The organism is Pseudomonas sp. TCU-HL1 (assembly GCF_001708505.1).
In the GTDB taxonomy this organism is placed as follows: domain Bacteria; phylum Pseudomonadota; class Gammaproteobacteria; order Pseudomonadales; family Pseudomonadaceae; genus Metapseudomonas.
In genome coordinates, this window is sequence record NZ_CP015992.1 from 5,889,818 (window position 1) to 5,947,488 (window position 57,671).

Annotated in this window: 44 protein-coding genes and 2 pseudogenes (2 of these 46 running past the window's edge); 23 read left to right on the forward strand and 23 right to left on the reverse strand. The window is 62.5% G+C overall.

Translation table 11 applies throughout. The annotated features are described in order from the left end of the window. From tnpC to THL1_RS26960, 5 genes and pseudogenes are all read right to left on the reverse strand, one after another. Positions 1-577 carry the 5' portion of an IS66 family transposase gene (gene tnpC / locus THL1_RS26940; RefSeq protein WP_083245827.1) on the reverse strand. 923 nt of this gene lie to the left of the window's left edge, so 577 of the gene's 1,500 nt are visible here — the first part of the coding sequence; it begins with the start codon at positions 575-577; its stop codon lies off the left edge, out of view. Between the two features lie 19 nt (positions 578-596). Next, positions 597-953 (reverse strand): IS66 family insertion sequence element accessory protein TnpB, encoded by a 357-nt coding sequence (gene tnpB, locus THL1_RS26945; RefSeq protein WP_003449170.1) that lies wholly within the window; start codon positions 951-953, stop codon positions 597-599. 83 nt (positions 954-1,036) lie between these two features. After that, positions 1,037-1,912 (reverse strand): annotated as a pseudogene (gene istA / locus THL1_RS26950) (IS21 family transposase); the annotation flags it as partial. A gap of 256 nt (positions 1,913-2,168) precedes the next feature. Then, on the reverse strand, positions 2,169-4,163 hold the full coding sequence (locus tag THL1_RS26955; protein WP_069086102.1) for a UvrD-helicase domain-containing protein: 1,995 nt from the start codon (positions 4,161-4,163) through the stop codon (positions 2,169-2,171). Continuing rightward, entirely contained in the window at positions 4,148-6,100 is a 1,953-nt protein-coding gene (locus tag THL1_RS26960) for an ATP-dependent nuclease (protein ID WP_069086103.1), read from the reverse strand. Before THL1_RS26960 ends, THL1_RS26955 begins: the two co-directional genes overlap by 16 nt. Positions 6,101-6,732: 632 nt before the next feature. On the opposite strand from THL1_RS26960, the gene rfbB reads away from it, so the two are divergent. From rfbB to THL1_RS26990, 6 genes are all read left to right on the forward strand, one after another. Beyond that, positions 6,733-7,797 carry a dTDP-glucose 4,6-dehydratase gene (gene rfbB, locus THL1_RS26965; RefSeq protein ID WP_069086104.1) on the forward strand — a complete coding sequence of 355 codons (1,065 nt, stop codon included), beginning with the start codon at positions 6,733-6,735 and terminating at the stop codon, positions 7,795-7,797. Beyond that, on the forward strand, positions 7,794-8,666 hold the full coding sequence (gene rfbA, locus THL1_RS26970; protein WP_069086105.1) for a glucose-1-phosphate thymidylyltransferase RfbA: 873 nt from the start codon (positions 7,794-7,796) through the stop codon (positions 8,664-8,666). The genes rfbB and rfbA overlap by 4 nt, the downstream gene beginning before the upstream one ends. Further along, positions 8,663-9,208: a dTDP-4-dehydrorhamnose 3,5-epimerase gene (gene rfbC / locus THL1_RS26975; protein ID WP_069086106.1), complete on the forward strand. Its 546-nt coding sequence runs from the start codon at positions 8,663-8,665 to the stop codon at positions 9,206-9,208. The genes rfbA and rfbC overlap by 4 nt, the downstream gene beginning before the upstream one ends. After that, on the forward strand, positions 9,205-10,071 hold the full coding sequence (gene rfbD / locus THL1_RS26980) for a dTDP-4-dehydrorhamnose reductase (protein WP_069086107.1): 867 nt from the start codon (positions 9,205-9,207) through the stop codon (positions 10,069-10,071). The genes rfbC and rfbD overlap by 4 nt, the downstream gene beginning before the upstream one ends. Positions 10,072-10,207: 136 nt before the next feature. Beyond that, positions 10,208-12,019, forward strand: a complete 1,812-nt coding sequence (locus THL1_RS26985) for a sensor histidine kinase (RefSeq protein WP_069086108.1) — start codon at positions 10,208-10,210, stop codon at positions 12,017-12,019. Further along, positions 12,016-13,389, forward strand: a complete 1,374-nt coding sequence (locus THL1_RS26990) for a sigma-54-dependent transcriptional regulator (protein WP_069086109.1) — start codon at positions 12,016-12,018, stop codon at positions 13,387-13,389. The genes THL1_RS26985 and THL1_RS26990 overlap by 4 nt, the downstream gene beginning before the upstream one ends. A 311-nt stretch (positions 13,390-13,700) precedes the next feature. Here the strand turns inward: THL1_RS26990 and THL1_RS26995 are convergent, their stop codons facing one another. Then, the gene (locus tag THL1_RS26995; protein WP_069086110.1) at positions 13,701-14,063 is read right to left on the reverse strand and encodes a DUF5064 family protein; all 363 of its coding nucleotides are present in this window, start codon (positions 14,061-14,063) and stop codon (positions 13,701-13,703) included. A gap of 366 nt (positions 14,064-14,429) precedes the next feature. On the opposite strand from THL1_RS26995, the gene arcD reads away from it, so the two are divergent. The 5 genes from arcD to THL1_RS27020 all read left to right on the forward strand — a co-directional run bounded on the left by arcD (position 14,430) and on the right by THL1_RS27020 (position 21,431). Continuing rightward, positions 14,430-15,857: an arginine-ornithine antiporter gene (gene arcD, locus THL1_RS27000; RefSeq protein ID WP_069086111.1), complete on the forward strand. Its 1,428-nt coding sequence runs from the start codon at positions 14,430-14,432 to the stop codon at positions 15,855-15,857. Positions 15,858-15,875: 18 nt separating this feature from the next. After that, positions 15,876-17,126 (forward strand): arginine deiminase, encoded by a 1,251-nt coding sequence (gene arcA, locus THL1_RS27005; protein WP_069086112.1) that lies wholly within the window; start codon positions 15,876-15,878, stop codon positions 17,124-17,126. 103 nt (positions 17,127-17,229) lie between these two features. After that, positions 17,230-18,240 (forward strand): ornithine carbamoyltransferase, encoded by a 1,011-nt coding sequence (locus tag THL1_RS27010; protein WP_069086113.1) that lies wholly within the window; start codon positions 17,230-17,232, stop codon positions 18,238-18,240. Between the two features lie 71 nt (positions 18,241-18,311). Next, positions 18,312-19,244, forward strand: coding sequence for a carbamate kinase (gene arcC / locus THL1_RS27015; RefSeq protein WP_069086114.1), 933 nt, complete (start codon positions 18,312-18,314; stop codon positions 19,242-19,244). A gap of 279 nt (positions 19,245-19,523) precedes the next feature. Next, on the forward strand, positions 19,524-21,431 hold the full coding sequence (locus THL1_RS27020; protein WP_069086115.1) for a beta-ketoacyl synthase: 1,908 nt from the start codon (positions 19,524-19,526) through the stop codon (positions 21,429-21,431). Positions 21,432-21,578: 147 nt separating this feature from the next. On the opposite strand, the gene cysQ is transcribed toward THL1_RS27020, so the two are convergent. Both cysQ and nudE read right to left on the reverse strand, forming a co-directional pair. Continuing rightward, the gene (gene cysQ / locus THL1_RS27025; protein WP_069086116.1) at positions 21,579-22,400 is read right to left on the reverse strand and encodes a 3'(2'),5'-bisphosphate nucleotidase CysQ; all 822 of its coding nucleotides are present in this window, start codon (positions 22,398-22,400) and stop codon (positions 21,579-21,581) included. Continuing rightward, positions 22,397-22,963 carry an ADP compounds hydrolase NudE gene (nudE, locus tag THL1_RS27030; protein WP_069086117.1) on the reverse strand — a complete coding sequence of 189 codons (567 nt, stop codon included), beginning with the start codon at positions 22,961-22,963 and terminating at the stop codon, positions 22,397-22,399. Before nudE ends, cysQ begins: the two co-directional genes overlap by 4 nt. A gap of 134 nt (positions 22,964-23,097) precedes the next feature. Between nudE and yrfG the strand changes: the two genes are divergently transcribed. The 6 genes from yrfG (at position 23,098) to THL1_RS27060 (ending at position 29,402) form a co-directional block, all read left to right on the forward strand. After that, the gene (gene yrfG, locus THL1_RS27035; RefSeq protein WP_069086118.1) at positions 23,098-23,760 is read left to right on the forward strand and encodes a GMP/IMP nucleotidase; all 663 of its coding nucleotides are present in this window, start codon (positions 23,098-23,100) and stop codon (positions 23,758-23,760) included. Positions 23,761-23,782: 22 nt separating this feature from the next. Continuing rightward, on the forward strand, positions 23,783-24,679 hold the full coding sequence (locus THL1_RS27040) for a LysR family transcriptional regulator (protein WP_069086119.1): 897 nt from the start codon (positions 23,783-23,785) through the stop codon (positions 24,677-24,679). 96 nt (positions 24,680-24,775) lie between these two features. Then, entirely contained in the window at positions 24,776-25,621 is an 846-nt protein-coding gene (gene fdhD, locus THL1_RS27045; RefSeq protein ID WP_083246024.1) for a formate dehydrogenase accessory sulfurtransferase FdhD, read from the forward strand. After that, a complete protein-coding gene (locus tag THL1_RS27050) occupies positions 25,618-27,939 on the forward strand; it encodes an FdhF/YdeP family oxidoreductase (protein ID WP_069086120.1) in 2,322 nt (773 codons plus the stop codon). Before fdhD ends, THL1_RS27050 begins: the two co-directional genes overlap by 4 nt. Before the next feature lie 404 nt (positions 27,940-28,343). Next, a complete protein-coding gene (locus THL1_RS27055; RefSeq protein ID WP_069086121.1) occupies positions 28,344-28,835 on the forward strand; it encodes a hypothetical protein in 492 nt (163 codons plus the stop codon). A 168-nt stretch (positions 28,836-29,003) separates the two neighbouring features. After that, on the forward strand, positions 29,004-29,402 hold the full coding sequence (locus THL1_RS27060) for a glycine zipper domain-containing protein (protein WP_069086122.1): 399 nt from the start codon (positions 29,004-29,006) through the stop codon (positions 29,400-29,402). Between the two features lie 55 nt (positions 29,403-29,457). Here the strand turns inward: THL1_RS27060 and sstT are convergent, their stop codons facing one another. From sstT to THL1_RS27085, 5 genes and pseudogenes are all read right to left on the reverse strand, one after another. Then, positions 29,458-30,702, reverse strand: a complete 1,245-nt coding sequence (sstT, locus tag THL1_RS27065; RefSeq protein ID WP_069086123.1) for a serine/threonine transporter SstT — start codon at positions 30,700-30,702, stop codon at positions 29,458-29,460. Between the two features lie 397 nt (positions 30,703-31,099). Next, complete coding sequence (locus tag THL1_RS27070) at positions 31,100-31,537, reverse strand: acyl-CoA thioesterase (protein ID WP_069086124.1); 438 nt, start codon at positions 31,535-31,537, stop codon at positions 31,100-31,102. Between the two features lie 91 nt (positions 31,538-31,628). After that, positions 31,629-32,792, reverse strand: coding sequence for an iron-containing alcohol dehydrogenase (locus tag THL1_RS27075; RefSeq protein WP_069086125.1), 1,164 nt, complete (start codon positions 32,790-32,792; stop codon positions 31,629-31,631). A 61-nt stretch (positions 32,793-32,853) separates the two neighbouring features. Then, positions 32,854-34,644: an acyl-CoA dehydrogenase C-terminal domain-containing protein gene (locus THL1_RS27080; RefSeq protein ID WP_069086126.1), complete on the reverse strand. Its 1,791-nt coding sequence runs from the start codon at positions 34,642-34,644 to the stop codon at positions 32,854-32,856. Positions 34,645-34,646: 2 nt separating this feature from the next. Next, positions 34,647-35,872: pseudogene (locus THL1_RS27085) on the reverse strand (3-hydroxyacyl-CoA dehydrogenase NAD-binding domain-containing protein). 105 nt (positions 35,873-35,977) lie between these two features. On the opposite strand from THL1_RS27085, the gene THL1_RS27090 reads away from it, so the two are divergent. Continuing rightward, positions 35,978-36,877, forward strand: a complete 900-nt coding sequence (locus THL1_RS27090; RefSeq protein ID WP_069086646.1) for a LysR family transcriptional regulator — start codon at positions 35,978-35,980, stop codon at positions 36,875-36,877. A 152-nt stretch (positions 36,878-37,029) separates the two neighbouring features. On the opposite strand, the gene THL1_RS27095 is transcribed toward THL1_RS27090, so the two are convergent. The 5 genes from THL1_RS27095 to THL1_RS27115 form a co-directional block, all read right to left on the reverse strand. Then, a complete protein-coding gene (locus THL1_RS27095) occupies positions 37,030-37,632 on the reverse strand; it encodes a nitroreductase family protein (RefSeq protein ID WP_069086127.1) in 603 nt (200 codons plus the stop codon). 115 nt (positions 37,633-37,747) lie between these two features. Beyond that, positions 37,748-39,685, reverse strand: a complete 1,938-nt coding sequence (locus THL1_RS27100) for a RecQ family ATP-dependent DNA helicase (protein WP_069086128.1) — start codon at positions 39,683-39,685, stop codon at positions 37,748-37,750. A gap of 155 nt (positions 39,686-39,840) precedes the next feature. Then, positions 39,841-41,385 carry a phosphoenolpyruvate carboxykinase gene (locus THL1_RS27105; RefSeq protein ID WP_069086129.1) on the reverse strand — a complete coding sequence of 515 codons (1,545 nt, stop codon included), beginning with the start codon at positions 41,383-41,385 and terminating at the stop codon, positions 39,841-39,843. Positions 41,386-41,582: 197 nt separating this feature from the next. Beyond that, entirely contained in the window at positions 41,583-42,470 is an 888-nt protein-coding gene (gene hslO, locus THL1_RS27110; RefSeq protein ID WP_069086130.1) for an Hsp33 family molecular chaperone HslO, read from the reverse strand. Positions 42,471-42,590: 120 nt separating this feature from the next. After that, complete coding sequence (locus THL1_RS27115) at positions 42,591-42,995, reverse strand: RNA-binding S4 domain-containing protein (RefSeq protein WP_069086131.1); 405 nt, start codon at positions 42,993-42,995, stop codon at positions 42,591-42,593. A gap of 119 nt (positions 42,996-43,114) precedes the next feature. Here THL1_RS27115 and THL1_RS27120 point away from each other — a divergent pair, with 119 nt between their 5' ends. Both THL1_RS27120 and rimK read left to right on the forward strand, forming a co-directional pair. Beyond that, the gene (locus THL1_RS27120; RefSeq protein WP_069086132.1) at positions 43,115-43,579 is read left to right on the forward strand and encodes an ATP-dependent zinc protease; all 465 of its coding nucleotides are present in this window, start codon (positions 43,115-43,117) and stop codon (positions 43,577-43,579) included. After that, positions 43,576-44,481 (forward strand): 30S ribosomal protein S6--L-glutamate ligase, encoded by a 906-nt coding sequence (gene rimK / locus THL1_RS27125; RefSeq protein WP_069086133.1) that lies wholly within the window; start codon positions 43,576-43,578, stop codon positions 44,479-44,481. Before THL1_RS27120 ends, rimK begins: the two co-directional genes overlap by 4 nt. 147 nt (positions 44,482-44,628) lie before the next feature. Here the strand turns inward: rimK and THL1_RS27130 are convergent, their stop codons facing one another. The 3 genes from THL1_RS27130 to ompR form a co-directional block, all read right to left on the reverse strand. Next, entirely contained in the window at positions 44,629-48,414 is a 3,786-nt protein-coding gene (locus THL1_RS27130; protein ID WP_069086134.1) for a sensor domain-containing protein, read from the reverse strand. Between the two features lie 300 nt (positions 48,415-48,714). Then, on the reverse strand, positions 48,715-50,028 hold the full coding sequence (locus THL1_RS27135) for an ATP-binding protein (protein WP_069086135.1): 1,314 nt from the start codon (positions 50,026-50,028) through the stop codon (positions 48,715-48,717). A 43-nt stretch (positions 50,029-50,071) separates the two neighbouring features. Then, positions 50,072-50,803, reverse strand: coding sequence for a two-component system response regulator OmpR (gene ompR, locus THL1_RS27140; protein WP_069086136.1), 732 nt, complete (start codon positions 50,801-50,803; stop codon positions 50,072-50,074). A gap of 219 nt (positions 50,804-51,022) precedes the next feature. On the opposite strand from ompR, the gene THL1_RS27145 reads away from it, so the two are divergent. The 3 genes from THL1_RS27145 (at position 51,023) to gshA (ending at position 55,460) form a co-directional block, all read left to right on the forward strand. Continuing rightward, entirely contained in the window at positions 51,023-53,338 is a 2,316-nt protein-coding gene (locus tag THL1_RS27145) for a Tex family protein (RefSeq protein ID WP_069086137.1), read from the forward strand. A gap of 2 nt (positions 53,339-53,340) precedes the next feature. Continuing rightward, entirely contained in the window at positions 53,341-53,724 is a 384-nt protein-coding gene (locus THL1_RS27150) for a PaaI family thioesterase (RefSeq protein WP_069086138.1), read from the forward strand. Positions 53,725-53,873: 149 nt separating this feature from the next. Next, positions 53,874-55,460 (forward strand): glutamate--cysteine ligase, encoded by a 1,587-nt coding sequence (gene gshA / locus THL1_RS27155; protein ID WP_069086139.1) that lies wholly within the window; start codon positions 53,874-53,876, stop codon positions 55,458-55,460. 160 nt (positions 55,461-55,620) lie between these two features. Here gshA and argA read toward each other — a convergent pair whose 3' ends face one another. Together argA and argE are read right to left on the reverse strand one after the other, a co-directional pair. Then, entirely contained in the window at positions 55,621-56,919 is a 1,299-nt protein-coding gene (gene argA, locus THL1_RS27160) for an amino-acid N-acetyltransferase (protein ID WP_069086140.1), read from the reverse strand. A 116-nt stretch (positions 56,920-57,035) separates the two neighbouring features. After that, on the reverse strand, positions 57,036-57,671 hold the 3' portion of the coding sequence (argE, locus tag THL1_RS27165) for an acetylornithine deacetylase (RefSeq protein WP_069086141.1). It continues 522 nt past the right edge of the window; 636 of the gene's 1,158 nt are visible here — the last part of the coding sequence; its start codon lies beyond the right edge, outside the window; its stop codon occupies positions 57,036-57,038.

Here is a 57,671-nt window from a genome sequence, read left to right on the forward strand (position 1 = left end):
GGCGGCTGAGCATCCTCTCGAAGCGATACAGCGGGATGCCATCGGCGTACTTGGTGGTCAGCAGCATGGCCAGCACGCTAGGGCTGGCCACACTTTTCTCGATCAGTTGGGCCGGCTTGTCGGCCGTGACCGGAGCGCTTTCGCAGGCTTTGCAGGCGTAGGTTTTGCGGATATGGCGGATCACCCGTACCTGCATCGGGATGATCTCCAATTGCTCGCTGGTCTCCTCGCCGATCACCTGCTTGCAGGCGCCGCAGGCACAGGTCAACTCGTGCTCGGGCAGTTCATGGATGATTTCAACGCGCGGCAAGTCAGCCGGGAGGGGCTTGCGCTTGCCACGTCGCTTCACTGGGGCGACGACTTCTTCGGCTTCACCCGATCCGCCAGCAGGTTCTTCGAGCAACTCCTCAGCCTCGTTGAACATGGCCAACTGAGGGGAGTCGGCATCCTCGGGGCTACGCTCGGACTTTGGCGAGAACAGTTTGTGGCGCAGCAGAGCAACCTGTTCCTGCAATTGCAGAACCAAGGCCTTGAGCAGGACGGGATCGTCGGGAAGGGAGTCTGCGCCAGATTTCATGGCGCCGGATTATACCGACTCAGCTCACAAAACGCGGGGTCAGCACCTTGTGTGGCTGGTTCCCCCAGAGGTCGAATCCTGCCAGCAACTGATTCAGTTCCCGCACCGTCAACACGATGGGCTCTTCAGCATCAGGCTTGGTCTTGAAACGCTCGGCCTGCAGGCGCTTGAGCCACAGGCAAAAGCCATTGCGTTCCCAATAGAGGATCTTCACCCGGTTGCGTGTTTTGTTGAGGAAGACGAACAACACCGGGTCGAACACGGCCACCTTGATATCCAGCTCCACCAAGGCCGCCAGACCATCAATGGACTTCCGGAAGTCGACGGGTTTCGGATAGAGGTAGACGGCTTTGACCTTGGCGTCCGGACGCATCATGACGGGGCTCCACTGGGAAAACGGGAGCCCAGCATCCGCAAGCGGATCGTTCAGTTGAAGGTGGGGTTCATGGAGCGCTTACTCTTGAACGGGCGCTGATTCAGGCGAACCAGTAGCGCACCGATGGCGGTGTTGAGCTCTTCCCGCGAAAAGAATTGCCGGTGGCGCAGTGCCGCCAGAATCCAGCGCTCCACCACCTGCACACCGACCTCAACCTTGGCCTTGTCACGCGGCTTTCGGGCTCTGGCTGGCACGATAGCCACCGCATAATGCTCGGCCAGATCGCGATAGCTGGGGTTGATGTCCGGCTCATAGCGGTGCGTCTTGCTCACTGCACTGCGTAGGTTGTCCGGCACCACGATCGCCGGCACCCCGCCGAGAAAGGCAAAGCAGCGAGCATGAGAACCCAGCCAGTCCGACAACTGCTGTGACCAGGTGGCCTCCGCAAAGGTGTAGCTGGAGGCGCCGAGCACCGCGACAAAGATCTGCGCCTGACGGATCTCGCCGGTACGCCGGTCAATGATCGGCACTGTCTGGCCGGCATAGTCGACAAACAATTTCTCGCCGACCCGGTGCTCTTGGCGCATTACCACATCCACCTTGCCCTGCCAGGCGCGGTAGTGATCGCAGAACCAGCTGTACTGGAACCCCTGTGGCTGGCTCAGTCGATACTCCTGCCAGAGCAGCGCCAGGGTGACCCCGGGACGACGCAGCTCGGCATGTATCCAAGCCCAGTCAGGGATCGGGCGCTGTTCACTGGGAACGGAGGGCGACGGCGGGAAAAGCTGCCGCTCCAGCTCGGCGTCGGTCAGGGCAGAGGGCCAGGTCAGCCCACAGGCAGCAAAGCGATTGAGGTAGTCACCGATGGTGGCGCGACCAACTTGCAGGCTGACCGCGATCTGGCGGGCAGATAGACCAACCTCAAACTTGAGACGTAGTACTTCGCGAATCTTACGCATGGATAAACGCTCCACGGCGACCTCTCTGCTCCGAAAAAGAGGCCGATGGTAGTGAAGAAATCCTGCGTGGCTGCCTGCCTGACGGGTGGCCGGATGGCTGTGGAATCAGTGGCCGGATGCGCGTGGAATGGGTGGCCGGATCAGCGTGAAATCAGTGGCCGGATGTTCATGGAATAGGTGGCCGGATGGATGCGGAATCCGCAATCCAGCAACACCGATACATTTAAGCGGGGAGCCAACTAGCTCCCCGAAAAAATCAATCTAAACTTACACATTCTATCTCATTGAAATAATCTTTGATAGTTGAGGATTCTTCAGTGCTCATTATCCGCACACACGTCAAATTCTTGATAGCCCTAGAGCACGCAACATACATAATCTTTCTATTCTCGGCAGTTATATCCCCAGCCGAAAAAACATTACCAAACTTGTAGTCCCTCCAAAAAAACTCGTCTGCTACCACCAAAACGTTTTCGATCCCCGAACCTTTCGTCTTGTGCATAGTTATGAAATTTGTTTTCTCTGACAAATAATCATAATACTTGAACACTTCACCCAGAGTTATTTTTCCTCCAAAAAAATCATTATAAAATAGCTCTCGCTTTACATCACGCTCTAGATCACCAAACTCATACTCATCAACATCAAAGCCAGCTTTGTTTAACTTACTAAGACTATCAAACCCAGACACGTATTGATCTTTGAAAGCAGAGTACCTGGAATTCCCCATAGCAGCCTCGAAAAACTCTTCTCTTCTTCTCACGAACCGTTCATACGAATCCGATTGCTTCAATAGCTTCAATTTAAACGATTCATGTATCGCATCATGCGCTGGAGAGTTCAAATCAAAAACACTCTTGAACGCGACCAACAATTCATCTTTGTGGAAAACCGAATCCAATACGAAGCCAGATTTTTTTACGAAACGGATGACTTTTGCATATCTCTTATTTCCATAATCTTCGTGCAACTCATATAGCTCAGAAAAATGGCATATTGCCAATACTTTCTCTAAATTCTCATTTGTTGCTTGTCCAAATCTAGAGTTAAATATTTCATACAACTGACTGAATCCAGCTTCAGAAGCAACAGCCTTATTTGTCAACATCAACATCTTATAGCTATCGACACCCCGCGCCGTTTCAATCAATTTATTAAGCTTTTTAAGGTATGAATCTTTGTCTTCGCGTGGGCTGTGCTGGGTAGGCTTATCGTCGCAAATTGCATAAACGAGCTTGACTCTACCCTGGCGGTCCGCCAGGGTTTCTAAATCTCCATTCTCCCGAGTTTTGAATGCAACACTTTGTTCCAGCCCATCGTCCCTTAGGTTATTAATGAGCTTGACAACCTGTTCCGAGCACCTGTAATTATCCTCTTTATTTATCTTCTCTATCGCATCTGCTTGCACATAATTCTCTACATCTCCGACGCCATCCTCATATATTCCCTGCATCGAGTCACCAAAGAACCAGAATACTATATTCTGGTCTTTTACGACATAATCAAGAAACGCCCTGACTATATCAGGAGAAGTATCTTGATACTCATCGACAAATATATAATCATACTTATCAGCCAATATCTTTCTTAATTTTTTTCTTTCGCACATTAACGAGACAGCCAACTTAACAAGCCCGTCATGACCAAAGCTTAAATCGCGAAAACTATCGAATGCGGTCTCGTTATAACAAACCTTTTGAGGTGAAGCTTTCTTAATATGCTCAAGCACACTTGCATTAAGGTGTTTTATTTTCTCATTTAATACAGTATTTGCCGCTTGAGGATCTTTGTCATACATTGGTTTCCCCAAGACCTTGGCCTCTTTTATCTTGAGAATAAGGTATGCTTTATCTGCATATTTTCCGTATGCCTTTTTATAACGTTCATGCTCGCGCTTTTTATACTCCTTGTCGTCATCCATGGCTTGCCCTACTTTAAATTCTGGCAATAGGAAAAGCTCATGTATTACTTTATGCAAATCTATACGAAAGGAGTTGATGATCCCGTTCAGAAACGAATGAATCGTGCTAATAGCATGCAACTCTCCTGCACGAGCCTTGATTTCATCCGCAGCCAAATTTGTATGTGTTATACATGCCACTCTTTTTTCCGGCATGTGTTTAGATATGTAATCCAACAATTTTTTCAGGGTTTCTGTTTTTCCACTTCCAGCACCTCCTTGCAGGACAAAGCTTTCACCTCTTTCCAGGCAAGATACAATATTCTCAAAAGGAGTCATTCCGATATCCATTCCAACGCCTCCCCGATATAAGCCGGAATACGCCAAGTGACTTCATCATCCGTCAGTGCTAGGTACAACAGAGAAGACGCGAACGCAGACTTCTTATCTAAAACTGTTTCAATCAGATCATACGCATCAAGCGCGCCATCAAATTCGTGCGTATTTTTCAGCCCATTGATATTATCAATTTTCTTTTTGATTACGTCCCTATTTAGATGCACAAAAGCATCTTCAAAACTCCTAGCGTGGTAGCCTTCTTCTTTTTTCTGATAAGCAATATGAATTTTAGGATACGAATGCTTTAGTTCGTGTGCGACTAACTTTTCAAACCAGCTGGAAAACTTAGCCTCCTCAGAGAAATCGGGCGCGTCATAATAGTGTTTCAGCGTAGCATTGCTGGTATGATCTGCACCTGCAACTTTAAAGGATGGATAGATAGTTCTCGGGTTTGCCTTTTTAGTATCAATAGTTTTTTTGGTTGTATCGATATCAGTGATGACCAGAGTCTTAATTTCTAAAAAATCAAGGAAATGCTTGAAAGCCTTAGCATTAGCACCGACTTCCAAAATTGTGACATTCTGGGAGAATAACGAAATATGTTCTTTACTTTGAACCTTCGACTTATCAAATAACTCTACGAAGTACGGCCACAACATCCGCTCAGTAACACCCTCAATAAATATAACTTTGCTTGCAAAGAAAAGCTCACAAGAGTTGAGGGTCAGGTACTGCTCTAGAAATTTAAATGAATCTTCGTCCTTACCGTATTTGGCTTTCAATTCCGAATGGAAATTCTTTACCCTTGTACAACCATCTGAGTTTTGCAAATACCTAATATCTTTGAAATCGCATTGAGATACAATATGAGAGGAATGAGTAGTAATTACCGCCTGGATATTTTCAATGTCGTTCAATATGCTTTTTATCTGATTAGCAAAAACATATTGCATCTGAGGGTGTGTATGCGCCTCAGGTTCCTCTATGAATAATAGATTTATGTTTTTACCTGTCTTAGCAAATGACTCCTTCTTAATCTCTACGCTTAGCAGGAGATAAAGAATATTCATGTGCCCGAGACCATTGAATGTTTCCGGGAGAAACTCAGAACGGTCACCATAAACTACTTGCGAACTATTCTCTAGCACTTCATTGGACTCGAGATTAGATACGACCTTAATATCCTCAATCCCCAGAAATGCCTTTGAGGTCTTCAGGAAAGGCTCGAAAAAATCCTTGTAGCTACTTTCAAGACTCTCATCAATCTTAAGAAGCAAGTTATTTATCGGATCGAAATCTGTTACATCCTTGTTTGCCTTATTGAAATATTGCGTAGTTAACTTAGAAAGCATTTTCTTTCCACCTTCGCTACTAGCAACATCTCGCTTAGCATGAATTATCTGAAAGTTGATCAGATCTCTAACTGCGGCTATTTCCTTTTTTACCAACTTACTTCGATTTTCAAGTAACAGATCATCCTCATCAGCATATGCGTATACGTTGACCTGCAAATACCTATCGAGGTTTTTCCTCAAAAACCTTTCTCGTTCCCCCTCGAACTGCTCAATATCCCTCAGCAACAAGTCCTTATTTACAACGCACTCAAACAGAATCTTGACATTGTTAATCTCGCTATCAAGATCCAACATGAATTCTGACAGATGCCTCAAGCTGTCTTTTTCATCATATTCGATCTCAACCCTCATACTTATAGATAGCGGCAACATGTCAGTTTTGTGGTCAATTGCCGCTAAATCTTTACGCACCGCTAACGGAAAATCATGATAATTGAACGACACCCCAGGCTCATAAAACTTCTCAAACAATACAAGCAGTGAAGTTTTGCCGCTATTATTTCTGCCAATAAGCAGAGATAGGCTGTCCCGCAGCTCTAGTGTCACATTCTGGAGAGCTCGGAAATTAACAGCAGAAATTTTGGTAATCTTCATATTTATCTCATACATCCATTTCGAGAAAATCTTAGAACTTAACTTTTTTGACTTACCAATTACGGGAAGCCACCGAGTAGAATTGACTCACCACGTACGTTTTGGAATAGATGCGTCCCTCATGAACACCCCACGTTTGGCGGAACAAATGGCTTAATATAGCTCAAGGATAGCATTTTGCCATGCAGAGATAGGGCTTTAAACCTCCGCATTATCTCGGAGCATGTACACCTAGAGGGGAGATAGCACGGAGGGCGCAATACTTCGTGCAAATTTAAGGGGTATAAATAGGGGTACTAATTGACGAAAGTTTTACATCTTATTGATTAATATAGACTTTAGGTAAAGTTCGACTCCTGGTGCCGCACCATATAAAGCAAGGCCCCGCAGCAATACGGGGCCTTTTGCTTTCCGGGCTATCTACCTGCCCGCTCATGCCTTCAGGCAGTACTACAACCGGCGGATGCCCTCCCTCCAACTGACCTCTAGCCGCTTAAGCGCTGAATCATTACCGCTGGCTCGCTATAAGATGCGGGCGAGAAGCGCATCCACGCTCATCCGTCTGACAGGCTTGCATCGGACCTTCGCTGCAAACAAGCTATGCGCCATTCGAAATTGTCAGGACATGGAACATGCGCATCCTGGTCACCGGCGGAGCCGGCTTCATCGGCTCGGCCCTTATTCGTCACCTGCTGACTGAAACCCAACATGAAGTGCTCAACCTCGACAAGCTGACCTACGCTGGCAACCTCGAATCCCTGGCTTCGATCTCGGACAACCCACGCTATGAGTTCCTCCAGGCCGACATCGCCGACAGCCAGGCCGTCGGCGCAGCGCTTGCACGCTTCCAGCCCGAAGCGGTGATGCACCTGGCCGCCGAATCCCACGTCGATCGCTCCATCGACGGCCCGGCTGCCTTCATCCAGACCAACATCGTTGGTACCTACAGCCTGCTGGAAAGCATGCGCGCCTACTGGCTCGGCCTGGACGCCGGACGCCAGGCTGCGTTCCGCTTCCATCACATATCCACCGACGAAGTGTATGGCGATCTGCATGGCGTGGACGATCTGTTCACCGAAGCCACGCCTTATGCGCCCAGCTCTCCTTATTCGGCGAGCAAGGCCGCCTCCGACCATCTGGTCCGCGCCTGGTACCGTACCTATGGCCTGCCGGTGCTGCTGACCAACTGTTCGAACAACTACGGCCCTTATCACTTCCCCGAGAAGCTGATCCCGCTGATGATTCTCAATGCCCTGGAGGGCAAGCCGCTGCCCGTCTATGGCAATGGCCAGCAAATCCGCGACTGGCTGTTCGTCGAAGACCACGCGCGCGCGCTGCTGAAGGTGGTTACCCGAGGTCAGGTAGGCGAAACCTACAACATCGGCGGGCATAACGAGCAGAAGAACCTGGACGTGGTGCGCGCCATCTGCGCCCTGCTGGAAGAACTGGCACCAGAGAAGCCGGAAGGCGTGGCCCGTTTCGACGACCTGATCACCTTCGTCAAGGACCGCCCGGGCCATGACCTGCGCTACGCCATCGACGCTGGCAAGATCGAGCGCGAACTCGGTTGGGTACCCGAGGAAACCTTTGAAACCGGCCTGCGCAAGACCGTGCAGTGGTACCTGGACAACCTTGAGTGGTGCCAGCGTGTGCAGGACGGCAGTTATCAACGTGAACGCCTGGGAGCAGCAGTATGAAAGGGATAATTCTCGCGGGCGGGTCCGGCACACGTCTGCACCCCATCACCCTGGGGGTGTCCAAGCAACTTCTGCCGATCTACGACAAGCCGATGATCTATTACCCGATCTCGGTGCTGATGCTCGCCGGCATTCGCGAGATCCTGGTCATCTCCACCCCGCAGGACCTGCCCCAGTACCGCAACCTGCTGGGCGATGGCAGCCAGCTCGGCGTGCAGTTCAGTTATGCGGAGCAACCCTCTCCGGACGGCCTGGCTCAAGCGTTCCTGATTGGTGAGGACTTCATCGGCAACGACTCGGTGTGTCTGATCCTCGGTGACAACATCTTCCACGGCCAGCACTTCACCGAGAAGCTCAAACGCGCCGCCCAGTCGCCCAGCGGCGCCACGGTCTTCGGGTACTGGGTCAAGGACCCCGAGCGCTTCGGTGTGGTGGAGTTCGATGACGAGGGTCGTGCCGTCTCGATCGAGGAGAAGCCAGTCAAGCCGAAGTCAAGCTATGCCGTCACCGGCCTGTACTTCTACGACAACGATGTGATCCGCATCGCCAAGGCGGTAAAACCCTCCGCACGTGGCGAATTGGAGATCACCGATGTCAACAACGCCTATCTTCAACGGGGTGATTTGCGCGTAGAGCGCTTTGGCCGCGGCTTCGCCTGGCTGGATACCGGCACCCACGACAGTCTGCTGGAAGCCTCCCAGTACGTGCAGACCATCGAACACCGCCAAGGCCTGAAGGTGGCCTGCCTGGAGGAGATCGCCTACCAGAACGGCTGGATCGACAAAGCGCAATTGCTGACCCGCGCCAAGGCCTTCGGCAAGACCGGCTACGGTCAGTACCTGTTCAATATCGCAGGTGAAGATGCGTGAAAGCCATACCGACTGCCATTCCCGACGTACTAATCCTCGAACCCCGCGTGTTCGGCGATGAGCGTGGCTTCTTCTTCGAAAGCTTCAACGCTCGCACTTTCGCCGAAGCGACCGGTGTGCAGCGCGAGTTCGTGCAGGACAACCACTCAAAATCCCAGCGCGGCGTCTTGCGCGGGCTGCATTACCAGTTGCAACAGGCGCAGGGCAAACTGGTGCGGGTCGTCCAGGGCGAAGTCTTCGATGTCGTCGTGGATGTCCGCCGCAGTTCGCCGACGTTCGGCCGCTGGGTCGGCGTGCATCTCTCCGCCGAGAACAAGCGCCAGATATGGATCCCGGAAGGCTTTGCGCACGGCTTCCTGGTCCTCAGCGAATACGCCGAGTTCCTCTACAAGACCACTGACTACTACGCCCCCGAGCACGAACGCTGCATTCGTTGGGACGACCCCGACCTGGCTATCGACTGGCCGCTGTCTGAAGCGCCGCAGCTGTCCGCCAAGGACAAGGCCGGCATCAACTTCAAGGATGCGGACCTGTTCGAATGAAGATCCTCATCACCGGCAACAAAGGCCAGGTAGCGCGGGAACTCCAGCTCGCCCTCGCCGGCAAGGCAGACGTGGTTTCCCTGGGGCGCGACCGACTCGACCTGGCCAACCCCAACCAGATCCGCCAGCAAGTACGCGCCCTGGCGCCCGACCTGCTGATTAACGCCGCCGCCTACACCGCCGTGGATCAGGCCGAGCAGGAACCGGAAGCCGCCTTCGCCATCAATGCCACAGCCCCCGGCGTGCTTGCCGAAGAAGCGGCTGCCCTGGGTATTCCGCTGTTCCACTACTCCACCGACTACGTCTACGACGGTGCGAAGGCCGGCCTCTACACCGAGGACGAGCCGACCAACCCGCTGGGCGTCTACGGCAGCAGCAAGCTGGCTGGTGAACAGGCAATCCAGGCCGTCGGCGGGCAATACCTGATCCTGCGCACCAGCTGGGTCTATTCCCTGCACGGACGCAACTTCCTGCTCACCATGCAGCGCCTGCTGCAGGAGCGCGAAGAGCTGCGCGTGGTGGATGACCAGGTGGGGGCGCCGACCTGGGCCGGCAGCATCGCCCAGGCCACCGTCGAACTGCTGGAAGGCTGGCAGGCCGGCAACCGTCGCTGGGGTACCTATCACCTGACCAACCAGGGCGGAACCTCCTGGTTCGGCTTCGCCAGCGCCATCGCCGAACAGCTCAAGGCCGACGGCAAGCCGTGCGCGCGCCTGGTAGCCATCCCATCCAGCGAGTACCCGACGCCCGCCAAGCGGCCACTCAACTCCCGGCTGGACGGCAGCAAGCTGGCACATGATTGGGGGATACGCCTGCCTGAGTGGCACGTTGCGCTGCTGGAGTGCCTGCGGCAAACTCGCTGAGTCCTTGATCGCGTCCATCAGTGGAAATCCGCCACGCGGATTTCCACCCTACGCCAGGCTTCGATGCGCGACACAAGGCGCCGGCACCTGATGTCGATGCCATAATGCGCTTCATCGACCGGCGCACAGTGACAGCATGACAGCCTCCCCCACACCCCACCGCCCACGCTGGCGCAGCCTGGTGCTACTGGCGCTGCTGCTGGCGCCACTGCTCTGGCCACTGCAGTATTTCAGCGAGCGCTATTACAGCGAGTCCCTGTCCGAGCAGAACCGCCAGACCCTCGACCTCTACGTCGCCAACCTCCTGGGCACGCTGCACCGCTACGAAGTCTTGCCGCCCATCCTCGCGGACCTGCCGCCCCTGCGCGAGCTGCTGGCGGCTCCCGGCAACCCGGAACTGCAAACAGAAGCCAACCGGGTGCTGGCCGAAGTCCGCCAGGACACCGGCGCCGATGTGATCTACCTGATGAGTCCGGCCGGGCTGACCCTGAGTTCCTCGAACTGGGACCAGCCCGACAGTTTCGTCGGCCGCAATTTCACCTTCCGCCCCTACTTCCGCGAAGCCCTGTCCGGCAAGCAGGGACGCTTTTTCGGCCTGGGCACGACCTCGCGCAAGCGCGGCTATTTCTTCGCCAGCCCAGTGCGCAGCGGCGCACAGATCGTCGGCATCCTCGTGGTGAAGGTGGATCTGGACGATGCCGAAACCCTTTGGGGAAAAACCCCTGAACAGTTGATGGTGACTGACGCCAATGGCGTCGTGATCATCTCGTCACGCAGTGACTGGCGCTTCCACGCAACACGACCACTGGACAACGCCGAGCGCGCCGCCATCGTCGCCAACCAGCCCTATCCGACGCAGTCGCCGCCGCCCCTGAAGCTGGACGAAGATGCCTGGCTCATCCAGAGCCGCGAACTGCGCGAGACCGGCCTGACCGCCAGCATCCTGGCCCCCCGCCAACTGATCGACCGCCAAGTCTCCACCACCATGGCCATCGGCGGCGCCACCCTGCTGGCCCTGCTGCTGCTGCTCGGCCTGATGATGCAACGCCGTCGCCACTACCTCGACCGCATTGCCCTCGATGCCCGTGCGCGCCGCGAACTGGAGATGCGCGTGCTGGAACGGACCCACGATCTGGAAACCCTGAACAGCCGGTTGAAGGACGAAGTCCTGGAGCGCGAACAGGCCCAGCAGGAACTGGTGCGCGCGCAGGACGAATTGGTACAGGCGAGCAAGCTGTCCGCCCTGGGCACCATGTCGGCGAGCATCAGCCACGAACTGAACCAGCCCCTCGCGGCGATTCGCAGCTATGCCGACAATGCGGGCGTGCTGCTGGATCACCAGCGCATCGACGACGCCCGCGGCAACCTGCAGCAAATCAGCGAGCTGACCGGGCGCATGGCCTCCATCATTGCCCACCTGCGCGCGTTTGCCCGCCGCGACCGGCACGCACCGGAAAGCGTGGCCCTGCAACCGGCCCTGGATGATGCGCTGGCCCTGTTGGCCAAGCGCCGCCGGGCCATGGATGTCGAGCTGATTCGTGACCTGCCGGATGCACCGCTCTGGGTACAGGCCGGCGAAACCCGCCTGCGCCAGGTGCTCGGCAACCTGCTCGCCAATGCCCTCGACGCCCTGGCGGAAAAGCCCCACCCACGGCGGATCTGGTTGAGCACCGAAACCACCAGCGATGGTGTCGACCTGCACCTGCGCGACAACGGCCCTGGCTTCTCCGCGGATGCCCTGCGCCACGCCCGCGAACCCTTCTTCACCACCAAGACCAGCGCCCAGGGCCTTGGCCTGGGCCTGGCCATCTGCGATAGCCTGATGCGCGCCCTGGGCGGTGAGCTGATTCTCGCCAACCACCCTGAAGGCGGCGCCCTGCTGACCTTGCGCATGCGCAACGCCGCCCCTGGCGTCATCCCACAGCCCCCCGAGGACCTCTCTGCATGACCATCGCTCTTGATGCCCGTACCCAGGTGCTGCTGATCGACGACGACCCGCACCTGCGCCAGGCCCTCAGCCAGACCCTCGACCTGGCGGGCCTCAAGGTGCAGGCCCTGGGCGACGCCCAGGGTGTAGCCGGGAAGATCGACAAGGACTGGCCCGGCGTGGTGGTCACCGACATTCGCATGCCAGGCATCGACGGCCTGGAACTGCTTCGCCAACTGCGTGAACGCGACCCCGATCTGCCCGTACTGCTGATCACCGGCCACGGCGATGTCCCCCTGGCCGTCCAGGCCATGCGTGCCGGCGCCTACGACTTCCTTGAGAAGCCCTTCCCCAGCGACCAGTTGCTGGACAGCGTGCATCGCGCCCTTGGCCTGCGCCGCCTCGTGCTGGAGAACCGCAGCCTGCGCCTGGCGCTCTCCGACCGCCAACAACTCAGCGGGCGCCTGGTCGGCCAGTCGCCCGCCATGCAGCGCCTACGTGACCAGATTGGCGCCCTGGCGGCCACCCATGCCGACGTGCTCATCCTGGGCGAAACCGGCGCGGGCAAAGAAGTGGTGGCCCGTGCACTGCACGACCTGTCGGCACGCCGCGATGGCCCCTTCGTTGCCATCAACGCCGGCGCCCTGGCCGAGTCGGTGGTGGAAAGCGAGCTGTTCGGCCATGAACAAGGCGCCTTTACCGGTGCGCAGAAACGCCGCATCGGCAAGTTCGAATTCGCCAATGGCGGCACCGTGTTCCTCGACGAGATCGAGAGCATGAGCCTGGATGTCCAGGTCAAACTACTGCGCATGCTGCAGGAGCGGGTGGTGGAACGCCTTGGCGCCAACCAACTGATACCGCTGGATATCCGAGTCATTGCCGCCACCAAGGAAGACTTGCGCCTGGCTGCGGACCAGGGTCGTTTCCGCGCCGACCTGTATTACCGCCTGAACGTCGCCAGCCTGCGCATCCCGCCGCTGCGCGAACGCGGTGAGGATGCCCTGGTGCTGTTCCAGCACTTCGCCGATGCCGCCAGCAGTCGCCATGGCATGGCCCCGCGCAGCCTCGACAGCAGCCAGCGTGCCCTGCTCCTGACCCATGGCTGGCCGGGCAACGTGCGTGAACTGCAGAACGCCGCGGAGCGTTTCGCCCTGGGCCTGGATCTGGCCCTGGACAACACGCCGGTGGACCTGCCGAAGGTGGAAGGCGGCCTCAGTGAACAGGTTGAAGCCTTCGAGCGAGCGCTGATCGCAGCCGAGCTGACCCGACCGCACAGCTCGCTGCGCAGCGTGGCCGAGGCCCTGGGGCTGCCACGCAAGACCCTTTCGGACAAGCTGCGCAAACACCACCTCAGCTTCAGTGGCGGAAATCCCGCAGATGAGCAGGACTGATCGGCAAGAATCCGCTCACCCTCCCCGCAGGCGATGCGCGTAAAGGCCCGCACCAGAGCGGTTGCCCCTCGATGGCACAAGGCTTGCCCGTCGAAGGGCAAGCCCTGCCTCGCGCAGGGCCAGGAGGCCAGGCCCGCCTAGCGCCCAGCCTCTCCCCACGCCGGCCAAAAGCCAGCTAACGGGTTCTCCCATGATCGCCTTCGGACCCCGTCCCGAGGCACCACCTGGTTACCCGCCGGGTGTCCGAACGAGCCCGGCCACGTGCCGGGCTTTTTCATGCCCGGAAGCCTCGGCGAGTCGGCGAGCCCGACCTAGGGGCGCTCGTGCAGGAAGCGCTCGAGGTCCACCGGATGGTCCGGCTCAACACCCAGCCGCTGGCGCAGGTCGGCGTAGACGCGCTCGAAATCGGCACGCAACTCGGGCATGCGTGCCAGTCCTGATCGAAAACCGTATCTGCGCAAGCGCAGGCCAGCACTTTGCAGGAAGTTGTAGGCCACATCGCGGTGAAGGGAAAAGCGCTCGTGTACGGGCTCTCCGCCGATCTGTCCATTCAACTCGAAGTTCACGAGCTGACCCTGTTCGCGGTTCTCAGTTTCGTAGTCCAGTGCCCGTTCATATCCCGAGCTTCGCCCGATGGGAGATTGCTTGATGGCAATTTTCCCTGGCTTGAACATGATATTTCCTACCTATTTGTTAAGACATTTCCTACTTAAAAACTCACTCGTTTATCGCCAAATGGGCGGACATCCATTTGTAATTTCCTACACCGAATATGGTGGTCAGACTTCAGAGTTTCGACGGCATAGTTGCAACTTGAACGCCCGTGAAAACCGACTAGTTTGTATTAGGCGCTGCCTGGGACGGCTTGCCAAATCCTCTAACTTGCTCCCTTCGGGTGGCGATCTGCAGTAATCCCTCCCCCTCTGACGATAAGGAAATTGTCTGCATGACTCATTAGCCAGCTATTGATCTGGATCAGAACGCAGTCACAAGACCACGCGCTCAATACGCACAGTTCCTACTCCAGATGGAGGTGCACGATGTCTGAATCTTCCGACAAACTTCGACTAGGTGCCCTGGTCGCCCTGGTCGTCGGCTCAATGGTGGGCGGGGGTATTTTCTCGCTACCGCAGAACATGGCTGCCAGTGCTGACGTCGGCGCCATTCTCATTGGCTGGGGCATAACCGCGGTGGGCATGCTCACCCTGGCATTCGTCTTCCAGACCCTGGCCAACCGCAAGCCGGACCTCGACGGCGGGGTGTACGCCTACGCCAAGGCCGGGTTTGGCGACTACATGGGCTTTTCCTCGGCCTGGGGCTACTGGATCAGTGCCTGGCTGGGCAACGTCGGCTACTTCGTCCTGCTGTTCAGCACCCTCGGTTACTTCTTCCCGATCTTCGGCGAAGGCAACACCCTCGCGGCCATCATCGGTGCCTCCATCGTCCTCTGGGCCGTGCACTTCCTGGTGCTGCGCGGGATCAAGGAAGCCGCCTTCATCAACCTGGTGACCACCGTCGCCAAAGTAGTACCGCTGTTCCTGTTCATCCTCATCTGCCTGTTCGCCTTCAAGCTGGACATCTTCACCGCCGACATCTGGGGTTCGAAGAACATTGAACTGGGCAGCGTGATGAACCAGGTGCGCAACATGATGCTGGTCACCGTCTGGGTGTTCATCGGCATCGAAGGCGCAAGCATCTTCTCCGCACGGGCCGAGAAGCGCAGCGACGTGGGCAAGGCCACGGTGCTGGGTTTCATCATCGTGCTGCTGTTCCTGGTACTGGTTAACGTGCTGTCGCTCGGCATCATGACCCAGCCGGAACTGGCCAAGCTGCAGAACCCGTCCATGGCGGCGGTGCTCGAGCATGTGGTCGGCCACTGGGGCGCCGTGCTGATCAGCGTCGGCCTGGTCATCTCCCTGGTCGGTGCCCTGCTCTCCTGGGTGCTGCTCTGCGCCGAGATTCTCTTCGCCGCAGCCAAGGACCACACCATGCCGGCATTCATCCGCAAGGAGAACGCCAATCAGGTCCCGGCCAACGCCCTGTGGCTGACCAACGCCATGGTGCAGATCTTCCTGATCATCACGCTGTTCAGCGCCAGCACCTACCTGTCGCTAATCTACCTGGCGACGTCCATGATCCTGGTGCCTTACCTGTGGTCCGCTGCCTACGCGGTGCTGCTGCCCCTGCGCGGCGAGACTTACGAGCAGGACGCCAAGGACCGCAGCAAAGACCTGACGATCGCCGTCATCGCGCTGATCTATGCCGTCTGGCTGCTTTATGCCGGTGGTGTGAAGTACCTGCTGCTCTCCGCCCTGCTCTATGCACCCGGCGTGATTCTGTTCGCCAAGGCCAAACGGGAAGTTGGCCAACCGGTGTTCACCCATGTCGAGAAGCTGATCTTCGCCGCCGTGGTCATCGGCGCGCTCGTAGCGGCCTACGGGCTCTACGACGGCTTCCTGACCCTGTAACTCGTAAGGAGACCTACCATGTCCAAAGTCAAACTCGGCGTTCACTCGGAAGCCGGCAAACTGCATAAGGTAATGGTCTGCTCGCCGGGGCTCGCACACATGCGCCTGACCCCCAACAACTGCGACGAGCTGCTGTTCGATGACGTGATCTGGGTGAACCAGGCCAAGCGCGACCACTTCGACTTCGTCACCAAGATGCGCGAGCGCGGCATCGATGTCCTCGAAATGCACAACCTGCTCACCGACATCGTGCAGAACAAGGAAGCCCTGAAGTGGATCCTCGACCGCAAGATCACCGCTGACCAGGTGGGCGTCGGCCTGGTCAACGAAGTGCGTTCCTGGATCGAAAGCCTGGAACCGCGCAGGATCGCCGAGTTCCTCATCGGTGGCGTCGCCGGCTCCGACCTGCCAGACAGCGAAGACGTCAGCGCCATCAAGATGTACCGCGACTACCTCGGCCACTCCAGCTTCATCCTGCCGCCGCTGCCCAACACCCAGTTCACCCGTGACACCACCTGCTGGATCTACGGCGGCGTGACCCTCAACCCGATGTACTGGCCGGCCCGCCGCCAGGAAACCCTGCTGGCTACCGCCATCTACAAGTTCCACCCGATCTTCACCGAAGCCGAGTTCGAAGTCTGGTACGGCGACCCCGACAAGGATCACGCCATGTCCACCCTCGAAGGGGGCGACGTGATGCCCATCGGCAATGGCGTGGTCCTGATCGGCATGGGCGAGCGGACCTCCCGCCAGGCCATTGGCCAACTGGCCCAGTCCCTGTTCAGCAAGGGCGCGGCACAGAAAATCGTCGTCGCCGGCCTGCCCAAGTCCCGTGCGGCCATGCACCTGGACACCGTGTTCACCTTCTGCGACCGCGACCTGGTCACCGTCTTCCCGGAAGTGGTCAAGGAAATCGTGCCCTTCGTACTGCGTCCGGATGAAAGCCGCCCCTACGGCATCGACATCCGCCGCGAAGAGAAAGACTTTCTCTCGGTGGTCGCCGAATCCCTCAACCTCAAGCAACTGCGCGTGGTGCAAACCGGCGGCGACGCCTTCGAAGCCGAACGCGAGCAGTGGGACGACGGCAACAACGTGGTCTGCCTGGAGCCGGGCGTGGTGGTTGGCTACGACCGCAACACCTACACCAACACCCTGCTGCGCAAGGCCGGCGTCGAGGTGGTCACCATCAGCGCCAGCGAACTGGGCCGCGGCCGTGGCGGCGGTCACTGCATGACCTGCCCGATCCTGCGCGACCCGATCGATTACTGAGTTGATATCCCCCGGCGACTCCCAACCCGGAGCCGCCCGCCCCGCCAGCCACAAGCTGTTCTGACGGGGCCAGGTTTCAAGCTGCCCACAAGGAGAGAGAATCATGGCCTTCAACATGCACAACCGTAACCTGCTCAGCCTGATGCACCACAGCACCCGCGAGCTGCGTTACCTGCTCGACCTGTCCCGCGACCTGAAACGCGCCAAATACACCGGTACCGAGCAACAGCACCTCAAAGGCAACAACATTGCACTGATCTTCGAGAAAACCTCCACCCGCACCCGCTGCGCCTTTGAAGTGGCCGCCTATGACCAGGGCGCCAACGTCACCTACATCGACCCGAACTCTTCGCAGATCGGCCACAAGGAGAGCATGAAGGACACCGCCCGCGTGCTCGGCCGCATGTACGACGCCATCGAGTACCGCGGTTTCAAGCAGGAAATCGTCGAAGAACTCGCCAAGCACGCCGGCGTGCCGGTGTTCAACGGCCTGACCGACGAATACCACCCGACCCAGATGCTGGCCGACGTGCTGACCATGCGCGAGCACAGCGACAAGCCGCTGCACGACATCAGCTATGCCTACCTGGGTGACGCACGCAACAACATGGGCAACTCCCTGCTGCTGATCGGCGCCAAACTCGGCATGGACGTGCGTATCGCCGCGCCGAAGGCCCTGTGGCCGAGCGACGAGCACGTGGCCGCCTGCAAGAAATTCGCCGAGGAAAGCGGTGCACGAATCTTGCTGACCGAAGACCCGAAGGAAGCCGTCAAGGGCGTGGACTTCATCCATACCGACGTCTGGGTCTCCATGGGCGAGCCGGTGGAAGCCTGGGGCGAGCGCATCAAGGAACTGCTGCCCTACCAGGTCAACCTCGACATGATGAAAGCCGCTGGCAACCCGCGCGTGAAGTTCATGCACTGCCTGCCGGCCTTCCACAACAGCGAAACCAAGGTCGGCAAGCAGATCGCCGAGCAGTACCCGAACCTGAAGAACGGCATTGAAGTCACCGAAGACGTCTTCGAGTCCCCGTACAACATCGCCTTCGAGCAAGCGGAAAACCGCATGCACACCATCAAGGCGATCCTCGTTTCGACCCTCGCCGACATGTAATGCCGGACCGCCCCGGACCGCAGCGACATCGCCGGTCCGGGGCGCGCTCCCACTCTCAGGAGGAACTGAATATGCGTATCGTCGTCGCATTGGGCGGCAACGCCCTGCTGCGTCGTGGCGAGCCCATGACTGCCGACAACCAGCGCGCCAACGTGAAGATTGCCGCCGAGCAGATTGCCAAGGTGGCGCCGGGTAACGAACTGGTGATCGCCCACGGCAACGGCCCGCAAGTGGGTCTGCTCGCCCTGCAGGGCGCGGCCTATGACAAGGTCGCCCCCTACCCGCTGGACGTTCTCGGCGCCGAGACCGAAGGCATGATCGGCTACATGATCGAACAGGAAATGGGCAACCTGCTGCCGTTCGAAGTGCCGTTCGCCACCATCCTCACACAGGTCGAAGTCGACGCCAGGGACCCGGCCTTCCAGAACCCGACCAAGCCGATCGGCCCGGTCTACTCCAGAGAAGAGGCCGAAGCCCTGGCCAAGGAAAAGGGCTGGAGCATCGCGCCCGACGGCGACAAGTTCCGCCGCGTGGTCGCCAGCCCACGTCCGAAGCGCATCTTCGAGATTCGCCCGGTCAAATGGCTGCTGGAGAAAGGCACCATCGTCATCTGCGCGGGCGGCGGCGGCATTCCGACCATGTATGACGAATCAGGCAAGAAACTCTCCGGCGTCGAAGCGGTGATCGATAAAGACCTCTGCTCCTCGCTGCTGGCCGAAGAACTCAGCGCCGACGTCCTGATCATCGCCACAGACGTCGATGCCGCCTACATCGACTGGGGCAAGCCGACCCAGAAGGCCATCGCCCAGGCCCACCCGAACGAACTGGAACGCCTCGGCTTCGCCGCCGGCTCCATGGGGCCGAAGGTCCAGGCGGCGATGGAATTCGCGCGCAACACCGGCAAGGACGCGGTGATCGGCTCCCTGGAAAACATCGTGGCAATCACCGAAGGCAAATCCGGTACCCGCGTCACCACCCGGAAGGCCGGCATCGAGTACCGCTGATCTGCCGGCACGACTGTGGGAGCGATTTCAATCGCGAATGAATTCGCTCCCACACCCTTTCCTGTCCCCCGTCCGCAATCTCCCGCCGAATGACCATCGGCGTGACTTGATAGTCATGCCCCGCGTCAGGTAGACATCCCGATACATTCGAGCTGCCACCTGGCTCATGCCACCTGGCCCGTGACGCTTGACCCCGCATATTGCCGCCCCCACGCGCGGCGCCCCGCGGCCAAGCCCACCCGCCGGCATGAGATGGTCTTTTTGAGGAGTTTCCGAAAGATGTCCCGACTTCCAGTGATTGTGGGTTTTGGCGGCTACAACGCAGCTGGGCGAAGCTCGTTCCACCACGGCTTCCGCCGCATTGTGATCGAAACCCTGGACGCCCAGGCCCGCCAGGAAACCCTGGCCGGCCTCGCCGTGATGATGAAGCTGGTGACCGTGACCGACGGCCAGTACCTCGATGCCGACGGCAAGGTCCTGACACTGGCCGAGATCGAGGCCCGCTTCGCCGCCGAAATCCTCGACTCCACCCTGGTGCGCCGCATTGGCAAACAGCACCTGGACGTAGACGCCGCTCATTGGCAGAAAAGCCTCACCGCCCAGGCCGGCGACAGCCAGTCCCTCAGCTTCACCACCTCGCGCAAGCAACTGCCGGAGCCGCTGCCGGCCAACTGGGCGGTGGAAGCCCTGGATAACGGCGAAGTGCGCGTCGCCATCCATGGCAGCTGCGACTTCAAAGTGGACAGCTACCGCGAGCTACCGGTGAAGTCCGCCGGCCAGCTACCCACCGGTTTCGAGCCAGGCGAGCTGTACAACTCGCGCTTCCACCCACGCGGCCTGCAGATGTCGGTGGTCGCCGCCACCGATGCCATCCGCTCCATCGGCCTGCCGTGGAAGGACATCGTCAATCACGTGCAGCCCGATGAAATCGCCGTGTTTTCCGGCAGCATCATGAGCCAGCTCGACGAAAACGGTTTCGGCGGCCTGATGCAATCGCGCCTGAAGGGCAGCCGCGTGAGCGCCAAGCAGCTGCCGCTGGGCCTGAATACCATGCCCGCCGACTTCATCAACGCCTATGTGCTGGGCAGCGTCGGCACCACCGGCAGCGTCACCGGCGCCTGCGCCACCTTCCTCTACAACCTGCAGAAGGCCATCGAACTCATCACCACCGGTCGCGCCCGTGTGGCCCTGGTGGGCAACGCCGAAGCGCCGATCAACCAGGAATGCATCGACGGCTACGGCGCCATGGGCGCCCTGGCCACCGAAGAAGGCCTGCGCCAGGTCGGCGGCCGCGAGGACGTCGACTTCCGCCGCGCCAGCCGCCCGTTCGGCGAGAACTGCGGCTTCACCCTGGCCGAATCCAGCCAGTACGTGGTGCTGATGGATGACGAACTGGCCCTGGAACTGGGTGCCGATATTCACGGCGCGGTGACCGACGTGTTCATCAATGCCGATGGTTTCAAGAAATCCATCTCCGCCCCCGGCCCGGGCAACTACCTGACCCTGGCCAAGGCCGTTGCTGCCGCCACCCAGCTGATTGGCCCGAATGGCGTGCGTGAGCGCAGCTTCGTCCATGCCCACGGCTCCAGCACCCCGGCCAACCGCGTCACCGAGTCCGAGCTGCTGGACCGCGTTGCCGGCGCCTTCGGCATCGAGCAATGGCCGGTCGCGGCCGTGAAGGCCTATCTGGGCCATTCCCTGGCCACGGCCAGTGGCGACCAGGTGATCGCCGCGCTGGGCACCTTCAAGTACGGCATCCTGCCAGGCATCAAAACCATCGACCGGGTAGCTGACGACGTGCACCGCCAGCACCTGTCCATCGAAACCCGTGACCGCGTCCTGGGCGAGCGCCAGCTGGACGTCTGCTTCATCAACTCCAAGGGCTTCGGCGGCAATAACGCCACCGGGGTGATCATCTCCCCGCGCCTGGCCGAGAAGATGCTGAAGAAACGCCACGGTGAAACCGCCTTTGCCGCTTACGCGGCCAAGCGCGAGCAGACCCGCGCCAACGCTGAGGAATACGACCGCCGAGCGCGCCTGGGCGAACTCGACATCATCTACAACTTCGGCAACGACCTGATCGACGAGCAGCAGATCGAACTGAGCCCCGAGGGCATCCAGGTGCCAGGCTTCGCCCAGACGCTGCGCTACAAGAAGGACGAGCGCTTCGCCGACATGCTCGACTGAAGCGATTTCCGTAGGATGGGTAGAGCCTGCGAAACCCATCGATCACGGTGATGGGTTTCGCTTCGCTCTACGCGATCCTACGAGTGTCGTATGAAGCGACAAGCATGAAAAAGGGCCCCTCGGGGCCCTTTCTCGTTTTCTCCATGCTCAGTCCAGCGCGCGTGCCAGCTGGATCAGCTCCGCCCGCCATTCGGCGGCCACCGGCAGCGCCAGGAAGGACGGATTGAGGAAGTCTTCGCGCGCTTCGTAGGTCAGCGCCTCCCCCGCCAGGTTCAGCACTTCGCCGCCGGCGCCCTCGAGCACGCCCTGGGCCGCAGCGGTGTCCCACTGGCTGGTAGGCGCCAGCCGCGGGTAGCAGTCCGCCGAACCCTCGGCCAGCAGGCAGAACTTCAGCGAGCTGCCGATACTGGCCAGTTGCAGATCACCGAAACGTTCGCACAGTCCGGCCAGCAGACGTTCCTGCGCCGGGCTCGAATGGCGTTTGCTGGCGACCACGGTGAAAGCTTCGTCCGGCGCGATGCGTACAGCGATTTCGTCGGCTTCGAACTCCTCATCCTGACTCCAGGCGCCCAGGCCGGCGCCGCCGTAGTAGCAGCGTCCGGTGACCGGCATGCCGACTACACCGAATACCACCCGGCCGCCTTCTATCAGCGCCACGTTGACGGTGAACTCCTCACTGCCGGAGATGAACTCCTTGGTGCCATCCAGCGGGTCCACCAGCCACCAGCGCTGCCAGCGGGCGCGCTCGGCCAGGGGAATGTCCGCGGCTTCCTCGGAAAGCACCGGAATGCCCGCATCCAGCGCTGCCAGGCCAGCGACCAGGACCTTGTGCGCCGCCAGATCGGCGGCGGTGACGGGAGAGGCATCGGCTTTCTCGGTGATTTCCAGCTCACTGCGCCAGTGGGGCAGGATGACCTCGCCAGCTTGGCGCACCAGATCGATCACGGCAGGAATCAGGGGATGGTTCATGGCTGGTACTCACCACGCTGGGTCAGGATGTCACGGGTCAGATAGAGCGCCGCCAGGGCGCGACCTTCACTGAACTGCTGATGCTGCGCGAGGCTGGACAGCTCGCGCAGGCTGATGCGGTCCACCCGCAGCGGCTCGGGCTCATCCCCCGGCAGGCTTTCCTCGAAGAGATCACGGGCCAGGACCACCTGGATTTTCTGGCTCATGTAGCCGGGCGACAAGGACAGCTCCGTCAGGTACTCCAGTTGGCGCGCACCGAATCCCGCTTCTTCCTTGAGCTCGCGATTGGCGGCGGCGAGCACATCTTCGCCCGGCTCTATCAGCCCCTTGGGCAGGGACAGTTGGTAGTCGTCCGTACCGGCGCAGTATTCCTCCACCAGCAGTACGTGCTCCGCGTCAGCCATGGCCACCACCATCACCGCGCCGTAGCCGGAGCCCTTGCCCACCAAGCGTTCGTAGGTGCGTTCGACGCCATTGGCGAAGCGCAATTGCAGCTCCTCGACACGGAACAGACGGCTACTGGCGACTATCTCGCGAGCAAGCACCGTGGGCTTCTGACGCATAACGGACTCCTTGGCATGACCGGCGGGTTATCATACTCCGCCTTCGCCCATTGTCCCCGCTGGAGATTGCTCGCCCGCGACGACCAGCGACGCAATGGCGACAGCCCCTCCCTTCGGAAACGACCGACACCGCCATGCCCCAGATGCCCTGGAACGAGATCGACACCGTGCTGCTCGACATGGACGGCACACTGCTCGACCTGCACTTCGACAACCATTTCTGGATGGAATACCTGCCCCAGCGCTACGCCGAGCACCACGGCATCAGCCGCGAACTGGCCGACGCCGAACTGCTACCGCTGTTCCGCGACAACGCCGGGCAACTGAACTGGTACTGCACGGACTTCTGGAGCCGCGAGCTGCGCCTGTCGATCCGCGACCTCAAGCGCGAGGTCGCGCACCTGATCGCCCTGCGCCCGGATGCCGACCACTTCCTCGCCGCCCTGCGCAGTGCCGGCAAGCGCGTGGCGCTGATCACCAACGCCCATCGCGACTCACTGTCGCTGAAGATGGAACGGGTACACCTCGCGCCCTGGTTCGACCGCCTGATCAGTTCCCACGACTATGGTTTTCCCAAGGAAGACCAGCAGTTCTGGCAGGCACTGCAAGAGGAGTTCGGCTTCGACCCGGCACGCAGCCTGTTCATCGACGACAGCCTGCCGATCCTGCGTAGCGCGCGGCAATACGGCATCGCCCAACTCCTGGCAGTGCGCGAACCGGACAGCCGCAAGGGCCCGAAGGACACCGAGGAGTTCGCGGCGGTGGACAGCTACCGCGATCTGAGCCAGGGACTCTGAGACTTCCCGTGGAGGAGCCGGTATGGACATCAAGCAACTGAAGTTTCTCATCGCGCTGGAGGAGACCCGCCACTTCGGCCAGGCCGCCACGCGCTGCCACGTCACCCAGCCGACGCTGTCCATGCGCCTGCGCAGCCTGGAAGAAGAGCTGGGGCTTGAGTTGGTGATCCGCGGCCAGCGCTTCGAGGGCTTCACCGACGCTGGGCTGCGCGTGCTGGCCTGGGCGCGTACGCTGCTGGCGGCCCACGACGGGCTCTACGCCGAAGCGGCCGCGTGCCGTGGTCAGTTGGTGGGTACCCTGCGCCTGGGCATGGTGCCCCTGGCCGGCTTCGACCCGATGCGCCTGGTAGAGGCGTTCTCGGGCCCGCACCCCAGCCTGCGCTTCCAGCTATTTTCCATGAGCTCCGAACAGATTCTCGAAGGCCTGGCGCGCAATCAGCTGGACCTCGGCCTGTCCTACCTGGACCGCCTGGACCGCGAGCACTTCGAAAGCCTGGAACTGGCGCAGACCCGCATGGGCCTGCTGCATGATCGCCGCCACTTCAGCTTCGACACCCCTGCGCTGCCCTGGGAAAGCCTGGTGAATCTGCCGCTGGGCCTGCTCTTCGGCGGCATGCACTTTCGACAGTCCATCGACCACGGTTTCCGCAGCCGCGGCCTCTCACCCCAGCCACGCCTGGAAACCGACGCCGTGCATCAACTGCTGCAGGCCGTCAGCGCCGGCTTGTGCTGCGCCATCATGCCGCTGGACAGCGGCCTGGACGATTTCACCGAGCACCTGGCGCTAATCCCCATCGAAGACGCCCGCACCCTTGCGCCGCTCGGCCTGATCCTGCGCCGCGGTGCGCCCCGCTCTGCGCTGGCCGATGCCTGTTTCTCCGAGGCGCGGACCTTGCTGGGCCTCGGTTCGGCGCCTTGATAAACGCGCTCGATCACTGAATCGGGAATAGCGATTAGACGCCCGTGGCAGACGGGCCTAGGATGGCTGAGTCATTCCGTCGCAGGGGGCATATCCATGCCGAACCCAGACGCCAAGCGCCACCTCACCGCTGTGGATAACTCACCCGAACCAACCGGCTACCAATATGCCGAGCTGGACGCTAATGCGCGCGTAAACGATGCTGCGCTGGCCGAAGAATGCGCTTTGGCGATTTCCTACAACGGCGTCAGCTATGCCGTCATGATGGTGTCTCCCAGTGCACTGGAAGACTTCGTCGCCGGATTCAGCCTGAGCAGTGCAGTCGTGCAGTCCATCGACGACATCTATGACATTCAGGTCGAAGGCGAAGGCATTGCCCTGCATGCCGAAGTGGACATCGGCAACCGCGCGTTCTGGTCCCTCAAGGAGCAGCGCCGCAACCTGGCCGGCACGACCGGCTGCGGCCTTTGCGGCGTGGAAGCGCTGGAACAGGCGTTGCCCGAACTGCGCTCCCTGACGCCGTCGCCACTGCCACCCGCCGAGCATTTCTTCGACCTGCGCCAGCGCATCAACGAGGCCCAGGAACTGGCCCGCCGCAGTGGCGCCCTGCACGCGGCCCTGTTCGTCGATGCCACAGGCGAGTTGCGCCTGTGCCGCGAAGACATTGGCCGCCACAACGCCCTGGACAAACTGATCGGCGCCCTGCTGCGCCAAGGACTGGACCCACGCGAAGGCTTCGCCGTGGTCACCAGCCGCTGCAGCCTGGAACTTATCCACAAGGCGGTGCGCGCCGGCCTGTCCACCCTGGTCAGCCTCTCCGCCCCCACCACCCTGACGGTGGAATGGGCGCGCCGGCACCATCTCAACCTTATCCACCTGCCCCACCACAGCGCCCCACGGGTCTACAGCCCGGCGCCGCAACCGAAAGCCCCTACCGAATGAGCCTGCAACCCGTAAACCCCCGCTACAAACCCTACAAGGGCGCCGCAGCCGGCTGGGGTGCGCTGAAAAGCGTCACCCGCTTCTGGCTGGACAGCAAACAGCCGTTCAAGAACCTCCGGGCGCTGCTGAAGACCAACCAGAGCGGCGGCTTCGACTGCCCCGGCTGCGCCTGGGGCGATTCCCCGGAAGACGGCCGCATCAAGTTCTGCGAGAACGGCGCCAAGGCAGTCAATTGGGAAGCCACCAAGCGCCGGGTGGATGCCGCATTCTTTGCCCGCTACAGCGTCAGCCAGCTGCGCGAACAGAGCGACTACTGGCTCGAGTACCAGGGCCGCCTGACCCAGCCCATGCGCTACGACCGCCAGACCGACCACTACGTGCCGGTTAGCTGGGACCACGCCTTCGCTCTTGTCGCCCGCCACCTGCGCAATCTGGAAAGCCCGCACCAGGCAGAGTTCTACACCTCCGGCCGCGCCAGCAACGAGGCGGCCTACCTCTACCAACTGTTCGTCCGTGCTTTCGGCACCAACAACTTCCCCGACTGCTCGAACATGTGCCACGAAGCCAGCGGCGTGGCCCTGAGCCAGAGCGTCGGGGTCGGCAAGGGCAGCGTGACCTTCCACGACTTCGAACAGGCCGACGCCATCTTCGTGCTCGGCCAGAACCCCGGCACCAACCACCCACGCATGCTCGAACCGCTGCGCGAAGCGGTAAAACGCGGCGCTCAGGTGGTCTGTTTCAACCCGCTGAAGGAACGCGGACTGGAGCGTTTCCAGCATCCGCAGCACGCGCTGGAGATGCTCGGCAACGGCTCGCGCCCGCTGAACACTGCCTTCTTCCGCCCGGCGTTGGGTGGCGACATGGCTGCCATTCGCGGTATCGCCAAGTTTCTCCTGCAATGGGAACGCGAGGCCCAGGCGAAGGGCGACGCGCCGGTGTTCGACCACGCCTTCATCGCTGAGCACACCGATGGCGTCGACGCCTACCTGGCTGAAGTGGACGCCACGCCCTGGGCGCAGATCGAGCAGCAGTCGGGACTCGCCCTGGACGAGATCGAAATCTGCGCCCGCATCTATCGCGACGCAGGCAACGTCATCATCTGCTGGGCCATGGGAATCACCCAGCACCGCCACTCGGTGCCCACCATCCAGGAAATCGTCAACCTGCAACTGCTGCGCGGCAACGTTGGCCGCCCCGGCGCCGGGCTGTGCCCGGTGCGTGGCCACAGCAACGTGCAAGGCGACCGCACCATGGGCATCAACGACCGGCCGCCGGCTGCCTTGCTGGATACACTGGAGCAGCGCTTCGGCTTCAAGGTCCCGCGGGAGAACGGCCACAACACCGTCGAAGCGATCAACGCCATGCTCGATGGCGAGGCCAAGGTGTTCATCGGCCTTGGCGGCAACTTCGCCCAGGCCACCCCGGACAGCCAGCGCACCCATGCAGCCTTGCAGCGCTGCGATCTGACGGTACAAATCAGCACCAAGCTCAACCGCAGCCACCTGACCGTTGGCCAGGACGCGCTGATCCTGCCGTGCCTCGGCCGCACCGATATCGATCGCCAGGTCGAAGGGCCCCAGGCGGTGACGGTGGAAGACTCCTTCAGCATGATCCACGCGTCCTACGGTCAACTGGAACCGTCGTCCCGCGAAATGCGCTCGGAGCCGGCCATCGTCGCGGGCATCGCCAAAGCCACCCTGGGCAATTACCCGGTGGACTGGGATGCACTGATCGGCAACTACGACCGGATTCGCGACCTGATTGCCGACACCATCCCCGGCTTCCAGGACTTCAACCGTCGCGTGCAGCATCCGGGCGGTTTCTACCTCGGCAACACCGCCAACACCCGGCAGTGGAGCACCGCGAGCGGCCGTGCCAACTTCAAGGCCGACCCGCTGCCGGCGGACCTGCTCCACGAGAAGATCCGCAGCACCGGGCAGAAGCCGCACCTGATCCTCCAGACGCTGCGCTCCCACGACCAGTACAACACCACCATCTACGGCCTGGACGACCGCTATCGCGGGGTGCGCGGCCAGCGCGAGGTGGTTTTCGCCAACGAAGCGGACATTCGCCGCCTGGGCTTCGAGCCGGGGCAGAAGGTGGACATGGTGACGTTGTGGGACGACGGCGTGGAGCGCCGGGTATCCGGCTTCAGCCTGCTGGCCTTCGACATCCCGACCGGGCAGGCCGCCGCCTATTACCCGGAAACCAACCCGCTGGTGCCGCTGGAGAGTTACGGCGAAGGCAGTTACACCCCCACCTCGAAGTTCGTAGCCATTCGCCTCGAACCCTCCAGGGACAGCGGCCGCATCCTCTGAGGAAGCGGCCCGTTGGCTCGCCTTGGTCCACCAGGGGCGCACCGCGCGCCCTGGCGGCCATTGGAAATGGCTGTCAGCAAGAAGTTATCAATTGAAGTAAGCGGAGTTTGTTTCGTGGAACTTCAATTCCAAGAAACAATTTGAAACACGGCGTGAATAGCTATATAAAGTTTCAACGCAACGGGGAACTTCCAAGGCACTCTGCCATTATCCAGACAGTGTGAAATGCAGATATTTAAAGGGCCCGAACAAAGGTCAGACAGCGCCAGAAGAAAAAAGTTCTACCCCAAAAGCAAATAATTAAAAAAACAAGAAAAGTTGGTGCTTTTCGTCGTCCGACACTTGCGTAAGTTAATTCCCACAGTAAATATCACCTCACCAAAACCAATGAGGCGACCCTCACCATGAAGTACACCTCGATCCTTCTTCTGTCTCTTGGCCTGGCCAGCGGCAGCGTCTTCGCAGGCAACAATACCGAAGCCGGTGTTGGCGGCGCGCTGGGCGGGGTCCTGGGTTCCGTGGTCGGCAACGCTGTCGGCGGCAGCACCGGTGCAGCCATCGGCGCTGGCGTGGGTGGCGCAGCAGGCGGTGCAGTAGGTGCCTCGCGCCGCAACCGTACTGAAGCCGCCATCGGCGGTGGCCTCGGCGCAGCCGGCGGTCAAGTCGTCGGCCGGCAGATGGGCGGAACCACCGGCGGCCTGATCGGCGCGGCACTGGGTGGTGGCGCCGGCGGAGCACTGGGCAATGAATACGGCGACAGGAACCGCTACGACGATGACGACTACGATGATGATCGTCGCCACTATCGCCGTGCCTACCGCGATCACCCCGGCCGTGGTCATGGCTGGGGCCACCGCAAGCACAAGCATCGCGACCACGACGATTGGGATGACTGATCAACACCGCTAACCAAAAAGCCCGCTTCAAGCGGGCTTTTTCCAGACCTGAGGCCTGGTCGAGCGACAGCTGGCCCCGTCCGATTACATAATCTGACCTGTGTCATGGGTACACCCGACAAAGCCTCGGGACCATGGACGCCCCATTCGTAACGGAGACTTAGCAAGATGCGTAAAGCAGTAACCGCCTTCGCCCTCAGCCTGCTGGCGACCCAAGCCGTAGTGGCTGGCGAAACCACCAACAATGCCATCGGCGGTGGCCTCGGTGGCGTCCTGGGCAACGTTGTCGGCAACGCCGTCGGCGGCAGCACCGGTGCAGCCATTGGCGCAGGCCTGGGTGGCGCGGCAGGTAGCGCCGTCACCGCAAGGAAAGGCAACAAGACCGAAGCCGCCATCGGCGGCGGCCTGGGTGCTGCAGGCGGTTCGGTGGCCGGTCGCGCGCTGGGCGGTTCCACCGGTTCCACCATCGGCGCAGGCCTGGGCGGTGCAGCTGGCGGTGCAATCGCCACCGAGCTGACCAAGGACGATCACGATGGTCATCGCAAGCACCGCAAGCATCGCCACTGATCTGGCACCTATGAAAAAGCCCGCTCAATCGAGCGGGCTTTTTTGTGGGCGGCTGTCAGCCGATCTGCGCGGCGCGCGCATCAATCACGTCGCCGCTGGCCATGCAGGCGGCCGCGGTGAAGAGCACATCGGTGGAGGAGTTCAGGGCGGTTTCGGCCGCATCCTGGAGGATGCCGATGATGAAGCCCACGGCGACCACCTGCATGGCCACTTCGCTCGGGATACCGAACAGGCTGCACGCCAGCGGGATCAGCAGCAGCGAACCACCGGCCACGCCGGAGGCGCCGCAGGCACAGATGGAGGCCACCACGCTGAGCAGGATGGCGGTGGGGATGTCCACCTGGATACCGAGGGTGGTCACCGCTGCCAGCGTCAGCACGGTGATGGTGATCGCGGCACCGGCCATGTTGATAGTGGCCCCCAGCGGGATGGACACCGAGTAGGTGTCTTCGTGCAGGCCGAGCTTCTCTGCCAGTTGCAGATTCACCGGAATGTTGGCCGCAGAGCTGCGGGTGAAGAAGGCGGTGATACCACTTTCTCGCAGGCAGGTCAGCACCAGCGGGTAGGGGTTGCGGCGGATCTTGGCGAACACGATCAGCGGGTTCACCACGAAGGCCACGAAGAGCATGCAGCCCAGCAGGACAGCCAGCAGATGGGCGTAGTCCGCCAACACGCCGATGCCGTTCTCCGCCAGGGTGGAAGCCACCAGGCCGAAGATGCCCAGCGGGGCGAAGCTGATCACTACGCGGACGATCAGCGATACGCCGTGGGACAGGTCGCTGAACACGTTGCGGGTGGTTTCGCTGCCCTGGCGGATAGCGATGCCCAGCCCCACGGCCCAGACCAGGATGCCGATGAAATTGGCTTCCATCAGCGCGGTCACCGGGTTGGCGACGGCACTGCCCAGCAGGCTCAACAGCACCTCCGAGATATTGCCGGGCGGAGCCAGGTCGGCAGCACCAGTAGACAGGGTGATGGTGGACGGGAACAGGCTGGAAGCCAGCACCGCCACTACCGCAGCGGAGAAGGTACCGATCAGGTAGAGGAACAGGATCGGCCGGATATGGGTACGCTCACCCGGCTTGTGGTTGGCGATGGCCGCTATCACCAGGACGAATACGAGCACCGGCGCGACGGCCTTCAGGGCCATGACGAAGAGCTTGCCGAGCAGGCCGACGGCGCTGGCGTATTCGGGCGAGGTCAGAGCAAGGGCGATGCCGGCGATCAGGCCGATGATGATCCGGGTTACCAGGCTGGTGCGTTTCAAGCGTTGCAGGATGGAGCCGTTTGCGTGGGTCATGGCAGGTACCGCTGAACGTTCGGGCCGCACGACGAGCCGGCCCCGAGTGGAAATTGAACCCCGATAACGCCCCGCCCTGACTGCCGCAGATCAAGCGGAAAAGAAAGAGCCGCGCCGCGTGGTGTTCACCTCGCAGCCGGTCGGGACGATTCGGGTTTGGCGCGCATTGTGCGGATTCGCGCCGCGAATGGGTAGAGCAGACAGACGGTCGGGCCGGCGGATGTCGCTATTTCAGCCGTTTCGGGTCGACAGGGTGAAAGTTGTCCACAGGCGCCGCAACGGTCGATGGGACAACCTGTAGGAGCGAATTCATTCGCGAAGGGGCCTCCCAGAGACCGATGCGCAGCCCTGCGGACTGCGTCGCGAATGAATTCGCTCCCACAACATGGGTTGAGCGTCAGCCCTCCACCACCAGCTCTGCCAATGCCGCGCGCAATGCCTCCGGAATCGGCACTGGCCGGTTGCTTTCGCGGTCAACGAACACATGCACGAAGCGCCCGGCCGCACAGGCATCGATCTCGCACTGCTTGAAGATCGCCAGTTCGTATTGCACCGAACTGTTGCCGAGCTTGCCCACCCTCAGTCCGACTTCGATGCGGTCAGGGAAGGCGATGGAGGCGAAGTAGTCGCAGGACGAACTGACCACGAAACCCACCACGTTGCCGTCGTGGATATCCAGGCCGCCCTGCTCGATCAGGTAGGTGTTTACGGCGCTGTCGAAGTAGCCGTAATAGACCACGTTGTTCACATGGCCGTAGATGTCGTTGTCATGCCAGCGCGTGGTGATGGGCTGGAAGTGGCGGTAGTCGCCGCGCAGGTGCTGGGGTTGGCTCATGGGGTTCCTTGGCTTCGATTGGGGGTGGCCGAGGGTGGAAATCGTAGGGGGATCACGCTCCACCGATCCACCCTTGGACTGACCGGCCGGCTCAATAGGCCGCTTGGTAAATGGCCAGCGCATCCCGCTCGTTGACCTCGCGGGGATTATTCACCAGCAGACGCTGTTGCAACATGGCATCGCTGGCCAGCTTGTCCAACATGTCCTGCGGCACGCCGGCTTCTCGCAAGCGAGTCGGCAGGCCGCTGCGGGCGCTGAAATCGGCCAGCTCGACGATCAACTGCTCAGTCAGGCTGGTGTCACTGCCAGGCCGAAGCTTGTGCCCGAGCACCAGGGGCGCCAGTTCGGCATACAGCGGCGCCGCCACTTCGGCGTTGAAGCCCAGCACATGAGGCAGCACCAGCGCATTGGACAAGCCATGGGGGATGTGGAAGTGCCCACCCAGCGGATAGGCCAGCGCATGCACGGCCGCCACCGGGGCATTGGCGAACGCCTGGCCAGCCAGGCAGGCGCCCAGCAGCATGGCCTGGCGTGCCTCGCGGTTGTGGCCGTCAAGGATCACGGCGTCGAGGTTGCCGGCCAGCAGGTGCAGCGCCTCGCGCGCCAGCAGGTCGGACAGCGGGTTCTTCTTCACCTTGCTGGTGTAGGCCTCGATGGCATGGACCATCGCGTCGATACCGGTGGCCGCCGTCACTGCCGCCGGCAGGCCAAGGGTCAGGTCCGCGTCCAGCAGCGCCAGGTCGGGCAGCAGTAGCGGCGACACCACGCCCATCTTGGAGGTTTCGCCGGTGGTGACGATGGCAATCGGTGTCACCTCGGAGCCGGTGCCGGCGGTGGTTGGCACCTGCAACAGCGGCAGGCGCCGACCCCGCGCATTGCCCACGCCATAGATCTCCGCCAGCCCCTGGCGGCAGTCCGGGTGCGCCAGCAGCGCCACCAGCTTGGCCACGTCCATGGAGCTGCCACCCCCGAAGCCCACGATCAGCTCGGCGCCCAGCGCCCGCGCGAGTTCCACTGCCTCCAGCACGATCGCTTCGGGTGGATCGGCCTGGACCCGGTCGTAGACCGCGACGGTCAGGCCATCGGCGACGAAACCGGGGAGGACCTCATCGAGCAGGCCGAAACGGGTAATACCCGGGTCGGTGACCAACAACACGCGATGAGCGCCGCGCTCGCGGCAGAGCTCGGCCAGGCGCACGGCCGAGCCGGATTCGCAGAGAATCTGCGCGGTAGTGGCGAAGCTGAAGGGCTGCATCGTGGCGTCCTCCTTTGTTGTGTGCACGCGCCGCGGTCGTGCGGCGCGCAGGGTGGTGCCCTCAGAACGCGAAATGCGCCTCGGGCAGCGCCATCAGGCAATCGGCGCCGCCGAGCAAAGCCTCGCGGTGGCTGCTGGCACGCGGCAGCACGCGGCGCAGGTAGAAGCGCGCGCTGTGCAGCTTGGCCTGGTAGAAGCCCACTTCCGAACTGCCGGCTTCCAGGGCGTCCTGGGCACGCGACGCAGCCTGCAACCAGAAACCCGCCAGCAACACATAGGCCGAGTACTGGAGAAAATCCACCGAAGCAGCACCGATTTCCTCGGGGTTTTCCCGCACCCGGTCCAGCAGCGTGGCCGTCAGGGCACGCCATTCCTGCAGTCGCGCAAGCACCGCACCGGCCAGCTCGGCCAGTTCGGCGCGTCCGACCTGGGCATCGGCCAGGGCCGCGAACTCATCCTGCAAGACGGCTAGTTCGGCACCGCCGTCGCCCATCAGCTTGCGGCGGATCAGGTCGAGCGCCTGGATGCCGTTGGTGCCCTCATAGATCTGTGTGATGCGGCTGTCGCGCATCAGCTGCTCCATGCCCCATTCACGAATGAAGCCGTGACCGCCGTAGACCTGCACGCCGAGGCTGGCCACTTCCTGGCCCATGTCGGTGAGGAAGGCCTTGACGATGGGAATCAGCAGCGCCGCGCGACGAGCAGCGCCCTTGCGCTCGACGGCATCCGGATGGCGGTGTTCCAGGTCCAGCTGGCACGCGCAGTAGGCGGCCAGCATGCGGCTGCCTTCCACCAGGGTTTTCTGGGTCAGCAGCATGCGCCGCACATCGGGGTGATGGATGATTGGATCGGCCGCCTTGTCCGGCGCCGCCGGGCCACTCAGGGCGCGCGACTGCAGCCGCTCGCGGGCATAGGCCAGGGCGCCCTGGAACGCCTGCTCGCCGATGCCGAGCCCTTGCAGGCCGACCTGGAAGCGCGCGTCGTTCATCATGGTGAACATGCAGGCCAGGCCCTGGTTGGCCTCACCGATCAGCCAGCCAATAGCGCCATCGAAGTTCATCACGCAGGTGGCGGCGCCCTTGATGCCCATCTTGTGTTCGATGGCGCTGCAACCCAGGGCGTTCTTCGCGCCCGGCGTGCCATCGGGGTTGGCGATGAACTTGGGTACCAGCAGCAGGCTGATGCCTTTCACGCCGGCCGGGGCGTCCGGCAAGCGCGCCAGCACCAGATGGACGATGTTCTCGGACAGGTCCTGCTCACCGCCGCTGATGAAAATCTTGCTGCCGCTGACCTTGTAGCTGCCATCGGCCTGGGGCTCGGCGCGGGCGCGCAGCAGGGCCAGGTCGGTGCCCGCCTGCGGCTCGGTGAGGCACATGGTGCCGGCCCACTGGCCGCTCACCAGCTTGCCGAGGTAGGCCTGCCGGAGCGCGTCGCTGCCATGCTTGTGCAGCGCCACTACCGCGCCCTCGGTGAGGCCTGAATAAACACGAAAGGACAGGCTGGCGCCCATCAGCATCTCGTGGAAGTTGCAGGCGACCATCTGCGGGAAGCCCTGGCCACCGAACTCCTGTGGACCGGTCATGCTTGCCCAGCCGTTGTCGCAATACTGTCGATACGCTTCGCGGAAGCCCTTGGGCGTGGTCACCGCGCCCTGCTCCAGGGTCACGCCTTGTTCATCGCTGTTACGGTTCAGCGGCGAAACCACTTCGCCCGCAAAACGCGCGCCTTCTTCCAGCACGCCGTCGATCAATTCGCGATCCAGACCGTTGGCCAGCAGCTCGCAGTGAGCGGAAACGTCGAAGAGTTCGTGGAGCACAAAGCGCATGTCGCGCAGAGGTGCCTTGTAAGCCATGGTTAGGCCTCCTGTTGGAAATCGGCGAAGTGGCGCTCGGACTCGGCCAGGCGGCGGGTCAGCGCCGCCGGCTGCCAGTGGGCGCCGAAGAGTTCGGTAAGGGTGTTCAGGCGCGCGTGGATCGACGCCAGCCCCTGGCCGTCAGCCCATCCTTGTCGGCCGGGAAGCCGTAGCCATTGAGGTAAACGGTGTCGATATCGGCGCTGGAGGCCGCGATGCCTTCTTCGAGAATCTTCGCCCCCTCGTTCACCAGGGCCAGCAAGCAGCGCTCGAGGATTTCCTCGGGACCGATGTCCCGACGACGGAAGCCGAGATGCGCGGACACCTCCAGCACCAACGCGTCCACTTCCGGATCGTGCTCGGCCTGGCGGCTGCCTTCGGCGTAGCGGTAGTAGCCCATGTGTGCCTTCTGGCCGAAGCGGCCCAATGCGCAGAGGCGGTTGTCCACCTGCACGGCCGGGTCGTCCTGGCCCTTGCCGGCCAGTTCGCGGGCACGCCATTCCAGGTCGATGCCGACCACGTCGTACATGCGGAACGGGCCCATGGCGAAACCGAAGCCCTGCAACGCGCTGTCCACCTGATGCGGATAAGCGCCTTCCAGCAGCATCATCCGCGCCTCGCGCACATAGGTATGGAGCATGCGGTTGCCAATGAAGCCCTTGCAGTTGCCAGCCACCACGCTGACCTTGCCCATGCGTTGGCCCAGGGCCAGGGCAGCGTCCAGTACGGCGGGGGCGGTGCGGGCGCCCCGGACGATTTCCAGCAGCTTCATGATGTGGGCCGGGCTGAAGAAGTGCAGGCCCAGGACCTGCTGCGGGCGCCTGGTGACGGCGGCGATGGCGTCGATATCCAGGGCAGAGGTGTTGCTGGCCAGGATGGCCGCCGGCTTCAGGCGGGCGTCCAGTTCGCGGAAGATGAATTGCTTGAGTTCGAGGTTTTCAAAGACCGCCTCAATCACCAGATCGACCTCGGCAAGATCGTCGTAGGCGCCAACCGATTGGATTCGCGCAATGCGCTCGGCAGCCTGGGCTTCGCTGATGCGGCCCTGGCGCACGTTGTGGGCATAGGTGTCAGCGACCACGCCCTGGGCCTGCTCGAGCATCTGCGGATTGTTATCCAGCCAAAGGACGTCGAGGCCAGCGCTGGCCAGGCTCATGACGATGCCGCGGCCCATGGTGCCGGCGCCGATCACAGCGGCCCGCTGGATGTTGAATGCGTTCTGGGTCATGGGTGGCCCTCTTGTTGTTCTGATGGGAAGTCGAAATCGCCAATCACCTTAAGGAAGCCGCTACTATTTTTGAAATTTAGTCTTGTGATAGATGGCATTCCTCCGGTGAATATTTCCAACTTCGACCTCAACCTCCTGCGCGTGCTGGACGCCTTGCTGCGCGAACGCAACGTCTCGCGGGCGGCGGAACGTCTCTCCCTTAGCCAACCAGCGGTGAGCAACGCACTCAACCGGTTGCGTGAGCTGCTCGGGGATCCCTTGCTGGTGCGCGTGGGCCGCGCGATGCAGCCGACACCACGGGCGCTGGCCCTGGAAACCCCGATTCGTGCCGCGCTCAAGCAGATCGAGCAGAGCCTGGTCGTCGGCGAAGGCTTCGACCCGGCGCGTAGCCGCCAGCGCTTCACCATCGCCGTGACCGACTATGTGGAGCTGATCTGCATGCCGCGCCTGTTGCAGCAGCTGGCAGAGGAGGCACCGGGGGTGAAGATCGCCATCCGCCATCTCTCGCCGAGCCTGCCCGCCGCCGCGCTGGACCAAGGCGAACTGGACCTGGTGCTGGGCCGCTTCGAAAGCATTCCCGCGCGCTTCGCCAGCCGCCGCTGGATGAGCGAGACGCTGCGCCTGGTGGCCCGCCGCGACCATCCGCAGATGCAGGAAGCGCCCGACCTGTCGGGTTTTCTCAGGCTACGCCACCTCTGGGTACACGGTGGCCAGACCAAAGGCATGGTCGATCAATGGCTGGGGGAGCAAGGACTGGCACGGGACATCGTCTACACCACACCCAACTACCTGCAGGCGGCGCATATCGTCGCCAGTACCGACCTCACCGTGGTGCTGCCGGCGCGGCTGGCCCAGCACTTCGCCAGCCTCATGCCCCTGCAGGTTCAGCCCCTGCCCTTCGCCCTCGGCCCCTTCCACCTGGATCTGGTGAGCGTGGCCCAGCGTGAGGAAGACGAAGCCTTGCAGTGGCTGATCGAGCGGTTGATGGCCATCGGGCGGATATGAGGGGCTTGAGTAGGGTGCGCTGCGCGCACCGGAAGACCTGCTCGGGGACTGCGGTGCGCGCAGCACACCCTACAAATCGATCTCGCAGAAATGAAAACGCCGCCGCTGCGTGAGCAGCGGCGGCGTTCATTTTCAGTGGCCCGGCGGCGCAATCAGAACTGGTTGCGGATCACCGCTTCGTCAAACGCCAGCTTGCCGATGCGCGGCCGGGCAGCGACGGCCTGCTTGCCCACGACCACCATCAGGCCGATGGCGTGGTTTTCCGGCAGGCGGATCAGGTCAGCCACGGCGTCGAAATCGAAGCCGTCCATGGGGCAGGTATCCAGGCCCTTGCCACGGGCAGCGAGCATCAGGGTCTGGGCGACCAGGCCGCAGCTGCGCATCACTTCATCACGCTGCACCTGGGGCTTGCCGCGGTAGTAGGTGTCGATGGCGCCGGACATGAAGTCCTGCACCGGCTGCGGGGCTTCGGCCCAGACGCGGGCGGCGTCCTTTTCCCAGGCATCCAGGCGGGCGCAGACCAGCACCAGCATGGACGCCTCGGTCACCTGGGCCTGGTCCCAGGCCACATCGCGAATGCGCTGGCGCAGGGCCGGGTCGCTGACTTCCACCAGGCGCACGTGCTGCAGGTTGAAGGCGGTGGGCGCGAGCAGGGCCAGTTGCAGCAACTCGTCCTTCTCTTCGCGGCTCAGGCTGTGGTTGGTGTCATAGGCCTTGATGGCGCGGCGGCTGCGGATGGCTTCATCAATGTGCACGTGAGGCTCCTGGGTGGCGAAATTGAAAGGGCGCCATCCTAAGCAGCCGAGGCACCGCCTACCAACTCTGATTAACGATGCATGCGATCGAAAAATCAGGATGACCTGGCAAGTCTCACCCCATCTGGCGGCTGACCCAGTCGCGCACCTCGGCGTAGGGATAGGCTTCAAGGGCGGCAAAGCCGGGCAGGCTGCGAGCCTTGAGCCGGGTGAAGAGCGGCGCCGTGATGCCACACAGCAGGCGAGTGAGGCATTCGACGCCGGGTCGCTCGCCCTTCAACTCTTCGTATCGACGCATGAAGGCCCCGCACAACGCCTGGAAGTCCTGCCCCTCCAGCGGTGGCAGCGCCGGCGGTGCAGGCAGCCTGGCGATCCGCCCCTGGCAAACCGAGCAATGGCCGCAATGCTCGGGTACCGCCAGGTCGCCAAAGTAGTGGGCCAGCCGTGCGCTGAGGCAGTGTTCACTGGCGAACAGCGCCAGCATCGCCTGGATACGAGCGATTTCGCTGCGCTCCTGCTGGCGGAAGTAGCCGTGCAGCTCGGCGGCCAGCGCAGCGGGCTCGAAATCGGGCTTGAGCACCGCGTAGACCTCGGTCATCTGCTTGCTTTCCAGCTCGATCCAGCCGCGCTCCTGGAAGTAGTCCAGGGCCTTCACCACGCGGCTGCGCTCGGCGCTGTGATCACGATAGAGCCGGTCGAAATCCACCGTGCACCAGGTGCGCGCGCGGGTGGACGTCTGCACCAGGGCTTCGACGAACTGGCGACGCTCGCCCTCGAACTGCCGTACCAGGGCATCAGGCTCCTGCAGGTACTTGAAACGGTACTCGGCGAAGTAGGCGAACAGTGGCGCGATGATCTCGCGCAGCTCCAGTTGCACCAGCAGGGTTTTCAACGGCAACTGGCGAATATTGCTCTGGTCCGAGAGCGCACCGAGCATCAGCTCCCAACGGTCGCCCGACGCCCCCGAGGCCTTCAGTTCCTCCAGCACCTGCCGGATACCGGCCAGCTCCGGGGTATCGCCGTAGACGAAGTTTTCCAGCACGTTGAGGCTGTCGCGATTGGCCAGCACCAGGCAGTCCGACGGCTTGCCGTCGCGTCCGGCGCGACCGATTTCCTGGCTGTAGTTCTCCACCGATTTGGGCAGGTCGTAGTGCACCACCTGGCGGATGTCGCTTTTGTCGATGCCCATGCCGAAGGCAATGGTGGCGACCATCACGTTGACCTGCCCGGCCATGAACCGGCGCTGCAGGGCCTCACGTTCTTCAGTGGGCATGCCGGCATGGTAGGCACTGGCGGCAACGCCCCTTTCAGTGAGGTGCCGGGCAACCTCTTCGGCGGTTTTCTGCAGGGTCACGTAGACGATGGCCGGCTGCCCGGTGCGGGCGCCCAGCCAATCCGCCAGCCGCTCCAGCTTGCGCGCTCCAGCCACCGGTTCCACCAGCAGGTTGAGGTTGGGGCGGTAGAAGCCGGTGGTGATGACATCGGCATCGGCGATGGCGAACTTGCGCTGCATGTCGGCGATCACCGTCGGCGTCGCCGTGGCGGTCAGCAACAACACCTGGGGAATGCCGAACTGGTGCTGGTACTCGGGCAGCTTGAGGTAGTCGGGGCGGAAGTTGTGGCCCCACTCGGAAATGCAGTGGGCCTCGTCCACCACCAGCAGGGAAATCGGCACCTGCTGGATGAAGCTGCGAAAGCGTTCGTTCTTCAGGCGCTCCACGGAGATCATCAGGATCTTCAGCTCCCCGGATCGGGCCCGCGCCATGACCTCGGCCACCGCTTCGCGGCTTTGCGCCGAATCGATGCTGGCGGCGGCGATGCCATGGCGATGGAGGAAGGCCAACTGGTCCTGCATCAGCGCCAGCAGCGGCGATACCACCAGGGTCAGGTGCGGCAGGTGCAGCGCCGGCAACTGGTAGCAGAGGGACTTGCCGGAGCCTGTGGGGAAGATGGCGGCAGCCGAGCGGCCGGCCAGCACGGCAGAAATGGCGGCTTCCTGGCCGGGGCGAAAACTGTCGTAACCGAACACCTTGGCGAGGCTGGTTGCGGGCATGGGGATCACTCCTTTGATGGGACATTGATCATGGACCGCGATGAACCTGACAGGGTCCTGAATCCGGGTATGACGTTTCGCAGTCGTCGGGAGCGGCCGGGGCTCGTCGGAAATGAAAAAGCCGCCAGGAGGCGGCTTCTTCAACGCGGTGCGGCTTAGAGCTGCGGGCCGGCGTTCTTGATGGCGTCGGAGACGTCGAACTTCTTGAAGTTCTCGACGAACTGCTTGGCCAGGGCCTTGGCAGCTTCGTCGTAGGCAGCCTTGTCAGCCCAGGTATTGCGAGGGTTGAGCAGGTTGGTCTCGACGCCCGGAACGGCCTTCGGCACGTCCAGGTTGATGGTGTCCAGGTGCTCGGTCTCTGCGCCGATCAGGGCACCGCTCTGGATGGCCGCGATCACGCCACGGGTGGTCGGGATGTTGAAGCGCTTGCCGACGCCATAGCCACCACCGGTCCAGCCGGTGTTGACCAGGTACACCTTGGAGCCGAAGCCCTGGATGCGCTTGATCAGCAGCTCAGCGTACTCGCCGGCCGGGCGCGGGAAGAACGGCGCGCCGAAGCAGGTGGAGAAGGTGGACTTGATGCCGCCGCCGGAACCCATTTCGGTGGAACCGACCAGCGCAGTGTAGCCGGACAGGAAATGGTAGGCAGCCTGCTCGTTGTTCAGGATGGAAACGGGCGGCAGCACACCGGTCAGGTCGCAGGTCAGGAAGATCACTGCGTTCGGCTCACCGGCACGGTTGGCCTCGACGCGCTTCTCTACCAGGTGCAGCGGGTAGGCGGCACGGGTGTTCTGGGTCAGGCTGTCATCGCTGTAGTCGGGCAGGCGGGTTTCCGGGTTCAGCACCACGTTTTCCAGCACGGCGCCGAACTGGATGGCTTTCCAGATCACTGGCTCGTTCTTCGCGGAGAGGTCGATGCACTTGGCGTAGCAGCCGCCTTCCACGTTGAACACGGTACCGACGCCCCAGCCGTGCTCGTCGTCGCCAATCAGGTAGCGGCTTTCGTCAGCGGACAGGGTGGTCTTGCCGGTGCCGGACAGGCCGAAGAACAGGGTCACGTCGCCCTCTTCGCCCACGTTGGCCGCGCAGTGCATCGGCAGCACGTCTTTTTCCGGCAGCAGGAAGTTCTGCACGGAGAACATGGCCTTCTTCATCTCACCGGCGTAGCGCATGCCAGCGATCAGGACTTTCTTGGCGGCGAAGTTGAGGATCACGCAACCATCGGAGTTGGTGCCATCACGCTCCGGCTCGCAGACGAAGTTCGGCGCGTTGAGGATCTGCCACTCCTGGCGGGACTGCGGGTTGTACTGTTCCGGGTTGATGAACAGGCAACGGCCAAACAGGTTGTGCCAGGCGGTCTCGGTGGTCATCTTGACGGCCAGGTAGTGCTCAGGATCAGCACCGACGTGCACATGGGAGACGAAACGCTCACGTTCGGTCACATAAGTTTCAACGCGGGCCCACAGCGCATCGAACTTGTCCGCCGGGAAGGGGCGATTGATGTTGCCCCAGGCGATCTTGGCGTCGGTGCTCGGCTCTTGAACGATGAAACGATCTGCCGGAGAACGACCGGTGCGGTGACCGGTTTTCACTACCAACGAACCGTTGGCGGCCAGTTCACCCTCGCCACGGCGAATGGCCTCTTCGACCAGTTGCGCGGCGCTGATATCGGTGTACACGGCGTTATTGGCTTGCGTCATGTGGTTCCCCGTCGGCGAAAGGCCGAGTCCTCCAAACGATTTGTAGTGGGTATTGCGACCCCCTACCGCGAAAAAAGTGCGCGCGATTATGCCAGAAAAGCCCGCATTGGGTAGAAACCTCCTGTCAGCCGGGCATATTCCTGACCGATAATCGCACTCCGGTCACGCAGCGACCCTGCGGGCATACTACATCTTTATCAGTGACGTGTTTCCGACGGCACGGCGCTGCCGCCACCGGCGAACAGCTGGGCGATGTCCGCCGCGTCGAAGCTGTAGCGCTGGTTGCAGAACTGGCAGTCGATCACGACGGTGCCGCTGCTTTCCTGCAGCAGGGCTTCGGCGTCGTCCTTGCCCAGGCTCACCAGTGCGTTGGCCGAACGCTGGCGCGAACAGCTGCAGCGGAAATGGATGATCTGCGGGTCGAACAGGCGGACCGCTTCTTCATGGTAGAGGCGGTGCAGCACGGTTTCGTTGTCCAGGCCCAGCAACTCTTCAGTCGTCAGGGTATCGGCCAGGGTAGTCAGGTGCTGCCAGTTGGCGTCACGGGCCTCGGGGTCCTTCAGACGGTCGGCCGGCAGGGCCTGGAGCAGCAGGCCACGGGCATTGCGACCATCGGCGTTGAGCCAGAACCGGGTGGGCAACTGCTGGGAGTTGTCGAAGTAGCCGGAGAGGCACTCGGCCAGGGTGGCGCCTTCGAGGGCGACGATGCCTTGGTAGCGCTGCCCCTGTTTCGGGTCCACGGTCAGCGTCAGCGAGCCTTCGGGCATCAGGTCGCGAAGCCCGGCGTCGGGCGTGACCTGGCTGGCGTGGTAACGGGCGATGCCGCGCACTTCGCGATCACTGGAGCACTCCACCATCAGCAGCGGAACCGCGCCGGACGAGCGCGCCTGCAGTACCAGCAGGCCATCAAACTTGAGGGTGCCGACCAGCAGGGAAGCGGCGGCAAGCATTTCACCGAGCAGTTGGGCGACCGGTTCCGGGTACGGGTGCTTGGCCAGGACGTGGGCGTAGCTCTCGCCGAGGGAAACCAGTTCGCCGCGCACGTCGGTGTCGTCGAACAGAAAACGTTGGGTGAAATCGGACATGCCGGACTCGCTGCATTTGGGCCAATTTGGCCGAAAGGCTGGCGATTTTATGCGCAAATTCGTCGGCTGACCAAGCGCCGGTTGTCTATCGCCGGCGCGGGTGTTTTCTATCGACGCGATTTAGTCATGGGCGCCGCGCAAAGAATGAATCTGCCGACGCTGCTTCTTGGTCGGTCGGCCATCGGTCTGGATGCCCAGCGCACCGGCCTTGCGCATGGCGGCGGCCTCTTCGCGCCGGGCCAGGCTTTCGCTCGTTTCCTCGTACAGCGTCTGAGCCTCGGGGGCCCCGCGACGCACGGCCGACAAGGCCCGCACCACGACCGTGCGCTCGTCGAAGCCGGCACGGATCACGTACTCATCGCCGACCCTCGGCTCCTTGGAAGGTTTGCAGCGCTCGCCGTGGTGGTGGACCTTGCCGCCCTCGATGGCTTCCTTGGCCAGGGCACGGGTCTTGTAGAAGCGCGCGGCCCAGAGCCACTTGTCGAGACGCACCTTGTCGTCGTCTTTGCTGTCTTTCTCTCGCATGACTCGTTTCCATTGCCCGGGATGCCTCATTTGCCAGCCCGGTCTAAGCTCAGCCAGGGTCCAGGTGCAGTTGTCACATGGGCCCACTAGAATGCGCCAACTTTACCGGAAAGCCTGCATTGAAGACTTTCGACCATCTCTCCGTGATCGGACTCCGTGAGTGGATCGCCCTGCCGGAACTTGGCATGGTCGGCCTGCGCGCGAAGATCGATACCGGCGCCAGCACCTCCACCCTGCATGCCAGCGACATCGTGCCCTTCCAGAAGCACGGCGAGCGCTGGGTCAGGTTCACCGCGCACCTTGGCACCCTGGTGCAGCGGCGTCACCGTTGTGAGGCGCAGGTGGTTTCGGTAAAGACGATAAGAAGCTCCAACGGCCAGGCACAGACCCGCTATGTCATCCGCACCCTGCTCGCGCTGGGTGACCGGGCCTGGCCCATCGAGTTCACCCTGGCCTGCCGCAAGACCATGCGCTATCGCGTGCTACTGGGCTCCAAGGCCCTGGTGCAGGCGCAGCTGGTGGTCAATCCGGCCCTCACCTACGTTCAGGAAAAACCGACTCTCTCCCTTCCGGGTGCCCAATGAAAATCGCCGTGTTATCGCGCAATCCGCGCCTGTATTCGACTCGCCGCCTGGTAGAAGCCGGCCAGCAGCGTGGTCATGAGATGGTGGTGATCGACACCCTGCGCGCCTATATGAACATCGCCAGCCACAAGCCGCAGATCCACTATCGCGGCCAGCCGCTGGAAGGCTTCGATGCCGTGATCCCGCGCATCGGAGCTTCGGTCACTTTCTATGGCTGCGCCGTACTGCGCCAGTTCGAAATGATGGGGGTATTCCCGCTCAACGAGTCCGTGGCCATCAGCCGCTCGCGGGACAAGCTGCGCTCGTTGCAGCTGCTCTCGCGCAAGGGAATCGGCCTGCCGGTGACGGGCTTCGCACACTCCCCGGACGACATTCCCGACCTGATCCGCATGGTCAACGGCGCCCCGCTGGTGATCAAGGTGCTGGAAGGCACACAGGGCATAGGCGTGGTGCTCTGCGAGACGGAGAAAGCCGCCGAATCGGTGATCGAGGCCTTCATGGGCCTGAAACAGAACATCATGGTGCAGGAGTACATTCGCGAGGCGGGTGGCGCCGACATCCGCTGCTTCGTGGTGGGCGACAAGGTGATCGCCTCGATGAAGCGCCAGGCCAAGCCTGGCGAGTTCCGTTCCAACCTGCATCGCGGCGGCAGCGCCAGCCTGATCAAGATCACCCCGGAAGAACGCATGACCGCCATCCGCGCCGCCAAGGTCATGGGCCTGTCGGTCGCGGGGGTGGACATCCTGCGTTCCAATCATGGGCCACTGGTGATGGAGGTGAATTCCTCCCCCGGTCTGGAAGGCATCGAGACCACCACCGGCAAGGACGTGGCCGAGATCATCATCGAACACCTGGAAAAGTACGCCTGCCCCAACTCCACCCGCACCAAAGGCAAGGGGTGAGCCGGGCCGGGGATGAACCTGGGCAGCGGAGCAACGACAGGGATGTCTGCTGCGGGTTTGAGCTTTAGCATGCGCTGTTCCAGCTCTCCTCTGTGGGAGCGAATTCATTCGCGAATGAATTCGCTCCCACAGAAAAGCAGCGCCGCCCTACAAGCTGCGCTCCACCACCTGCCGCCCCTCCCGCTCACGTATCCAGCGCCGGAAACTCTCTTCTTCCAGCGGCTGGCTGAAGTGATAGCCCTGCCCCAGCTCGCAACCGCGCTGGCGCAGCATGGACAGCTGCTCTTCGCTTTCGATGCCTTCGGCGATGCACTCCAGCCCCAGGTTGCGTCCGATAGCCAGGATGGTTTCCACCAGGGCCAGGTCGCTGGCGTCGCTGGCGAGCCCATCGACAAAGCTGCGGTCGATTTTCAGTCGGTCCAGCGGCAGGCGCTTGAGATAAGCCAGGGATGAGTAGCCGGTACCGAAGTCGTCGATGGCAAAGCGCACGCCCAACGCCTTGAGCGCCTGCATGGCACTGATGCACTGTTCGACTTCCTCCAGCAGGCTGCCTTCGGTGATTTCCAGCTCCAGGCGCCCGGCCGGTACGCCATGCCGTTGCAGGGCATTGCTGATGCGTTCGACGAAGCCGGGCTTGCGCAGCTCGCGGGGGCTGACATTGATGGCCAGCACCAGCCAGGGCAACTCGGCCTGCCAGTTCGCCAGGCAATCGCAGGCACGTTCGAGCATCCAATCGGACAGCTCGAGGATCAACCCGGTCTCTTCCGCCAGCGGAATGAACTGCGACGGCGGTACCTCGCCGCGTGTGGGATGGCGCCAGCGCATCAGCGCCTCGGCGCCCAGCACTCGGCCATCGGACAGGGCCAGCTGTGGCTGGAACTCGAGGCTCAACTGACCGCGATCGATGGCCTGACGCAGCTCGCTTTGCAGTTGCAGGCGCTGATCGATGGCCGCCTGCATTTCCGGGGCGAAGAAATGCAACGCGTTACGTCCTGACTGCTTGGCCCGATACATGGCGGTATCCGCCTGCTTGAGCACGTCGGCGGCGCCTTGCTCGATGAAAGGATGCAGGGCAATGCCGATGCTGGCGCTGACCACCAACTCGTGCTCACCGATGATGTAACTGCCGTGCAGGCTCTGCAGCAGCTTGTCGCCCACCTCGGCGGCCAGCTTGCCGGCTTGCTCCGGGGAATCGGCCAGCGCCTCCAGCAGCACTACGAACTCGTCGCCACCCAGGCGCGCCAGGGTGTCTTCGTTACGCAGGCAACCGGCCAGACGCGCGGTCACCTCCCTGAGCAGGGCATCGCCCACCGGGTGGCCAAGGCTGTCGTTGACGGTCTTGAAGTGGTCCAGATCGATGAACAGCAAAGCGCCGAAACGTTCTTCACGCTGCTCGCGGGCCATGGCGTGTTGCAGGCGATCGAGCAACAAACGCCGGTTAGGCAGGCCGGTCAGTTCATCGCTGTAGGCCAACCGCTCGATCTCACGCTGGTAACGCTGGCGTTCGGAGATGTCGGTGACGCTCAGGCGGATCAATGGCCGGCCTTCGCCGGGCAAGCGCACCAAACGAATCTCGCAGGGGCGTACCCGCCCGCTCACATCGCGCATCAGCCAGTCAAAGGTGGGCGTATCGCCCTTGAGCGCCGCCCGCGTGTGAGCCTTCGCCAGCTCCCGTGACGGGCGGCCATCGGCCTGCAGGGGCGGACTGAAACTGGTGGGCATAAGGCCCTGCAACCGCTCGCGGGGCAGGCCGAACAGGCGCGCCGCGTTCTCGTTGGCTTCGACGATGCCGTGCTGTGGGTCGAACACCAGGATGGCTTCCGGCGCGTGCTCCACCAGAGTGCGATAGCGCGCCTCGGCTTCCCGCCGGGCGCTGATGTCTTCCACCAGTGCCAGGAGCGCATAGAGCTGGCCATCGAGATCCCGCACTCCACGCACATTGACCCGTGTATGGACAGTGCCGCCGGAGCCACGCATGAAACGCTTGTCCAGCTCGTAGCCGTCGCGTACACCCCTGCGCACCTCGTCCAGCAGGGCTTCCTCGGCAGCACGGTCTTCGAGGACGGTCATGCCCATCCAGTCGATACCCCGCAGCTGGTCACGGGAGCGGCCAAGGATGCTGCAAAGCTTGTAGTTGACCTCCTCCCAGCGCTGGTCAGGCGTGCACAGGGCCATCCCGATCAGCGGCGCCTCAAAGAACAGGTGCAGATGCTTGTCGCGCTCGTGCTGCAGGCGTTCCGCGCGCTTCTGGCTGGTCAGGTCGAGCATGGCGCCATAGATACGGATCACCTGGTCGCCATCATGCTCGGCCAATCCCTTGATCCTCAGCCAGCGCGGGGTGCCCCGCGCGCTCTGCATGCGCAGCTCCACATCGAAGGGTTCGGCGCTGCGCAGGCATTGCTCCAGGGTGTCTTCCAGCAGGGCGCGGCTGGCCGGGTCGAAGAAGCTCAGCATCTGGCCAAGGCTGGGGGCGCCGGCACCGGGTTCCATTTCATAGATGCGGAAGCTTCCCTCGCTCCAGGCCATCTTCAGGGTGGTGATGTCCAGCACCCAGCTGCCGATGTCGGCGATGGCTTCGGTCTGGTTCAGCAGGTGGGTCTGGCGCAGTAGTTCGTCGCGGCGGGTGTCCAGTTCTTCGGAAAGCATCTCGCGATTGCTGACGTCGTGCTGCAGCGCAACGAAGTGGCTGATGCCCAAGGCGTCGCGCATGGGCGCCACGGTAATTTCGTTCCAGAACAGGCTGCCATCCTTGCGGTAGTTGCGCAGCACCAGGTGGCACTGTTCGCCGCGCTGCAGTGCATCCTGCAGGCGCGGAAGCTCGGATTGGTTGCGGTCGTGGTGGAGCAGGAAGCGCCAGTGGTTGCCCAGGGCCTCCTCACGGGAATAGCCGCTCATCTGCTCGAAGGCGGGGTTGCAGTAGATCAGCGGCTGGTCAGGCCGGCGCGCGTCGACGATGGTCACGCCCAGAGGGCTCGCCTGCAGGGCCAGGTTGGTCAGCGCCAGCTCTTGCTGCATCGCGTCCCGGCGCCCCAGCGCAAGGCGCAGGTCGCTGAGGCTGCGCCCCACCAGCAGGGCGGACATCATCAGCAACAGCACGCTGAAGTAGAGCTCGACGCCCCCTTGCGGATCGGCCGAATGCGCGACGCGATCCAGGTGTCGCAATGTCGGCAGGGCCAGTACGGTCAGCGCCGTGAGGCCAGCACCGCAAAGCGCGCCGGGAAAGCCCCATACCAGCGCCAGGCTGAGCATCATCAGGCCGATGGGCGGCAGCGTCAGGATCAACGGAACTACGGTCAACAGCCAGGGAATGAGCAACGCCAGCGCCAGCAGCAACGGCCAGGGCGGCAGGCGGTGCAGGGTTTCCGGCAGCGCCTCCACCGGCTCGGGCACCCAACCCCGGCTGCTGAACAGCGGCGTCAGGTAGGTCAGCAACGGCAGGCTCACGGCAAGAGTGGTCAGGCAGGCGCCGGGCCAGACCAGCAGCGCGGAGTTGCCCCAACTGTCCCGGATCGGGTTGCCGCTCAGCATCAGCGCCGCCTGCTCGCCATAGACCAGCAGGCTGACCGGAAACAGCACACCGTAGAGCATGAAACGCAGCAACTCGGGAAAGTCCCGAAGGTCGGCATGGCAACCGGCGCGCCGGAGCACCCACCAGCCAAGGGCGACGCTGAGTGTTTCCGGCAGGGCGTAGATCGGCGCCCAGTGCCAGTCCAGACTCATGAGCGGCACGCTGAGCAGGGCATTGAAGTAGATGGCGGGAAGCACTCGCGCGCCCCACCAGAGACAGAACACCAGACCAAGGGCGAACGGCAGATACCCGACGGCGAGCCCACTTGACGCCTGGGTCGAAAGGGATACCCAGGTAGCCACATGCAGCAGCGGCAGAGGCAACCACCAGGTCCATTGGGGCAGTCGGAAGGGAGCAGCTGGCATACTGACCTCATGTCGGTGCGCAAGCTGAGGATAGCCCAGCACCGCCCTAGCGTACGCTGAAAACATAGCCTCCCGGCATCACCGCCGATGGCAGGTATGAATCCAGGACCGAAGGGATTTCAGGGACAAAAGCGCCCAACAGCAGGGCGCTTACGGTATCCCGTTCCGTACGAAAAGGAGCCGAGCAAAGGTCAGGCTAGGAAGAAATCGGCGAAGACGCGGAGTTAACGACTGTTAATGAGCAGTCTGAGCCGATTTCTGACAACGCATGGCCGAAGCGAAGGCCCTTTTCGTAGGAACCTACACCGCGTCGCGGGGGAGCATGAGCCCCAACGGCAGGCAGACGCGCGCTTCCAGCCCACCACCCGAGCGGTTGCGCAGCTCGACGCTACCACCATGCTGGGCGGCGATGCGCTTGACGATGGCGAGGCCCAGACCGGTGCCCTTGCCGCCACGGGCACGATCACCGCGGATGAAGGGGTTGAAGATGTCCTGCAGCTCCGAGGGGTCGATGCCGGCGCCACGGTCAAGCACACTCAGGACCACGTAGGGCGCCGCATTATCGCCGGCCAGGAAAGCCGCCACTTCGACGCCGTTTCCGCCATATCGCAACGCGTTCTCGATCAGGTTCACCAGGAGGCGTTTGATGGACACCCGGCGCAGCGGGAATGGCGGCAGGGGTTCCAGGCACAGGCGCACCTGCTCGTCCTGCTGGTTGTAGGGCGCCACGACTTCCTGCACCAGTTCGCCGAGGTCCAGTTCTTCCACCCGCTCGTCACGGCCGTCGCGAATGAAGGCGAGGAACTGGTCGAGGATGGCATCCATGTCCTCGATATCACGGACCATATCGTCGGTCAGCTCGGAGTCGTTGCTCATCAGTTCCAGGGACAGGCGCAGGCGCGTCAGCGGGGTGCGCAGGTCATGGGAGACGCCCGCCAGCATCAACTCACGTTCGCGGGCACCACGCTCGACGTCTTCGGCCATCTGGTTGAAGGCGCGGTACACCTCAGCCATCTCGCTCGGGGTGTCGCTTACCGGCAGCCGCACGCTGCGCCCCTGGCCGACCTGACGGGCCGCGAAAACCAGGCGTTTGAGCGGCGCGTTGAGCTGGCGCACGAAGATCCAGGCAGCAGCGGTGGAGAGCAGGCCGATGCCGAGGAACCAGCCGAGCACGCTCCAGATGCGCTGGCCGCGCAGGGGGTGTGGATAAAGCGGGATGCGCACCCAGTCCGGGCCCAGCTCCGGCGCATGGACCCAGAGTGCCGGCGGGCTCTGCGCACGCAGGCGCACCTCGGTGCCGGGCCCGAGTTCGGCCTGCATCTGGCGCTCGAAAATCTCACTGTAGGGCCAATGCTGCTCGCTGGCCGGCACGGCATCGCGCGTGACCCGCTTGAGGCCGGCGGCCTTGGCCAGGTCATGGCGCTCTTCTTCGCTCGCGGCCCAATAGGCGCGCAGGGTCAGCGCCGCACCATGGCTGTACTGGCGATCCACCAGCACGTCCTCGTTCATCATCAGGTAAACGAGGGTCAGCGCCTTGGAGAACAGCACGACGATGAGCACCAGCCAGAGGGTGCGCGAGAAGAAGCTCTGCGGGAACCAGTAGGGGGTACGCATCACCGCCCTGGGTTGCCCGGCGGCGGGCACTCCCGCCGCACGTTCACTTGTTGCCATCGGGTACGAACACGTAGCCGACGCCCCAGACGGTCTGGATATAGCGTGGCTTGGATGGGTCGGGCTCGATCAGCCGGCGCAGGCGGGAAATCTGCACGTCGATGGAACGTTCCAGGGCGTCCCACTCGCGGCCACGGGCCAGGTTCATCAGTTTGTCGCGGGTCAGCGGCTCGCGCGCGTGTTGAACCAGCGCCTTGAGCACGGCGAACTCACCCGTGGTGAGCATCTGCACGTCGTCGCCTTTCTTCAGCTCGCGGGTAGCCAGGGACAGCTCGTACTCGCCGAAGCTGACGCTCTCGTCCTCGCTGGCCGGGGCACCCGGCACCTGGGGTGTCTGACGGCGCAGCACGGCCTTGATCCGCGCCAGCAGCTCGCGAGGGTTGAAGGGTTTGGCCAGGTAGTCGTCAGCGCCCAGCTCCAGCCCCTGGATGCGGCTGGTCTCATCGCCCTTGGCGGTGAGCATGATGATCGGCACCTGATTGTTGGAGGCGCGCAGGCGGCGGCAGGCGGACAAACCGTCTTCGCCGGGCAGCATCAGGTCCAGCACCACCAGGCTGAACAGTTCGCGAGCCAGCAGGCGGTCCATCTGCTCGACGTTTTCCACTGCACGCACGCGGTAGCCCTGCTCGTCGAGGAAACGCTCAAGAAGGCGCCGCAGACGGGCGTCGTCGTCGACTATGAGGATCTTTTCGCCTTCAGCGGTCGGGTTGCTGCTCATGTTTTCTCCTGTTTACAAGCCGCGCATTATCGCCTGCTACCGACGCGCGGCGGCTTGCCCATTGTTAGCAGATTTTTCCCCGAACGGTTCCCTACCCTTTGAAACTCGGTGTTTATAATGCGGCGCCTTTCATCACCGGCGAGCCCTGGCTCGCCGGTCTGTTATTCCGCGGTAGCCGCCGTGGCACGGCCCCGGCTGCCGCCCATGCAGGTGTTTTCAATGGATAGCATCAACAACCGCATCGCTGAAGAACTGGGCGTGCGCCCGCAACAGGTTACCGCCGCCGTGGCGCTGCTGGACGAGGGTTCCACCGTCCCCTTCATCGCCCGCTACCGGAAAGAAGTTACCGGCAGCCTCGACGACACCCAGCTGCGTAACCTGGAAGAGCGCTTGCGCTACCTGCGCGAAATGGAAGACCGCCGCGCCGCGATCCTCTCCAGCATCACCGAGCAAGGCAAGCTGACCCCGGAGCTGGAGCGCGAGATCAAGCTGGCCGACACCAAGACCCGCCTCGAAGACCTCTACCTCCCCTATAAGCAGAAGCGCCGCACCAAGGGCCAGATCGCCCTGGAAGCCGGCCTTGGTGAGCTGGCCGACGCACTGTTCGCCGACCCGGGCCTGGCTCCGGAAACCGAAGCCGAGCGCTTCATCGACGCCGAAAAAGGCTTCGCCGACGTCAAGGCCGTGCTCGAAGGCGCCAAGTACATCCTCATGGAGCGCTTCGCCGAAGACGCCACCCTGCTCGCCAGCCTGCGTGGCTTCCTCAAGGACAACGCCACCCTCAGCGCCCGCCTGGTGGCCGGCAAGGAGCAGGAAGGCGCCAAGTTCAGCGACTACTTCGAGCATGACGAGAACCTCAAGGGCGTGCCCTCGCACCGCGCCCTGGCGATCTTCCGTGGCCGCAACGAAGGCGTGCTGAGCATTGCCCTGAAAGTCGGCGAAGAGCTGCCGGGCACGATGCACCCGTGCGAGGTGATGATCGGCGAGCGTTTCGGCATCCAGAACCAGGGCCGCGCCGCCGACAAGTGGCTGGCCGAAGTGGTGCGCTGGACCTGGAAGGTCAAGCTCTACACCCACCTGGAAACCGACCTGCTGGGCGAACTGCGCGAAGCCGCCGAGAGCGAGGCGATCAACGTCTTCGCCCGCAACCTGCACGACCTGCTGCTGGCCGCCCCGGCCGGCCCGCGCGCCACCCTGGGCCTGGACCCGGGCCTGCGCACCGGCTGCAAGGTGGCGGTGGTCGATGCCACCGGCAAGCTGCTGGATACTGCGACCGTCTACCCGCACGTACCGCACAACAAATGGGACGAGACCCTGGCCATCCTCGGCAAGCTCTGCGCCAAGCACAGCGTCGACCTGATCGCGATTGGCAACGGCACCGCCAGCCGTGAGACCGACAAGCTCGCTATCGAACTGATCAAGAAATACCCCGCGCTGAAGATGACCAAGATCATGGTCAGCGAGGCCGGTGCTTCGGTGTACTCCGCCTCCGAGCTGGCGGCCAGGGAGTTCCCCGAGCTCGATGTTTCCCTGCGTGGCGCCGTATCGATTGCCCGCCGCCTGCAGGACCCTCTGGCCGAGCTGGTGAAGATCGACCCGAAATCCATTGGCGTCGGCCAGTACCAGCACGACGTGTCCCAGGTGCAGCTCGCGCGCAGCCTGGATGCCGTGGTCGAGGACTGCGTGAACGCCGTGGGCGTGGACGTGAACACCGCTTCCGCCGCCCTGCTGGCGCGTATCTCCGGCCTCAACGCCACCCTGGCGCAGAACATCGTCAGCTACCGTGACGCCAACGGCGCCTTCAAGACCCGCGCCGAGCTGAAGAAAGTCAGCCGCCTGGGCGAGAAAACCTTCGAGCAGGCAGCCGGCTTCCTCCGCGTGATGAACGGCGACAACCCGCTGGATGCCTCCGGGGTGCACCCGGAAACCTATCCGCTGGTGCAGCGCATCGCCGCCGATACCGGTCGCGACATCCGCTCGCTGGTCGGCGACTCCGCCTTCCTCAAACGCCTGGACCCGGCGAAGTTCACCGACGAGACCTTTGGCCTGCCCACGGTCACCGACATCCTCAAGGAACTGGACAAGCCCGGTCGCGACCCGCGTCCCGAGTTCAAGACCGCCGAATTCCAGGAAGGCGTGGAAAGCCTCAAGGACCTCACACCCGGCATGGTGCTGGAAGGCGTGGTGACCAACGTCACCAACTTCGGCGCCTTCGTCGACATCGGCGTCCACCAGGACGGCCTGGTGCACATCTCCGCGCTGTCGGAGAAGTTCGTCAAAGACCCTTACGAAGTGGTCAAGGCGGGCGACATCGTCCGCGTGAAGGTCATGGAAGTGGACATCCCGCGTAACCGCGTGGGCCTGTCGATGCGCATGAGCGACACCCCCGGCGAAAAAGTCGACGGCCCGCGCGGCGGTGCTCGCCAGGGCGGCCAGCCGCGCCAGCAGCAAAGCGCCCCGCGTCACAGTGCCCCGCCGGCCAACGGCGCCATGGCCTCCCTGTTCGCCAACGCCAAGCAGATCAAGAAGAAGTGACGATGGACTTCACCGACCAACAAACCACCAGCGCCTACAGCACGTTGCTGGGCATCGAGCCGCTGAGCCTCAGCGATGGCGTTGCCGAGGCGCGCCTGCCCATGGACGAGCACCTGCGCAACCGTGGCCAGGTGATGCATGGCGGAGCCATCTTCTCGCTGCTGGACATCACCATGGGGCTGGCCTGCACCAGCACCCATGGCTTCGACCGGCGCAGTGCCACGCTCGAATGCAAGATCAACTACCTGCGCCCGGTGGCGGAAGGCGAGGTGATCTGCAAGGCGCGGGTGCTGCATGCCGGCAAGCGCACCCTGGTGGTGGAAGCCGATGTGCTGCAAGGCGACAAACTGGTCGCCAAGGGACAAGGCACCTTCGCTCAGCTGTAACTGCAGGAAGGTGACAACGCTCTATTCTGGACGAAGCGACAACGCGAGCCGCCGGCAGGAAAGTATTTCGGCCGGCGGCCAAGTCCGCCTCTTGTAGACAGCTTGGTCCACCCCCATATTGGGGCGACCGACGCGTGAAGGATTCCAAATTGAGCGATCTTCTTTCCCGCCGCCTGGCCTTGCTCGGCGAGCGCGCCAACCTGCCCCTGCTCACCCAATGCCTGCACGGCATTGAACGTGAATGCCTGCGGGTCGATGGCAATGGCCAACTGGCGCTGACGCCACACTCCCCGGCACTGGGTTCGGCCCTGACCCATGCGCAGATCACCACGGACTATTCCGAATCCCTGCTGGAGTTCATCACCCCGGCCGAGGCCGATCCGGCGCAGACCCTGGCGGACCTGGAAAAGGTGCATCGCTTCACCGTGGGCAAGCTCGGTGACGAGTTGCTCTGGAGCCCCTCCATGCCGTGCCGGCTGCCAGGGGAAGACGTCATCCCGATCGCCCGCTACGGCACCTCGCCCGTCGGCCGCCTGAAGTACGTCTACCGCAAGGGCCTGGCCGTGCGTTACGGCAAGACCATGCAGTGCATTGCCGGCATCCACTACAACTATTCCCTGCCCGAGGCGCTCTGGCCGCTGCTCAAGCAGGCCGAAGGCGATCCGCAGAGCGACCGCGACTACCAGTCGGCGCGCTACATCGCGATGATCCGCAACTTCCGCCGCTACAGCTGGCTGCTGATGTACCTGTTCGGCGCCGCCCCGGCGCTGGACAAGAGCTTCCTGCGCGGCCGCCCGCACGACCTCGACAGCCTTGACGCCGACACCCTGTTCCTGCCGTATGCCACCAGCCTGCGGATGAGCGACCTGGGTTACCAGAACAACGCCCAGGCCGGCCTCACGCCCTGCTACAACAGCCTCGACAGCTACCTCTCGAGCCTGCGCCAGGCGGTGTCCACGCCCTACCCGCCCTATGCCGAGATCGGCACCAAGCAGGACGGCGAATGGGTGCAGCTGAACACCAACGTGATCCAGATCGAGAACGAGTACTACTCGTCGATCCGCCCCAAGCGCATCACCTACACCGGCGAGCGCCCGATCCAGGCACTGATGGCCCGTGGCGTGCAGTACGTGGAAGTACGCTGCCTCGACATCAACCCGTTCCTGCCGCTGGGCATCGACCTCACCGAGGCTCGCTTCCTCGACGCCTTCCTGCTGTTCTGCGCCCTGCAGGACAGCCCGCCGATGGCTGGCGACGAATGCCGCTGCGCCACGGACAACTTCCAGCTGGTCGTCAAGGAAGGGCGTCGTCCCGGCCTGCAGCTGCAGCGCCATGGCCAGAGCATCGGCATGAGCGAATGGGCCGATGAGCTGCTCGACCGCATCAATCGAACCGCCGAGTTGCTGGACGCCGCGCAAGGTGGTCGGGAACACGCCGAAGCCCTGGCCGCCCAGCGCGCCAAGGTGGCCGCCCCGGAGCTGACGCCCTCGGCCCGCGTGCTGGCGGAACTGCGCCAGAACGGCGAGAGCTTCAGCCAGTTCGCCCTGCGCCAGAGCCGCCTGCATGCCGAGTACTTCCGCAGCGAACCGCTGAGCCCGGACGACCAGGCCCGCTTCGAAAGCCTGGCCCGCCAGTCCCTGGAAGAACAGGCACGCCTGGAAGCCGAACCGGAAGTGGATTTCGATACGTTCGTCGCCGCCTATCAGGCGAGCATCCTGGGGTTGATCAGTAACTGATCGCGCTGGGGAAACCCTTGTGGGGGCGAATTCATTCGCCAAGGGCAGCGCTGCTGCCCTCTGCAAGTGCGAAGGGCAGGCCTTCGGCCTGCTTGGCTAATGAATTCGCCCCTACAGAAAAGAAGTCCTCGCCCCATGAGGGCAAGGCGCTCGGGTGACGTCAGAGTGTCTTCTCGAATACCTGCGAATTGCGCTGGTAGTTGTACAGCGACGCCCGTGCGGCGGGCAGTCGCTCGACGCCGCTGGGCTGGAAGCCGCGCTCGCGGAACCAGTGGGCGGTGCGGGTGGTGAGGACGAAGAGGGTCTTCAGGCCCAGGACACGGGCACGTTCCTCGATGCGCTCCAGCAACTCGTCGCCGCGGCCGCCATGGCGATACTCCGGATTCACCGCCAGGCAGGCCAGTTCCCCCGTGTCGGAGTCGGCGATGGGATAGAGCGCCGCGCAGGCGATGATCAGGCCATCGCGCTCGACGATGGTGAACTGCTCGATCTCCCGCTCCAGCACCTCGCGCGAACGGCGCACCAGAATGCCTTGGTCTTCCAGTGGGGTGATCAGGTCAATCAGCCCGCCCACGTCATCGATGGTTGCCTCCCGCAGGGATTCGAACTGCTCCTGATCCACCAGGGTGCCGCCACCGTCGCGGGTGAACAGCTCGGTGAGCAGCGAACCATCCTCGGCGTAACTGACCATGTGGCTGCGCTTGACCCCGGCACGGCAAGCCTGGGCCGCGGCGTCCAGCAGTTCGGCCTGGTAATTGTTGCCCAGACGCGTCAGGTGCGGCGGCACCTGCTGCGGACGCAGCTCGCGCACCAGCTTGCCGGACTCGTCGATCAGCCCGCGCTCAGCGCCGAACAGGATCAGCTTGTCGGCTCCCAGGTCGATGGCGACACGGGTGGCCACGTCCTCGCAGGCAAGGTTGAAGATTTCCCCGGTGGGCGAATAGCCAAGCGGCGAGAGCAGCACGATGGTGCGCTCGTCCAGCAGCCGGCCGATGCCCTTGCGGTCCACCCGGCGCACCTCGCCCGTGTGGTGATAGTCAACGCCGTCGACCACGCCTATCGGCCGCGCCGTGACGAAGTTGCCCGTGCTCACCCGCAGCCGCGAGCCCTGCATGGGCGAGGCGGCGATATCCATGGACAGGCGCGCCTCGATGGCGATGCGCAGTTGGCCCACCGCATCGATCACGCACTCCAGGGTGGGGCTGTCGGTGATCCGCAGGTCGCGGTGGAAATGCGGCGTCAGGCCGCGAGCCGCCAGGCGTGCTTCGATCTGCGGGCGTGAACCATGCACCAGCACCAGACGCACGCCCATGCTGTGCAACAGCACCATGTCGTGGACGATATTGCCGAAGTTCGGGTGGGCGATACCCTCGCCGGGCAGCATCACCACGAAGGTGCAGTCCCGGTGGGAGTTGATGTACGGGGTAGCGTGGCGCAGCCAGTTGACGTAGTCGGGCATGGTTCCGTGAGCCTGTCGTATAGCGAAAAGACGAGTGCGACTCCCAGCAGATCTGGGAATGGAAGTGAGGCGGCGCGTTATCGTCGTCGCATGAGCATCAACGGAAACCCTCCCGGTCAGGATGTGGTGGCAGATTGCAGGCAGTAATGCTGGATGAGCTGGCGCAATAGCGCAACGGTAGGCTCGATCCGTGACAGCTCAAGGTGCTCGTCGGGCTGGTGGGCGCAGGCGATGTCGCCGGGGCCGAGCACCAGGGTCTCGCAACCGAGCTGCTGAAGATACGGCGCTTCGGTGCCGAAGGCCACCGCCTGCGCGGTATGGCCGGTAAGACGTTCAGCCAGGCGCACCAGATCACTTTCCGGCGACTGCTCGAACGGCGGCACCGCCGGGAACAGCGGCTTGAAGTCGATCTTCACCTGATAGTGCTCGGCCACCGGCCGCAGGCGCTGACGGATCACGGCGCGCAGGGTTTCCGGATTCATTCCCGGAAGCGGCCGCAGATCGAACTCCAGGCTGCACTGGCCACAGATACGGTTGGGGTTGTCGCCGCCATGAATGCAGCCGAGGTTGAGGGTGGGCTGGGGCACGGTGAACTGCGGGTTGCGGAACTCCTGCTGCCATTCACCGCGCAGCTCGATCAGGTCGCTCATCACCGCGTGCATGGCGTCCAGGGCGCTGTGGCCCAGGCTCGGGTCGGAGGAGTGGCCGCTCTGCCCGAGGATGTCGATGCGTTCCATCATCACGCCCTTGTG

Excerpts from the sequence above, each read along its gene's own strand:
- tnpB (WP_003449170.1), bottom strand. The coding sequence starts at position 953 with ATGATGCGTCCGGACGCCAAGGTCAAAGCCGTCTACCTCTATCCGAAA.
- THL1_RS26955 (WP_069086102.1), bottom strand. The coding sequence starts at position 4,163 with ATGGATATCGGAATGACTCCTTTTGAGAATATTGTATCTTGCCTGGAA.
- THL1_RS26960 (WP_069086103.1), bottom strand. The coding sequence starts at position 6,100 with ATGAAGATTACCAAAATTTCTGCTGTTAATTTCCGAGCTCTCCAGAAT.
- rfbB (WP_069086104.1), top strand. The coding sequence starts at position 6,733 with ATGCGCATCCTGGTCACCGGCGGAGCCGGCTTCATCGGCTCGGCCCTT.
- rfbA (WP_069086105.1), top strand. The coding sequence starts at position 7,794 with ATGAAAGGGATAATTCTCGCGGGCGGGTCCGGCACACGTCTGCACCCC.
- rfbD (WP_069086107.1), top strand. The coding sequence starts at position 9,205 with ATGAAGATCCTCATCACCGGCAACAAAGGCCAGGTAGCGCGGGAACTC.
- THL1_RS26985 (WP_069086108.1), top strand. The coding sequence starts at position 10,208 with ATGACAGCCTCCCCCACACCCCACCGCCCACGCTGGCGCAGCCTGGTG.
- THL1_RS26990 (WP_069086109.1), top strand. The coding sequence starts at position 12,016 with ATGACCATCGCTCTTGATGCCCGTACCCAGGTGCTGCTGATCGACGAC.
- THL1_RS26995 (WP_069086110.1), bottom strand. The coding sequence starts at position 14,063 with ATGTTCAAGCCAGGGAAAATTGCCATCAAGCAATCTCCCATCGGGCGA.
- arcD (WP_069086111.1), top strand. The coding sequence starts at position 14,430 with ATGTCTGAATCTTCCGACAAACTTCGACTAGGTGCCCTGGTCGCCCTG.
- arcA (WP_069086112.1), top strand. The coding sequence starts at position 15,876 with ATGTCCAAAGTCAAACTCGGCGTTCACTCGGAAGCCGGCAAACTGCAT.
- THL1_RS27010 (WP_069086113.1), top strand. The coding sequence starts at position 17,230 with ATGGCCTTCAACATGCACAACCGTAACCTGCTCAGCCTGATGCACCAC.
- arcC (WP_069086114.1), top strand. The coding sequence starts at position 18,312 with ATGCGTATCGTCGTCGCATTGGGCGGCAACGCCCTGCTGCGTCGTGGC.
- THL1_RS27020 (WP_069086115.1), top strand. The coding sequence starts at position 19,524 with ATGTCCCGACTTCCAGTGATTGTGGGTTTTGGCGGCTACAACGCAGCT.
- cysQ (WP_069086116.1), bottom strand. The coding sequence starts at position 22,400 with ATGAACCATCCCCTGATTCCTGCCGTGATCGATCTGGTGCGCCAAGCT.
- nudE (WP_069086117.1), bottom strand. The coding sequence starts at position 22,963 with ATGCGTCAGAAGCCCACGGTGCTTGCTCGCGAGATAGTCGCCAGTAGC.
- yrfG (WP_069086118.1), top strand. The coding sequence starts at position 23,098 with ATGCCCCAGATGCCCTGGAACGAGATCGACACCGTGCTGCTCGACATG.
- THL1_RS27040 (WP_069086119.1), top strand. The coding sequence starts at position 23,783 with ATGGACATCAAGCAACTGAAGTTTCTCATCGCGCTGGAGGAGACCCGC.
- fdhD (WP_083246024.1), top strand. The coding sequence starts at position 24,776 with ATGCCGAACCCAGACGCCAAGCGCCACCTCACCGCTGTGGATAACTCA.
- THL1_RS27050 (WP_069086120.1), top strand. The coding sequence starts at position 25,618 with ATGAGCCTGCAACCCGTAAACCCCCGCTACAAACCCTACAAGGGCGCC.
- THL1_RS27055 (WP_069086121.1), top strand. The coding sequence starts at position 28,344 with ATGAAGTACACCTCGATCCTTCTTCTGTCTCTTGGCCTGGCCAGCGGC.
- THL1_RS27060 (WP_069086122.1), top strand. The coding sequence starts at position 29,004 with ATGCGTAAAGCAGTAACCGCCTTCGCCCTCAGCCTGCTGGCGACCCAA.
- sstT (WP_069086123.1), bottom strand. The coding sequence starts at position 30,702 with ATGACCCACGCAAACGGCTCCATCCTGCAACGCTTGAAACGCACCAGC.
- THL1_RS27070 (WP_069086124.1), bottom strand. The coding sequence starts at position 31,537 with ATGAGCCAACCCCAGCACCTGCGCGGCGACTACCGCCACTTCCAGCCC.
- THL1_RS27075 (WP_069086125.1), bottom strand. The coding sequence starts at position 32,792 with ATGCAGCCCTTCAGCTTCGCCACTACCGCGCAGATTCTCTGCGAATCC.
- THL1_RS27080 (WP_069086126.1), bottom strand. The coding sequence starts at position 34,644 with ATGGCTTACAAGGCACCTCTGCGCGACATGCGCTTTGTGCTCCACGAA.
- THL1_RS27100 (WP_069086128.1), bottom strand. The coding sequence starts at position 39,685 with ATGCCCGCAACCAGCCTCGCCAAGGTGTTCGGTTACGACAGTTTTCGC.
- THL1_RS27105 (WP_069086129.1), bottom strand. The coding sequence starts at position 41,385 with ATGACGCAAGCCAATAACGCCGTGTACACCGATATCAGCGCCGCGCAA.
- hslO (WP_069086130.1), bottom strand. The coding sequence starts at position 42,470 with ATGTCCGATTTCACCCAACGTTTTCTGTTCGACGACACCGACGTGCGC.
- THL1_RS27115 (WP_069086131.1), bottom strand. The coding sequence starts at position 42,995 with ATGCGAGAGAAAGACAGCAAAGACGACGACAAGGTGCGTCTCGACAAG.
- rimK (WP_069086133.1), top strand. The coding sequence starts at position 43,576 with ATGAAAATCGCCGTGTTATCGCGCAATCCGCGCCTGTATTCGACTCGC.
- THL1_RS27130 (WP_069086134.1), bottom strand. The coding sequence starts at position 48,414 with ATGCCAGCTGCTCCCTTCCGACTGCCCCAATGGACCTGGTGGTTGCCT.
- THL1_RS27135 (WP_069086135.1), bottom strand. The coding sequence starts at position 50,028 with ATGCGTACCCCCTACTGGTTCCCGCAGAGCTTCTTCTCGCGCACCCTC.
- ompR (WP_069086136.1), bottom strand. The coding sequence starts at position 50,803 with ATGAGCAGCAACCCGACCGCTGAAGGCGAAAAGATCCTCATAGTCGAC.
- THL1_RS27145 (WP_069086137.1), top strand. The coding sequence starts at position 51,023 with ATGGATAGCATCAACAACCGCATCGCTGAAGAACTGGGCGTGCGCCCG.
- THL1_RS27150 (WP_069086138.1), top strand. The coding sequence starts at position 53,341 with ATGGACTTCACCGACCAACAAACCACCAGCGCCTACAGCACGTTGCTG.
- argA (WP_069086140.1), bottom strand. The coding sequence starts at position 56,919 with ATGCCCGACTACGTCAACTGGCTGCGCCACGCTACCCCGTACATCAAC.